The organism is Aureivirga sp. CE67 (assembly GCF_015767245.1).
In the GTDB taxonomy this organism is placed as follows: Bacteria; Bacteroidota; Bacteroidia; order Flavobacteriales; family Flavobacteriaceae; genus Aureivirga.
This window is the reverse complement of the sequence record NZ_JADOTV010000006.1, coordinates 1-57,671: the sequence shown is the minus strand read 5'-3', so window position 1 is coordinate 57,671 and position 57,671 is coordinate 1. Positions and strand designations below refer to the sequence as shown.

General features: G+C 27.0%; 65 protein-coding genes (1 of these 65 running past the window's edge). 52 read left to right on the top strand and 13 right to left on the bottom strand.

Annotation, left to right across the window (positions count from 1 at the left end):
• The 3 genes from I0K12_RS09315 to I0K12_RS09305 form a co-directional block, all read right to left on the bottom strand.
• Positions 1 to 458 carry the start of a serine hydrolase domain-containing protein gene (locus tag I0K12_RS09315; protein WP_196887372.1) on the bottom strand. Its footprint begins 577 nt before the window's first position, so only the first 458 of its 1,035 coding nucleotides appear in the window; it begins with the start codon at positions 456 to 458; its stop codon lies off the left edge, out of view.
• A gap of 135 nt (positions 459 to 593) precedes the next feature.
• Complete coding sequence (locus I0K12_RS09310; protein WP_196887371.1) at positions 594 to 1,583, bottom strand: tetratricopeptide repeat protein; 990 nt, start codon at positions 1,581 to 1,583, stop codon at positions 594 to 596.
• 104 nt (positions 1,584 to 1,687) lie between these two features.
• On the bottom strand, positions 1,688 to 2,455 hold the full coding sequence (locus I0K12_RS09305) for a hypothetical protein (protein WP_196887370.1): 768 nt from the start codon (positions 2,453 to 2,455) through the stop codon (positions 1,688 to 1,690).
• Between the two features lie 96 nt (positions 2,456 to 2,551).
• On the opposite strand from I0K12_RS09305, the gene I0K12_RS09300 reads away from it, so the two are divergent.
• The 3 genes from I0K12_RS09300 (at position 2,552) to I0K12_RS09290 (ending at position 4,172) form a co-directional block, all read left to right on the top strand.
• A complete protein-coding gene (locus I0K12_RS09300; RefSeq protein ID WP_196887369.1) occupies positions 2,552 to 3,070 on the top strand; it encodes a hypothetical protein in 519 nt (172 codons plus the stop codon).
• An 84-nt stretch (positions 3,071 to 3,154) separates the two neighbouring features.
• Positions 3,155 to 3,481 carry a hypothetical protein gene (locus I0K12_RS09295; RefSeq protein WP_196887368.1) on the top strand — a complete coding sequence of 109 codons (327 nt, stop codon included), beginning with the start codon at positions 3,155 to 3,157 and terminating at the stop codon, positions 3,479 to 3,481.
• Positions 3,471 to 4,172, top strand: a complete 702-nt coding sequence (locus I0K12_RS09290) for a TauD/TfdA family dioxygenase (protein WP_196887367.1) — start codon at positions 3,471 to 3,473, stop codon at positions 4,170 to 4,172. Before I0K12_RS09295 ends, I0K12_RS09290 begins: the two co-directional genes overlap by 11 nt.
• A gap of 2 nt (positions 4,173 to 4,174) precedes the next feature.
• On the opposite strand, the gene I0K12_RS09285 is transcribed toward I0K12_RS09290, so the two are convergent.
• Positions 4,175 to 4,555: a Fur family transcriptional regulator gene (locus I0K12_RS09285; RefSeq protein ID WP_196887365.1), complete on the bottom strand. Its 381-nt coding sequence runs from the start codon at positions 4,553 to 4,555 to the stop codon at positions 4,175 to 4,177.
• An 81-nt stretch (positions 4,556 to 4,636) separates the two neighbouring features.
• Here I0K12_RS09285 and I0K12_RS09280 point away from each other — a divergent pair, with 81 nt between their 5' ends.
• The 5 genes from I0K12_RS09280 to I0K12_RS09260 all read left to right on the top strand — a co-directional run bounded on the left by I0K12_RS09280 (position 4,637) and on the right by I0K12_RS09260 (position 9,330).
• A complete protein-coding gene (locus I0K12_RS09280) occupies positions 4,637 to 5,032 on the top strand; it encodes a MerC domain-containing protein (RefSeq protein WP_196887364.1) in 396 nt (131 codons plus the stop codon).
• 582 nt (positions 5,033 to 5,614) lie between these two features.
• Positions 5,615 to 6,565, top strand: coding sequence for an endonuclease/exonuclease/phosphatase family protein (locus I0K12_RS09275; protein ID WP_196887363.1), 951 nt, complete (start codon positions 5,615 to 5,617; stop codon positions 6,563 to 6,565).
• Positions 6,566 to 6,708: 143 nt separating this feature from the next.
• On the top strand, positions 6,709 to 7,194 hold the full coding sequence (locus I0K12_RS09270; RefSeq protein ID WP_196887362.1) for a hypothetical protein: 486 nt from the start codon (positions 6,709 to 6,711) through the stop codon (positions 7,192 to 7,194).
• A 752-nt stretch (positions 7,195 to 7,946) separates the two neighbouring features.
• Positions 7,947 to 8,705 carry a hypothetical protein gene (locus I0K12_RS09265; RefSeq protein WP_196887361.1) on the top strand — a complete coding sequence of 253 codons (759 nt, stop codon included), beginning with the start codon at positions 7,947 to 7,949 and terminating at the stop codon, positions 8,703 to 8,705.
• 277 nt (positions 8,706 to 8,982) lie between these two features.
• Positions 8,983 to 9,330, top strand: coding sequence for a hypothetical protein (locus I0K12_RS09260; protein ID WP_196887359.1), 348 nt, complete (start codon positions 8,983 to 8,985; stop codon positions 9,328 to 9,330).
• A 185-nt stretch (positions 9,331 to 9,515) separates the two neighbouring features.
• On the opposite strand, the gene I0K12_RS09255 is transcribed toward I0K12_RS09260, so the two are convergent.
• Entirely contained in the window at positions 9,516 to 9,866 is a 351-nt protein-coding gene (locus I0K12_RS09255) for a lipoyl domain-containing protein (RefSeq protein WP_196887357.1), read from the bottom strand.
• 125 nt (positions 9,867 to 9,991) lie between these two features.
• Here I0K12_RS09255 and I0K12_RS09250 point away from each other — a divergent pair, with 125 nt between their 5' ends.
• The gene (locus I0K12_RS09250; RefSeq protein ID WP_196887354.1) at positions 9,992 to 11,572 is read left to right on the top strand and encodes a serine hydrolase domain-containing protein; all 1,581 of its coding nucleotides are present in this window, start codon (positions 9,992 to 9,994) and stop codon (positions 11,570 to 11,572) included.
• Positions 11,573 to 11,613: 41 nt separating this feature from the next.
• Positions 11,614 to 12,510, top strand: coding sequence for a hypothetical protein (locus I0K12_RS09245; protein ID WP_196887352.1), 897 nt, complete (start codon positions 11,614 to 11,616; stop codon positions 12,508 to 12,510).
• Between the two features lie 113 nt (positions 12,511 to 12,623).
• On the opposite strand, the gene glmM is transcribed toward I0K12_RS09245, so the two are convergent.
• Positions 12,624 to 14,012, bottom strand: a complete 1,389-nt coding sequence (gene glmM / locus I0K12_RS09240) for a phosphoglucosamine mutase (RefSeq protein WP_196887350.1) — start codon at positions 14,010 to 14,012, stop codon at positions 12,624 to 12,626.
• Positions 14,013 to 14,392: 380 nt separating this feature from the next.
• Between glmM and I0K12_RS09235 the strand changes: the two genes are divergently transcribed.
• From I0K12_RS09235 to I0K12_RS09210, 6 genes are all read left to right on the top strand, one after another.
• A complete protein-coding gene (locus tag I0K12_RS09235; RefSeq protein WP_196887348.1) occupies positions 14,393 to 15,160 on the top strand; it encodes a GLPGLI family protein in 768 nt (255 codons plus the stop codon).
• 4 nt (positions 15,161 to 15,164) lie between these two features.
• Positions 15,165 to 16,016 (top strand): GLPGLI family protein, encoded by an 852-nt coding sequence (locus I0K12_RS09230; protein ID WP_196887346.1) that lies wholly within the window; start codon positions 15,165 to 15,167, stop codon positions 16,014 to 16,016.
• A gap of 16 nt (positions 16,017 to 16,032) precedes the next feature.
• Positions 16,033 to 16,800, top strand: a complete 768-nt coding sequence (locus I0K12_RS09225) for a GLPGLI family protein (protein WP_196887344.1) — start codon at positions 16,033 to 16,035, stop codon at positions 16,798 to 16,800.
• A gap of 440 nt (positions 16,801 to 17,240) precedes the next feature.
• On the top strand, positions 17,241 to 17,453 hold the full coding sequence (locus I0K12_RS09220; RefSeq protein ID WP_231372729.1) for a hypothetical protein: 213 nt from the start codon (positions 17,241 to 17,243) through the stop codon (positions 17,451 to 17,453).
• 56 nt (positions 17,454 to 17,509) lie between these two features.
• Positions 17,510 to 18,304 (top strand): GLPGLI family protein, encoded by a 795-nt coding sequence (locus I0K12_RS09215; RefSeq protein WP_196887342.1) that lies wholly within the window; start codon positions 17,510 to 17,512, stop codon positions 18,302 to 18,304.
• Positions 18,305 to 18,307: 3 nt separating this feature from the next.
• Positions 18,308 to 20,986, top strand: a complete 2,679-nt coding sequence (locus tag I0K12_RS09210) for a carboxypeptidase-like regulatory domain-containing protein (RefSeq protein WP_196887340.1) — start codon at positions 18,308 to 18,310, stop codon at positions 20,984 to 20,986.
• A 56-nt stretch (positions 20,987 to 21,042) separates the two neighbouring features.
• Here the strand turns inward: I0K12_RS09210 and I0K12_RS09205 are convergent, their stop codons facing one another.
• The 6 genes from I0K12_RS09205 to I0K12_RS09180 form a co-directional block, all read right to left on the bottom strand.
• Positions 21,043 to 22,530 (bottom strand): catalase, encoded by a 1,488-nt coding sequence (locus I0K12_RS09205; RefSeq protein ID WP_196887338.1) that lies wholly within the window; start codon positions 22,528 to 22,530, stop codon positions 21,043 to 21,045.
• Positions 22,531 to 22,690: 160 nt separating this feature from the next.
• Entirely contained in the window at positions 22,691 to 23,836 is a 1,146-nt protein-coding gene (locus tag I0K12_RS09200) for a hypothetical protein (protein WP_196887336.1), read from the bottom strand.
• 165 nt (positions 23,837 to 24,001) lie between these two features.
• Positions 24,002 to 24,523, bottom strand: a complete 522-nt coding sequence (locus I0K12_RS09195; protein ID WP_196887334.1) for a hypothetical protein — start codon at positions 24,521 to 24,523, stop codon at positions 24,002 to 24,004.
• 450 nt (positions 24,524 to 24,973) lie between these two features.
• A complete protein-coding gene (locus I0K12_RS09190) occupies positions 24,974 to 26,077 on the bottom strand; it encodes a PorV/PorQ family protein (RefSeq protein WP_196887332.1) in 1,104 nt (367 codons plus the stop codon).
• A gap of 98 nt (positions 26,078 to 26,175) precedes the next feature.
• A complete protein-coding gene (locus tag I0K12_RS09185; RefSeq protein ID WP_196887331.1) occupies positions 26,176 to 26,931 on the bottom strand; it encodes a prolipoprotein diacylglyceryl transferase in 756 nt (251 codons plus the stop codon).
• A gap of 128 nt (positions 26,932 to 27,059) precedes the next feature.
• The gene (locus I0K12_RS09180) at positions 27,060 to 27,512 is read right to left on the bottom strand and encodes a DUF4064 domain-containing protein (protein WP_196887329.1); all 453 of its coding nucleotides are present in this window, start codon (positions 27,510 to 27,512) and stop codon (positions 27,060 to 27,062) included.
• Between the two features lie 184 nt (positions 27,513 to 27,696).
• Here I0K12_RS09180 and I0K12_RS09175 point away from each other — a divergent pair, with 184 nt between their 5' ends.
• The 36 genes from I0K12_RS09175 (at position 27,697) to I0K12_RS09000 (ending at position 57,083) form a co-directional block, all read left to right on the top strand.
• Entirely contained in the window at positions 27,697 to 28,566 is an 870-nt protein-coding gene (locus tag I0K12_RS09175) for a cation diffusion facilitator family transporter (protein WP_196887327.1), read from the top strand.
• 357 nt (positions 28,567 to 28,923) lie between these two features.
• On the top strand, positions 28,924 to 29,277 hold the full coding sequence (locus I0K12_RS09170; RefSeq protein WP_196887325.1) for a hypothetical protein: 354 nt from the start codon (positions 28,924 to 28,926) through the stop codon (positions 29,275 to 29,277).
• 435 nt (positions 29,278 to 29,712) lie between these two features.
• On the top strand, positions 29,713 to 29,985 hold the full coding sequence (locus I0K12_RS09165) for a hypothetical protein (RefSeq protein WP_196887323.1): 273 nt from the start codon (positions 29,713 to 29,715) through the stop codon (positions 29,983 to 29,985).
• 2 nt (positions 29,986 to 29,987) lie between these two features.
• On the top strand, positions 29,988 to 30,563 hold the full coding sequence (locus tag I0K12_RS09160; RefSeq protein WP_196887321.1) for a hypothetical protein: 576 nt from the start codon (positions 29,988 to 29,990) through the stop codon (positions 30,561 to 30,563).
• Positions 30,564 to 31,454 (top strand): DUF6895 family protein, encoded by an 891-nt coding sequence (locus tag I0K12_RS09155; protein WP_196887320.1) that lies wholly within the window; start codon positions 30,564 to 30,566, stop codon positions 31,452 to 31,454.
• Positions 31,455 to 32,056: 602 nt separating this feature from the next.
• Positions 32,057 to 32,722 (top strand): hypothetical protein, encoded by a 666-nt coding sequence (locus I0K12_RS09150; protein ID WP_196887318.1) that lies wholly within the window; start codon positions 32,057 to 32,059, stop codon positions 32,720 to 32,722.
• 26 nt (positions 32,723 to 32,748) lie between these two features.
• Entirely contained in the window at positions 32,749 to 33,411 is a 663-nt protein-coding gene (locus tag I0K12_RS09145) for a hypothetical protein (RefSeq protein WP_196887316.1), read from the top strand.
• A 257-nt stretch (positions 33,412 to 33,668) separates the two neighbouring features.
• Positions 33,669 to 33,965 carry a hypothetical protein gene (locus I0K12_RS09140; RefSeq protein WP_196887314.1) on the top strand — a complete coding sequence of 99 codons (297 nt, stop codon included), beginning with the start codon at positions 33,669 to 33,671 and terminating at the stop codon, positions 33,963 to 33,965.
• Positions 33,966 to 34,102: 137 nt separating this feature from the next.
• Positions 34,103 to 35,341, top strand: a complete 1,239-nt coding sequence (locus tag I0K12_RS09135) for an erythromycin esterase family protein (RefSeq protein ID WP_196887312.1) — start codon at positions 34,103 to 34,105, stop codon at positions 35,339 to 35,341.
• A 155-nt stretch (positions 35,342 to 35,496) separates the two neighbouring features.
• Entirely contained in the window at positions 35,497 to 36,309 is an 813-nt protein-coding gene (locus I0K12_RS09130; protein ID WP_196887310.1) for a hypothetical protein, read from the top strand.
• A gap of 356 nt (positions 36,310 to 36,665) precedes the next feature.
• Entirely contained in the window at positions 36,666 to 37,451 is a 786-nt protein-coding gene (locus I0K12_RS09125; protein ID WP_196887308.1) for a hypothetical protein, read from the top strand.
• A gap of 84 nt (positions 37,452 to 37,535) precedes the next feature.
• Positions 37,536 to 38,087, top strand: coding sequence for a hypothetical protein (locus I0K12_RS09120; RefSeq protein WP_196887306.1), 552 nt, complete (start codon positions 37,536 to 37,538; stop codon positions 38,085 to 38,087).
• A gap of 137 nt (positions 38,088 to 38,224) precedes the next feature.
• Positions 38,225 to 39,268, top strand: a complete 1,044-nt coding sequence (locus tag I0K12_RS09115; protein ID WP_196887305.1) for a serine hydrolase domain-containing protein — start codon at positions 38,225 to 38,227, stop codon at positions 39,266 to 39,268.
• Positions 39,269 to 39,390: 122 nt separating this feature from the next.
• Entirely contained in the window at positions 39,391 to 39,849 is a 459-nt protein-coding gene (locus I0K12_RS09110) for an ankyrin repeat domain-containing protein (RefSeq protein ID WP_196887303.1), read from the top strand.
• Between the two features lie 48 nt (positions 39,850 to 39,897).
• The gene (locus tag I0K12_RS09105) at positions 39,898 to 40,590 is read left to right on the top strand and encodes a hypothetical protein (protein WP_196887301.1); all 693 of its coding nucleotides are present in this window, start codon (positions 39,898 to 39,900) and stop codon (positions 40,588 to 40,590) included.
• Between the two features lie 263 nt (positions 40,591 to 40,853).
• Positions 40,854 to 41,441 carry a DUF4240 domain-containing protein gene (locus I0K12_RS09100; protein ID WP_196887299.1) on the top strand — a complete coding sequence of 196 codons (588 nt, stop codon included), beginning with the start codon at positions 40,854 to 40,856 and terminating at the stop codon, positions 41,439 to 41,441.
• 282 nt (positions 41,442 to 41,723) lie between these two features.
• A complete protein-coding gene (locus tag I0K12_RS09095; RefSeq protein WP_196887297.1) occupies positions 41,724 to 42,080 on the top strand; it encodes a hypothetical protein in 357 nt (118 codons plus the stop codon).
• 229 nt (positions 42,081 to 42,309) lie between these two features.
• On the top strand, positions 42,310 to 42,705 hold the full coding sequence (locus I0K12_RS09090; RefSeq protein ID WP_196887296.1) for a hypothetical protein: 396 nt from the start codon (positions 42,310 to 42,312) through the stop codon (positions 42,703 to 42,705).
• A 366-nt stretch (positions 42,706 to 43,071) separates the two neighbouring features.
• Positions 43,072 to 43,491, top strand: a complete 420-nt coding sequence (locus I0K12_RS09085; protein ID WP_196887295.1) for a hypothetical protein — start codon at positions 43,072 to 43,074, stop codon at positions 43,489 to 43,491.
• A 304-nt stretch (positions 43,492 to 43,795) separates the two neighbouring features.
• Positions 43,796 to 44,407, top strand: coding sequence for a hypothetical protein (locus I0K12_RS09080; RefSeq protein WP_196887294.1), 612 nt, complete (start codon positions 43,796 to 43,798; stop codon positions 44,405 to 44,407).
• On the top strand, positions 44,394 to 45,590 hold the full coding sequence (locus tag I0K12_RS09075; RefSeq protein WP_196887293.1) for a hypothetical protein: 1,197 nt from the start codon (positions 44,394 to 44,396) through the stop codon (positions 45,588 to 45,590). Before I0K12_RS09080 ends, I0K12_RS09075 begins: the two co-directional genes overlap by 14 nt.
• 107 nt (positions 45,591 to 45,697) lie before the next feature.
• Entirely contained in the window at positions 45,698 to 46,114 is a 417-nt protein-coding gene (locus tag I0K12_RS09070) for a hypothetical protein (protein WP_196887292.1), read from the top strand.
• Positions 46,115 to 46,477: 363 nt separating this feature from the next.
• The gene (locus I0K12_RS09065; RefSeq protein ID WP_196887291.1) at positions 46,478 to 47,155 is read left to right on the top strand and encodes a hypothetical protein; all 678 of its coding nucleotides are present in this window, start codon (positions 46,478 to 46,480) and stop codon (positions 47,153 to 47,155) included.
• 48 nt (positions 47,156 to 47,203) lie between these two features.
• The gene (locus I0K12_RS09060; RefSeq protein WP_196887290.1) at positions 47,204 to 47,992 is read left to right on the top strand and encodes a hypothetical protein; all 789 of its coding nucleotides are present in this window, start codon (positions 47,204 to 47,206) and stop codon (positions 47,990 to 47,992) included.
• A 195-nt stretch (positions 47,993 to 48,187) separates the two neighbouring features.
• A complete protein-coding gene (locus tag I0K12_RS09055; RefSeq protein WP_196887289.1) occupies positions 48,188 to 48,943 on the top strand; it encodes a hypothetical protein in 756 nt (251 codons plus the stop codon).
• Positions 48,944 to 49,255: 312 nt separating this feature from the next.
• Positions 49,256 to 49,627 carry a hypothetical protein gene (locus tag I0K12_RS09050; protein ID WP_196887287.1) on the top strand — a complete coding sequence of 124 codons (372 nt, stop codon included), beginning with the start codon at positions 49,256 to 49,258 and terminating at the stop codon, positions 49,625 to 49,627.
• 71 nt (positions 49,628 to 49,698) lie between these two features.
• A complete protein-coding gene (locus I0K12_RS09045; RefSeq protein WP_196887285.1) occupies positions 49,699 to 50,226 on the top strand; it encodes a hypothetical protein in 528 nt (175 codons plus the stop codon).
• 67 nt (positions 50,227 to 50,293) lie between these two features.
• Positions 50,294 to 50,791, top strand: coding sequence for a hypothetical protein (locus I0K12_RS09040; protein ID WP_196887284.1), 498 nt, complete (start codon positions 50,294 to 50,296; stop codon positions 50,789 to 50,791).
• Positions 50,792 to 50,916: 125 nt separating this feature from the next.
• The gene (locus I0K12_RS09035; RefSeq protein WP_196887283.1) at positions 50,917 to 51,555 is read left to right on the top strand and encodes a suppressor of fused domain protein; all 639 of its coding nucleotides are present in this window, start codon (positions 50,917 to 50,919) and stop codon (positions 51,553 to 51,555) included.
• A gap of 91 nt (positions 51,556 to 51,646) precedes the next feature.
• Positions 51,647 to 51,829: a hypothetical protein gene (locus I0K12_RS09030; protein WP_196887282.1), complete on the top strand. Its 183-nt coding sequence runs from the start codon at positions 51,647 to 51,649 to the stop codon at positions 51,827 to 51,829.
• Between the two features lie 325 nt (positions 51,830 to 52,154).
• On the top strand, positions 52,155 to 53,372 hold the full coding sequence (locus I0K12_RS09025) for a SulP family inorganic anion transporter (protein ID WP_196887281.1): 1,218 nt from the start codon (positions 52,155 to 52,157) through the stop codon (positions 53,370 to 53,372).
• A gap of 197 nt (positions 53,373 to 53,569) precedes the next feature.
• A complete protein-coding gene (locus tag I0K12_RS09020; RefSeq protein ID WP_196887280.1) occupies positions 53,570 to 53,947 on the top strand; it encodes a hypothetical protein in 378 nt (125 codons plus the stop codon).
• Between the two features lie 397 nt (positions 53,948 to 54,344).
• Positions 54,345 to 55,046: a hypothetical protein gene (locus tag I0K12_RS09015; RefSeq protein ID WP_196887278.1), complete on the top strand. Its 702-nt coding sequence runs from the start codon at positions 54,345 to 54,347 to the stop codon at positions 55,044 to 55,046.
• 273 nt (positions 55,047 to 55,319) lie between these two features.
• The gene (locus I0K12_RS09010) at positions 55,320 to 55,769 is read left to right on the top strand and encodes a hypothetical protein (protein WP_196887277.1); all 450 of its coding nucleotides are present in this window, start codon (positions 55,320 to 55,322) and stop codon (positions 55,767 to 55,769) included.
• A gap of 236 nt (positions 55,770 to 56,005) precedes the next feature.
• Positions 56,006 to 56,593, top strand: coding sequence for a hypothetical protein (locus tag I0K12_RS09005; protein ID WP_196887275.1), 588 nt, complete (start codon positions 56,006 to 56,008; stop codon positions 56,591 to 56,593).
• 4 nt (positions 56,594 to 56,597) lie between these two features.
• On the top strand, positions 56,598 to 57,083 hold the full coding sequence (locus I0K12_RS09000) for a hypothetical protein (RefSeq protein ID WP_196887273.1): 486 nt from the start codon (positions 56,598 to 56,600) through the stop codon (positions 57,081 to 57,083).
• A gap of 2 nt (positions 57,084 to 57,085) precedes the next feature.
• On the opposite strand, the gene I0K12_RS08995 is transcribed toward I0K12_RS09000, so the two are convergent.
• Positions 57,086 to 57,439, bottom strand: a complete 354-nt coding sequence (locus I0K12_RS08995) for a hypothetical protein (protein WP_196887271.1) — start codon at positions 57,437 to 57,439, stop codon at positions 57,086 to 57,088.
• Positions 57,440 to 57,671 lie beyond the last annotated feature (232 nt).

Here is a 57,671-nt window from a genome sequence, read left to right as displayed (position 1 = left end):
GTATCAGTGAAGTTTGGAAGTCCACTCCTATGCCGCACCATCATTCGAAGTGTGATTTTATCTGCATTTTCAATCTCCCCTTCAAGCTCAGGAAAATAATCCGCAATTGTTTTGTCTAGAGATAATTTTTTTTGATTAACCAATTTTGTGACAGCAACAGCATCATATAATTTGCTAATACTTGCAATTTTGAATAAAGCATCTGATTTCGTTGGAATTTTTGATTCTCGATTATGCCAACCAGATGTAAAATATTGAGGTGATTGTCCTGTTTTATCTACATAAACAATCATTCCATCAAATCCATGATTAACAGCTTCGTCTGCTTGTTCTTGAATTGTGTTTGGCAAAGGCAGAATCCATGCTTTAACCAAAAGCCAAGGAACAAAATATAAAGAAATTATAGTCCCAAGTAATAGAACAATTTTAAATATCTTTTTGTGTTGCTTTTTTTTCATTTGTTTTACATTATTACTAGAATAATCTTTCTTTTTATATTTTAAATTTTTAGATAAGTATTGTTGACATTTCTGTTTTAATAAAATAATTCAGCTAAACCTAATTGTTTCTTACTCCAAATTTCATTTAAAAATTTATTTACAATGTTTCTTTTGTAAAATTAGAATTTCATCACCGTAATTTTCAACAAATTTTAATTCTATAGCTTTCTCAATAGCTTGACATCCTTGATCTTTTTTATCTATAGCAAAATAAATTAGTGCTTTATTTCTATATGCATATGAATTTTCAGGAGAAATAAACAATGACTTATTTACATCCTCTATTGCATCCCAATATTTGTAAATTTTATATTTAGCATAACCTCTATTATTATAAACTAAAGCCAGTAAAGAAGTTTCACTTTTTATTTCGACACCCTCAATTTTGTTTTCAATTTTATTTTTAATCAAATTCTCAGCTAAATTATTTTCTTCAATTGATTTTTCATATTGCTCATTTTTAGAATATTGAAATGCTAAATTAACATGACCAACAGTGAACTCAGGAAATGATTTTGTCAATTCCTCAAGATACTTAATTGCTTCTGGTGTTTTATTTTGAGAACTTAAAACCTTGGCAATATTTACATAACAATTTATTTTCAATCCATTTTCTGGATTATTTTCAAGAATCTTTTTATAATCATTGTATGCATTTTGATTTGGACCAATAATTCTATAACTATCAGCTCTAATATTTAATAATGAATTTTGTAATTCTTTATTTTCTTTAATGTGTTTTAAGCCTTCATTGCAATCTAAAATAGCATAATCAAAATAATTTAAAGAGAAATACAAGAAAGCTCTTTTGTCGTAAGCATCTGAAGATTTATTGTTTAATTCTATCGATTTATTATAATCTCCTAAGGATTCTTCTATCAGGTTTAAATAAAAATTTGCCTCACCTCTTTGAAGATAATAATCCGAATTTGCTGGATCTTTTTGTAATAATTCAGAATAAAGTTTTTTTGCTTTACTAAATTCTCTATTCATTAAAGCTTTTTCTGCTTCTATTTCACTTTGAGAATATGTGAAATTTGATAAAATTAAAGCGATTGAAAGTAATAGTAATTTCTTGATCATTTTTATTTTTTTAGTTTTCTTTATCAGTTAATTACCTCAAATATAAATGCTTTTTTAAGTATTTCAAAAATATTAATAGAACTTAAAAACAGAAAAAACACATTCTATCCAACACAAATAAAAACTCCTAAATAATCTATCGTATTTTCTCTTAAAATCAATAATTCCAAAACATCCCAAGATTCTCTAACCTTTAGAATTCCTCGGATAGAGTTTTCATTATTTAATTTCGTCGAATTTTCCGGAATTTGCCAATGATTTAAAAACTCATTAAAATCAGATTTATATTCTTCCAGTCTGATTGGCACAAATTCATTATTTATAGTATCCCATTGGTCATAATCAAGTTTTAGACAGAAATTAATCCAAGCTTCTTCTAATGAATTCACTTTATCAAGAGAAATACTTGCTTTGATCAGATCATAATCATCATCTTTTACTTCAGAAAATTCAAATTCAATTGGATCGATTTTAGTTTTCAAAAGAGCATGAATCTTACTCGGATTGATAAAACGATTTTCAAATCGTTCATTAATTAAATCAAAACTATCTTTTTTTAAAATTTCCATTTGACTATAGTCGACTTTATAATTCCAATGCATCAATCTCCAAAGTAATTTTAAAATCTCTTTTCTATCCTCAAGATTATATTTTTCTTCTGTTCGAATACAAATAGTTTCTGGAAAATTTTCAAAAATTTCAAAAGTAATTTCAAAAAGCTTTCCTTGATACAAAGCTTTAATTTTCTTTGTTTCTCTTACATTTAATTCATTGATAATCTCAAAAGTTTTCAATTCTCTATCTAAATCAAAGAGAAGTTCAGCATTAGAAATTTTCGAGTTTTTAAAATGTAAAATATAAGTATGTTTCATTTCAATTTATTTTATTCATAAAACCAAATTAATATTTTTTTATCCTCAAAAAGTTTCAAATAGTTTATTTATTTTTGAGAACCTAATAAAATAAAATTGAAGAAAAATAAATATTTCTCTACCCTGAAATCAAAGAGTTTATTGATTTTAATTGCTTTTATATTTCTTTTCTGGGGAATTTTGACAAATAATTATACTCAAATTAGCATTGGACTGATTATTCTAATAATTATTTCTAGATTCGTTTTTAAGGATTTTAAATATATACAAGAATTGCATCATTGGATTCTAAAAAATGAGAATAAAATAATTTTATTTTATCCTACGAAGAATTCAACTCAAGAAAATATCCAACAGAATTTAATTCCGAAAATACCTTTTGAAATAATGGAAGTTTATTATGACGGACCAAAAATTGTTGGCGATATAAAAAGATCCGTTGTTCATGAAATGATCAAATGGAATTCAAAAATTGACACGAATTTTCCGGCAATTATTAAAGTTAAAAAAGACACTCTTTTAGTCGAAGAATTATTTGAATTGATTCGTACAGATTTGAACGATGAGGATTATTTAGAAATAATAGATAAAATTAAAAAAGTAAAAGATTATTGATTACAAACATTTAAAATCATCAAAAGATTGTAGAATCAAAGCTAAAAATGTAGTTTTAACAAAAATTAAAATCTTTCCAAAAAAATGAAAATAGAACTTTATCCAGATATGGACGAAAGAGACAATGAAATTGAATATTTAGAATATGATATTGATGAAAATGCTCCAATCAAAGAATTGTTTGATAAAATTCATGAAGAAAAAAACATTCCACGATTTAAAGAATTTATTTTAGATGAAAATCAAATTGAAAAAATACCTTGTGAATACTACATTAAAAGTAATGACAAATCCTATTCTTCATTCCAATTCATAGACGATTTGGATCAAAAAATCTCTGAATTCCAAAAAAATGGAAATGATAATTCATTAAGTCTTATGATAAATCAATCCATTGGTTTTGTTAATTAATTATAATTATTCAGAAGAAATTGATTTTGTTCAAATTTCTAAAGATTTAGAAACCTCAAATTCTATTATTTGTATTGAGAATTTCCCTGAATCAGATGAAAAATTGTCCAATTTTATAAAGAACATTGGAATTCCGATTGAAGATTTTAAAAACAATAAAATCAAAACTGTTTTTGATGTCAAAGTAATGAAACAGAAAGGATATTTTAAATCTGTTGCAAATTCCAATTATACTTTTCCGCTGCATACCGACTGTGCAGATTATGAAAAAGTTCCTAATTGTATAGGTTTACTCTGTGTTCAACCAGCAGAAAATAATGAAGGAGCAAATACTTTTGTGGATTTAGAATCTATTTTAAAACAATTATCTGAGTCTGAAATTGAACTTTTAACTACGAAAAAATGGTGGTTTCGAAAAATTTACAAACCTATTTTAGAAATAGATAATCAGACAAAAAGTATTTTTTATGATAGAATTACCATGGAATCTTTTACAAAATTAGATACGTCTGAAAAAATGATTTTAAATAAACTGGATCAAATTTTCATTCAAAACTCGTTTAAAATCAATTTGAAAAAAGGAGAATTAATTTTGTTTAGAAATGATTTATTTCTTCATGGTAGAGAAAGTTTTGAAATAGATTCAAATAGATTACTAAAAAGGATTCGTTTTACATTGATTAATTCCTGATATCAAACATTACAACTCTCACATCTCCCCTGTATCAAAACCTGAGAAACTTCTATTTTTCGGTTTGGTATAGGCGGGATTTTTACTTCTACAGAAAGACAATCTACTTTTCCGCAACTCAAACACTGAAAATGTGGATGCATATCAATATGTCCTGTTTTCGAGCATCCATTACATTTTGCATACCATTTTATCCCACTATTATCTAAGAAAGAATGCAAAACTCCGTCATCTTCCAATTTATCTAACACACGATAAACTGTCGTTTTATTAATTTTTGAACTAAGTCGCTTAATTAATTCAATTGCTGAAATTGCATTTGGTTTATTTTCAAATTCCTTTAATAAAACCGCTACAGATTGTGTTTTTCTAATAATTCCCATGGAGCAAATTTATTACAATCGAGTTGCAATAACAAATTAAATAGCTATATTTGCAACTCAGTTGCATTAATATTATATCTAGTGAAAATAACTTTACACAAATCGGATACATTTGGAGCATTGGCAGGAATTTTATGTTTAATTCACTGCATCGCTACTCCTCTACTTTTTATCACGCAATCTTATTCAGCAGGAAATCATGAGTCAGCACCAATTTGGTGGCAAAACATAGATTATTTATTCTTAATCCTATCTTTTTTTGCAGTGTATCGCTCCACGCAAACAACCTCAAAGAATTTTATGAAACCTGCACTTTGGATAAATTGGGTGATTTTATGTTCTTTAATTATAAATGAAAAACAAGAATGGTTTCATTTGGAAGAATTTTTCACTTATGGAGCTTCTTTACTTTTGGTCGGATTACACATCTACAATTTGAAATTTTGTCAATGTAGTGATGATAAGTGTTGTCATTAAAATTATTTGAATCTGGCAAATCTACTCTCAAGAAAAAAACTAATTTTCCACTAAACGTTATCATATTTGAAATCAAATAAGTGAGTTTTAATAATTTTAAAACACACCCCTAGCCCCTCTCAAGAGGCAGGGCTGTCAAGTTCTGGTTTGATTTATCGAATTTTGATGATCGCTGGCGCGAGTTTGTAACTCGTGACCACACAAATGTTAGAAACAATGGGCACACTTTACAAAAGTGCGCCAGGTTTTAATTAAAAAAATAGGAGAACCTGACAGCCCTTCTCTCAAGAGGGGAATTTGATAATGTTTAAATTTATTTTACAAAATCATAAAACAAAAACAACTTATGATTCTAAGAGCCTGTTTAAAATTGTATCAGAATTTATTTTATAGCTTATTAAAATGCTATTTAGAAGGCTTTTTTGGAGTGCATAGCATCGCTATGGAAGAGAAAAAAGACAAAAAAGAGCTTTTAAGAAGCATTAATTTTTTTTGATATAAATTTAAATAGGCTCTAGATTAAACGAGTAAATTTTATAATTTAAACCTTTAAACTTTATATATAAACCTAAAATTAAAAACATGAAACGATATTTACTAGTAACCATCATTGGTTTATTGGCATATTTCCCTGCTGTTTCTCAAAAATTAAAAGTTGGAACTTTCAATGCTGAATTTTTAAACAAAGCGAAAGTACATATCAAATTTGGTAAAAAATTCTTTATCAAAGATGAACCACAGGACGTACAAGATTTTTGGAATGATGATAAAAACAGAACTGCAAAATTCGAGGAAGCTTCTGCAAATGTTGCAAAAATGATTAAACGAATGGATGTAGATATTTTAACGCTTACAGAAGTTGGAAATCGTGAAGAATTAGCAGTTTTAAAAGACGAATTAAAAAAAATCGGTGTGGATTACAAATATTATGAAGTTTGTGATTGTAAAGATCGATTTACAAAACAAAATGTTGCTGTTTTTTCAAAATATCCATTGAAAGATATGTGGTATGAAATTCCTGGAAGATCTCTTTATTTTGGAGAGCCAGATGGAGACTGGGAAGGAGAAACAGGAATCAGTAAAGGTCTTAAAGTTACTGCAACTATTGACGGAAAAGAGATTGATATTTTTGTGTTACACTTCATCAGTGAGAGAAAAGGATATGAAAGCGACATGAAAAGAATTGCACAAGCAAATATTGCAAGAAGAGCTGTTGTAAAACAATTGAACAAAGGAAGAAATGTTATTGTAACCGGAGATTTGAACTCGCAAAAGAAAAGTGCTTCTCTTTACAGACTTAGAGGTTTTGATGATATTTATGAAGAATTAATTCAAACTGGGCAAAGTCAATATTTCGAAAATTATGATGTTCGTTGGACCTACAATTATCAAGGTGAGCCAGAACAGATAGATCATATTTTGGTTTCGACTGGTTTAACAACAAAAACTGGAATTAAAACGGAAATTTTGGAAACAAACGATGAAAAAATTTCTGATCATAACCCAATTGTTGTAACGATTGATTTACAATAAAAAATTTAAATGAGTTCCATATATTCAGGCAATAATTTTCATGGAGTTTATAAATAATTGCCTAATGTCCCTTCTTTTTTGGAGGGACATTTTTTTGTTATATATTTCAAGAAAAATTGAATGAATCCCAAAAATTTAAATTTATGATATTTAAAAAAAGGTCTTTTGAAGAAGAAATTAATGATTATCACACAGCAAGGGGAAGAGAATATTACGAAAAGTTAAACAAAAAAGAACGTCCTAAAAAAAGATCAAATAAAAAACTATTTACAAGACTTGGTTTTCTTTTGTCATTTATAATCATTTCTGGAATTATTATACTTGTCAATGATAAAAAAGAAAAACAAAATCTGATTGAAAATGGAATTCGAACAAAATCTTTGGTGACAAATGCTTATAGAGAAATCTATACTCCACTCTATGAAGGCTACAGTGTAGACAATTTTAAAATTCAATATAAATTTAAAACTAATGATAATTTAGAAATTGAAAGTTTTAAAGAAATTTATATAGGATATTTTTATAAATATTTTGATTCTATTGTAAAAGCTGGAGATAGTATTACCATTTTTTACAACGAATCGAATCCTAAAATAAATATGATTCCTGAGAAAATTTATTTAGAATAGAATTTATTTTCGACTTTAAAGCTATTTTTAGAAGATTTAAGAGCATTTTCTCATATTTCAAATACTGAGCTTATTTTAAATTAAAACTCTTCTTAAATCTTATTTTTAAAGTTAAAACAGTTTTTAAACATCAAATCTTAACTTTTGAAAGCAATTTTAAGATTAATAATTAGCATACCGAAAATTTTATTTAAGTAGTTTTCTTAGAACTTAAACACAGCCCAAAACGCTCTCAAGAAGGGAAGTTTGACAATCAGTTATCCTTATCTGCAAATTTATATTTCACATCTATTTTTAACATGAATCTTTATACTTTTTAGCACTTAAAACTTATTTTTAAAACTAAAAACAAATTGTTTTATTTCCGCCTATTATTAACTTTAATTAAACATATATAATTATTTTATTTTAAATATTTTAGTATAGATTAACTAAATAAAATATTTATATTAATTTCATTATTAAAACAACATTTAATTACACATTATATTTCAATACTTTACATCAAATAAAGTTTAAAACTAATTCCTTTATCACATTTAAACAATTCTAATTATTTCATTTAATAAAGAATATCTCATTTGAAATATTAAGTAACAATTTTATTTAATCTAAAACACAACCCTAGACTCTCTCAAGAAGAGAACTTAATTATCTGTATATTTTTAAACATAATTAAACGAATTAATGAATAGAAGTAAAACTAAAATACTCATATTTGTAAAAAATAAACAAACCTCAGTTTTTGATCTATGAAAAACAAATTACTATTGCTATTATTATTCTGCTCTATTTTAACTTCAAGTTGTGATTCTCCAAAAATTAATTCAGGAGTTACTTATTTAACACATGAAAATCCGAAAAAACATATTATTAATTTTGGTGAATTTAGTTTGGTAACACCAAAGGAATATAAACACAAAAAAGTAAATGGGATTGATTCTTGGGTTGGAGAAATTCGATACAAAGATTCCTATTTGATTTTTGATTATGGAATGTATTCACATTCTGGTTTTATTTCTAAAAAAGAACTTTTCAAAAAATGGGAAACAGAATTAAAATTTGAGAACCTAATTGAATTTCGTAGAATTCTTATGGAAGAAAATATTGATAAAAACACTGAAGCTCCAACAATTAAAAACTTAAAAGAAAATATTGAAAAATTAGAATTAAGGGAAATGAATGACTCTGTAAAATATTATTATAATATAACTTATAAAGGCAAAGAATATAATCTTCCCTTACTTATAAATGAAGCGGAAAAACAAACTTATTTATATTGTAAGCAAAAAGTAGATACTGTAGATAATAATATCAGAATTATCAAAACTTGGAAAGAGATAGAAAATCCAAGTAGTGTGGAATTAGTTCCAATAGATAAAAAACAATTTGGTAGTACTTTGTGGTTAGGAATGATGAATCAAGGAGACTTGACAGATGAAGAAGTTATGGAAATTTTACATTCTTTAAAATGGAAAAAGATTGAAAAACGAATAGAAATAGCGAACTAATTTTAAAATTTGAAAAAGAACAATATTTAGACGCTTTTAAACCTTTTTTAAACAAATGAACACTTACGACTCAATTTTAAGAATAATCGACGTAAATCTAATTTATTGCCTAATTCCGGCTTTATTAATCTTATTCTTCATTGAAAAAATATTTAAAAACCGATTTCCAACCAGAAAAGTTCTTAATGTAATTCGATATATTATCATTTCTTATAGCATTATCACACTGACTCATTTTCTTTTTCTAGCTTTTTTCTCAAATGAAAATACAGCTATCATGAATCGATCTAATGGACCTTATGCTATTTTCTATTGGATTCTTTTTATCACCACTACAGCTCTTCCCTTTTCTTTATTTATTAAAAAACTTGGAACGAAATATTGGTATATGATTCTTGTAGTTTTCTCTCTAAAAATCGGAGCTTTTTACGAATATTTTGTCATTTTGACCACAAGTTTTCACAGAGACTACGGAACGGAAAATTACAACGAAAACTTTTTGAATACTGTTCTTATAGGTATTTCATTATTATTTTTGCAAAGTTTAATTTTTGTAATAATTGGTTTATATAGTTTCAGTTTTTACAATCGTATAAAACCTCAAAAAGTAAAATCTTTTCTTTAGAAGAAAATAACCCTATTGAATTTCAACTAGTTAATATTATCACATTAAAATCTTATGAAAAAGTTTTAATTGTTTTAAAACACACCCCTAGCCCCTCTCAAGAGGGGAACTTGATAATATGTAAACATGAATACAAAATGAATCGTGATTATCTTTAGTTTTAGAGTATTTTTTTTAAGCTAAATTTAAACTCCCTCGATTCTCATCATAAGATCATCAATTTTCATGTCTTTTTCAAGATCACAAAGCCAAATAATTTTTCCTCCATAAAGTGCATCGAATTCAATAGTAAATTTTTCTGTTTCAATTTCAGCAATAATATCTCCGCTTTTAATAATATCCCCAACATTAAAAAAATATTGGACTACTTTTCCTTCAAAATTATCTTCGAAATATCTTGGCATTTTTATATCAAAAGTTTCACCCTTTAATATTTGAACATTTACTATTGGATTCTCCTCCTTCTGTTCTTCTACTTTTGGTTTTGTTTCTTCTATTTCAAATACTTTTTTTAAAGCTTGTATAAATTTTTTCATATAATTTTATTTTAAAAATCAAATATAAGATTTTCAAACACATCTGTAATAATATTCATTTTAAATTCATCAAATTGTAACAAACTGTTTTTTTCATTGTCTTTCGTTAAAATAAAATATCAAAAATGAAAAACCTTTTAAATTTAACTTTCATAATTATTACGATCCTTTTTATCTCTTGTGATTCTCAAAACCCGAAAGAATCCAACTTAAAAACTCAAAAAAATACCACTGATAATTATAAAAAAACCGTTTTTGAAAAAGACGAAAGAATCGAGAAAATCAAATCTGCTCAACAAGAAATAGCACAAAAAATTGAAGAACATAAAAATCTAAAGAATATTCCGGGAGTTGCTTATGGAATTGTAGTTGATGACTCCTTGATAATTTCCAATGCATTTGGTTTTTCAAATCTGGATAAAAAAAACCCGACTTCGACAAAATCTTCTTTCCGAATCGCTTCTCTTACCAAAAGTTTTACAGCAATGGCTATTTTAAAACTTAGAGATGAAGGTAAATTAAAATTAGATGATTCAGCTATTCAATATATTCCAGAATTGAAAAATTTAAACTATTTAACTACGGATTCGCCTGAAATTTCTATTGAAAATTTACTTACTATGACTGCTGGACTTCCAGAAGACAATCCTTGGGGAGATCGACAATTAGATATGAAAGAATCTGAATTTTTAGATTTAATAAAAAATGGTTTATCACTTTCTAAAGTTTCATCGCAAGAATATGAATATAGTAATACTGGTTATGCGCTTTTAGGTTTAATTATTACAAGAATTTCAGGACAACCTTATCAAAATTATATCACAGAAAATATTCTGATTCCTCTTGATATGAAAAATACTTACTGGGAATATTCTGAAGTTCCTCAAGATAATTTGGTTCAAGGTTATGGATGGGAAAATGAAAAATGGGTTAAAAAAGAATTACTTCATGATGGAATTTATGGAGCTATGGGAGGTTTAATTACCACTATTGAAGATTTTAGTAAATACGCAAGTTTTCACTTAGCTGCTTGGCCAGCTAGAAATGGTGAAGAAAATACTATTTTAAAAAGAAGTTCTTTAAGAGAAATGCACACACCAAAATATAACTTTTTAAATTCTTGGAATCGAGACTGGAATAATGAAAAATGCGCTAGCATGATTGGATATGGGTATGGATTAGGAATTTCGATGGATTGTAAAAGAATCAAAAAAATCTCGCACAATGGTTCTCTTCCTGGTTTTGGAAGTAATTTCACGTTTTATCCTGATTATGGAATTGGAATTATGTCTTTTGGAAATGTGACTTATAATTCTCCTTTTCCTCAAAAAGAAGTCGAAAAAATCTTATTTGAAAAATTAAATATTCAACCTCGAAAAAAAATGACTTCAGATTTTTTAAAACAAAAAAAGGAGGCGCTTTTAGACTTATTAAATAAAAATAAAATAAGCTTAAATAGTGATATTTTCGCAGAAAACTTCTTTTTAGATAAATCTAGAAATCAACGAGAGCAAGAATATCAAAATGTTTTTGACAAAGCTGGTTCTATCAAAGCTATTGAAAAAATATTTCCTCGAAATCAATTAAGAGGTGATTTTGTGATAGAATGTGAAAATGGAAAGATTTTAGTGTTTTTTACTTTAACTCCAGAAAATTCACCAAAAATTCAAAAGTTGACATTGACTTTTTATCCGAAGAAAAAATAAAAAGATATTTTTGAGAATAAATATAAAATTGAGATTTGTTAATGAAAAAGAATACAATTAAAGTTCGAAAAATTAAAAACCCAGATTTTGATGATTTAATACAACAAATATTTATAGATAATATTTCATTAGATATTTTTTTTAATAATGAAGTTAAACACTTTGATACAATAAATTTCATACCAACTTTTTCTTCAGAAATAGGAAGTGTTGATAGAGGTTTTTTTTGGGATATGGTTGCAAAAAATGTAGAAAAGAAAATGATACTTCCAATTTTAAAATGTAATGATCCATATTTAGATTGTTTAGAACATTTAATTTTTGCTGAAATTGAATATAAATCTGATTTTGTATCATGGAATAAAATAGGAGTATTGAAAAAAGAAAAATATCAATGGAAAGAAACTAAAAAAAATATTTATAAATTAAAATTAGACAATTCTGATATGAATTTTTATGATTTTTTAGAGAATTTAGATGATTCTTGTATGAATTGGTTTGATTCTTTTTCTTTTAATTTTGATAAAAAAGACTATGATGAAATAATTGATATCTATCGAAAAGAGAATCAAGGTCAAGAAATTATAGATGAAATTAAAGATTGGTTATGTATTTTTCCAAAAAAGAATTTTAGAAAATATGTCTATTTGAATATTAATTCACAAAATGATATAACATTTAAAAAATCGAATAATAGTAATTATAATTTTTCTAAAAAAAAGTCATTTTTAGAATTTGATTTTAAAAAAATAAAAACTTTAAAACTTTCTGAATGTCCTTTTGATTCTAAAAAATTAATAGAATTGACAAAAAAAGCTATTGAAGATATAAATAATTATTATGGAATTGAGTCTATTATAAATTTCTGTGAAGAAACTATTATTTGTGATGAATCAAATATTTATTACAAAATTAAAACTAAGAATATGGAAAGATAATTGTTTTACTTTTTTCTGCTCTTAAAATACAACTGAAATACTCATTTTTAAATTAATAAAAAAAGCTAATCAAATACATGATTAGCTTTTCTCTTATTTTATATTTCTAGAAATTAGATAATCTCTTTAATTTCTTCAATAATTCTTTGTGCTAAATTATCAGCATTTTCTTGTGAATCACTTTCTGTATAAATACGAATAATTGGCTCTGTATTTGATTTTCTTAAATGCACCCATTCTGTTGGGAAATCCACTTTTACTCCATCTACTGTAGAAACAGTTTCGTTTTCATATTTTTTTGCCATGTTCTCTAAAATCAAATCAACATTGATTTCTGGAGTTAATTGAATCTTATTTTTACTCATAAAATAGCTTGGGTAAGATTCTCTTAAAGCTTTACAAGACATTTTTCTTTCTGCTAAAAGTGATAAAAATAATGCAACTCCAACTAGTGAATCTCTACCATAATGCGCAGCAGGATAAATAATTCCTCCATTTCCTTCTCCACCGATGATTGCATTTGTAGATTTCATTAACTCTACAACATTTACTTCACCAACAGCACTAGCTTGATAAGTTCCTCCATGTTTCTCAGTCACATCTCTTAGGGCTCTTGAAGAAGATAAGTTTGAAACTGTATTTCCTCCATTATTTTTCTCTAAAATAAAATCTGCACAAGCAACTAAAGTATACTCTTCTCCAAACATAGAGCCATCTTCACAAATCAATGCCAAACGATCTACATCTGGATCTACAACGATTCCGAAATCTGCTTTTTCTTCAACAACTAAATTAGAAATATCCGTTAAATGCTCTTTCAAAGGCTCTGGATTATGAGGGAAATGTCCGTTTGGCTCACAATAAAGCTCTACACATTCTACATTTAATTTCTTTAAAAGTGCAGGAATTGCAATTCCTCCTGTAGAATTCACACCATCAACAACAACTTTGAAGTTTGCATTTTTGATAGCTTCTAAATTGATATAATCTAATTTTAAAATCTCTTCGATATGTGTATCGATTCCTCCAACAGCTTTGTTATACGAACCTAAATCATCAACCTCAGCGAAAGAATATGCATCTTCTTCTGCGATTTTTAAGATTTTAGCTCCTTCTTCTCCATTGATGAATTCTCCTTTTTCGTTTAAAAGTTTAAGAGCATTCCATTGTTTTGGATTGTGACTTGCTGTAAGAATAATTCCTCCGTCAGCTTCTTCTAAAGGAACGATCGTTTCTACAGTAGGTGTTGTAGAAAGACCTAAATCGATCACTTGAATTCCAAGTCCTACTAAAGTATTAGCAACTAAAGAGCTAATCATTTTTCCTGAAATTCTGGCATCTCTACCAATAACAACTTTTATTTCTTCTTTATTACCACATGTATCCTTCAACCAAGTTCCGTAAGCCGCAGCAAATTTTACTGCATCTACTGGAGTCAGGTTATCATTAACTTTTCCTCCGATTGTTCCACGGATTCCTGATATTGATTTTATTAAAGTCATTCTTTTATTTAATTTTTGTAAGCAAATATAAGTTTATTTAGGATAAAATAATCTGATTTTACACTTAAGATTCTTAATATTTAATATAAATTAATTTACAGTTAATAATTAATTCATTTTCTGCTAATTTCAAATAGCTTAAATTTTAATTACATTCTTATTTTAACATATATTTCACAATTATTTTTCTATTTTTAACATAGATATAAATTCTTAAACCTTAAATCATTAAACATTATCACATTTAAAACTTATGAGGAAATTTTGTTTTATCCAAAACACACCCCTAGCCCCTCTCGAGAGGGGGATTTGATTATCTGCATAACTTCATACGAAATCAAACGTGATAATGTCTAATATTTATTAATAAAAAAATTCTGATGAAAAAAATCATGTATCTGCTTTTCCTTAGTAGTATAAACTTAATTGCTCAAGGAAATTTAATTAAGGTGAGTTATACACATACAACTCCACATGCACAATTAGCTAGTGTACTTTATTCGGATAATAGGAACTCATTATATATAATTGATTTTAAAAACAGTATTGAAAACTCTTCAGAATTTGATGAAGAAACAAATAGTGTAAGCATTAATAAAAATGAGATTTCAGAAAGTTTGTTTTATAAATCTTTACTCAAAAATGAAGTTTATAACCAAATTAATACAACAGATACAATCTATACAAAAGATATCCATCCAGCTTTAAATTGGGAATTATCTGATGAAACTAAAAAAATCCATAATTTCAATTGTCAAAAAGCTACTTTAAATTTTAGAGGAAGAAAATACATTGCTTGGTACACTCCAGAAATTCCTATTTTCTCAGGACCTTGGAAATTTAAAGGTCTTCCAGGTTTAATTTTAGAAGTTTCGAACGATAATTCTGAAAAAAGACATTTTTCGTGGAAAGTAGAAGAAATTCAATTCCCTTATAAAGAAAAAGTTGATTTAATGTTCAAACTACCTAATGATCAACTAAGAAGCCTTGAAACTTATGAAAAAGAACACATTGAAAAATTAAATGATTTTGAAAGAAAATTAAAATCAAATCTTCCAAAAGGTGTAACCATAACTTCTATGAATTTGACAATTGTACAATTGGAAACTGAATTTGAATGGGATACGAAAGAAAAAACTAAAAAATAAAAACATGAAAAACATATTATTACTCTTATTATTTATACCAAATATTATCATTTGTCAATCCTTGGAAGATGGTTATCAACTGAACTATGAAGTAGAATTCAACACAGAAATTCCAAATATTCAAAAAGCACATTTGAAGCTAAATAGATCTCAAACTAAATCCGCTTTTAGTTTTATAAATAATGGCAAGAATATTAAAGGATTTACAAAAATTGAATCAGCTATTTATATGGAAGATGATTCAGAAGAAGAATATGACACTATAAAAAGCAAAGAATATAATCTAGATGATGTCAATATTATTTATTCAGATTCACCAGCAAAACCTAGAATTTTCATTCAAAACAAACTAGAAGACAACTTGATTTTTACATACCTACCTAAACACGGAGATTATATTATTCAAGAAAAATTACCAAAATTTCATTGGACGCTAACGGATACTCATAAAACAATAGATAATAGAAAAGTATATAAAGCTATTTCATTTTTTAGAGGTAGAAAATTTATTGCTTGGTGTGATTTAAATTATTCTTTAAACATCGGCCCTTGGAAATTCAATAATCTCCCTGGTCTTGGAGTAGAAATTTATGATGAAACTAAAAGATTTGTCTGGAAATTAACAAAAATATCTAAATCTAAAATATCAAAGCATGATTTTGAAGTAAACATCAATGAGTTTGAAGAAATAAGTTTAGAAAAATATGTAGATATGATCTATCTAAATCCTCAAAAATATTTTGATAATAAAATAAATTCCAAATTACCACGAGGAACAATTACTACTACTAGTTTTAATAAAAAAAGAAATAGCATTGAAACTCTTTTTGAGTGGGAAGAAGAATGTGAGGAATAAAACAAAAAAATACAATATGAAATACATAATAATTTTTATTTTATCAATAAATTATAGCATAAGCCAAAATATTAAAGTTTCTTATGTAGAGCAAAACAATATTAGTCCTAATTCAAAAAGTGCAACTTTATTTTCGAACAATTTAAAATCAATTTACATTTTACATAAACAATCTTTCGTTAATGATAGCCCAATAATTGAAGATCAGAGTGGAGAAATTAGTGTAATAGGTAAATATGAAGATATTTCACAACAAACTTATTTAAAAGAATTAAATTCTAATTTGATATATAAAAAAGTAAAAACTAATAAATCTTATGTTGTAGTAAAAGATAGTATTCCTCCTTTAAAATGGAATATTAACTATACAGATCAAAAAAAAATTGGTAAATATAATTGCAACAAAGCAACAGTAAATTTTAGAGGAAGAAATTATATTGCTTGGTATTCTACAGATATTCCTTTTATATCTGGACCATGGAAATTTGGTGGTCTTCCAGGTTTAATCTTGGAAGTTTATAATACAGAAAATGATGCTAAATATTCTTGGATTGCCACAAATATAGAATTTCCTTATCAAAAAAATGTTGATTATAAATCAGATTTAAAATCCTTTAGAATTTTATCTAAAAAAGAAGAAGTAAAATTAAACAACGATTATACTCAAAAACAACTGAATATGAGAAAAGCAAGGGTAAACAAAAATGAAAATATTACCTTTTCTGAAATAAAAAACTCAGGTATAGAATTAATCTATGAATGGGAAGGAGAATGTGAGGAATAAAATAGAAATATTACCTTTTCTGAAATAATAAATAATTTCAATTAATTTAAAAGAAAAATACATAATATATAAAATAACAATACTTAATCTATCAAATACTTATTATTATTATTATTATTATTATGCATTTAGTATAAATATTAACATTTTAAGGTAATTATTTTGACTTTTATTTCTTTTTAATATTCTTTATCCTGAAATTCGTATTATCATGATTAACAAAGAATTGCAATTCTAGAGTACTCTTTTCTTTTTATTTCTAGTGTAAAAAGAAAATGCCAGTGTTAGTTTTAGAAATTGAATTTATTTACTAGCCATATATTCTTTTTCTCTTGCTAAAAAATGGATTTTTAACCAAGAGAGTTAAAAACAAATTGTATATCTCAAAAATCATAAGCCAAATGAGAAAAATTTTATTTGCAGTTATAGCTGCTGTAACAATGAGTGTGAGCACATACTCATTCAACACTGAACAGAACAAAAGTTCTGAAGCGCAAATTGAATTCGAATATTTAAGTCAAGATGAAGACTATCCATGCAGATGGAGGTATTGTATTTATTATGATGGTGAAAAATATTGCACTGAATGGGAGTATGGAGAATGCTTAGAGGAAGTTATTATAACAGCTACAAGTTCTTCAATTTCAGAGTAAACTTATTAAAAATAATTAGAGGGCAATAAATATTGTCCTCTTTATATAATTAAATTATGTACGTAAAATCATTAACCTTTATATTTTTATTCATAATTACAAATTTCTATGCTCAGAATTTTTGTGGTAAAATTGAATATTCTCAACAAAAAAATATGGCGAATGATGTGTATGCAGCACATACTTCTAAAAGTAAATTTGTACTTGAATTCAACTCATTATTTTCCAAATATCAAGAAATCAATATATCAGAATCTAAAACTAAAAACAAAATAGAAGATACAGATGAAGGTAGATCAAAAATCACTGTTATTGGAAGAAAAAATACGCTTCCTAAATTTTATTTAAATAAAAATGGGGAAATATTATTTAGAGATATTTTTAATGAAGAAGGTATTGTTGTAAAAGAAAAGCCTATTCATTTTGATTGGAAAATTCATGAAGAATCAAAAAACATTGGAAAATTTCTTTGTCAGAAAGCAACAACAAATTTTAGAGGACGAAATTACATTGCATGGTTTACACACGAAATCCCATCTTCATACGGTCCTTGGAAGTTTTACGGACTACCAGGTTTAATTCTTGAAGTACATGATGAGGATTACAAATTTCTTTGTCAAGCTACAAAAGTTAATCTTTATCCAAATAATAAAGAGAATTGTAAAATTAACACTCCTGAATATGATAATACAAACATTAAAACAATCCAAGAATATTATATTCGAAAAAAAGAATTAGTTAAAGAGGAGTTTTCAAAAATTGCAACTAAATTAGGTAGAAATAGTAATTTTAAAATAGCTAAAGATTGCGATGATTGTGGAAAAGAATTAGAAATATTTGAATCAAAATAATAAATGACCAATAAAAAAAACACCAAATTCCTAAGTATTTTAGGAATTTTTCTTTTCGCTATAAATTTTTATGGACAAGAAATCAAAGGAACTGTAAAAGATTCTATCGGAAATCCGATTTCTTATGCTAGTGTTTTACTAAAAAAAGGGGAAAGCATTAAAAGTTATGCTTACACAAATGAACAAGGAAATTATTCTCTTCAAACACAAGAATTAGGAAATTATGATTTACATTTTTCATCCATGTCTTATGAAAAGAAAATTGTTCCCATTCAAATAAATGAAAACACAAAAACTATTGAAAAAAATATTGTTTTAAAATACAAAGCAATGGAATTGGATGAAGTGATCATTCATGCGGAAAGAGATATTAAAGTCAAGGAGGATACGGTAGTTATCAGTGTAAAAAACTTTTTGCAAGGAAACGAAGATGTAGCAGAAGATGTTTTAAAAAAAATTCCTGGTGTAGAAGTGGAAGAAAATGGAACTGTAAAAGTAAAAGGGAAAGAAGTTGAAAAAATCATGGTAGAAGGAGATGATTTTTTTGAAAAAGGCTACAGAATTTTAACGAAAAACATGCCTTCGAGTCCAATTGAAAAAGTAGAAATTTATGAGCATTATTCGGACAACAAACTTTTAAAAGGTGTGGAAAACTCGGAAAATGTAGCTTTGAATTTAATTTTAAAAGAAGATGCTAAACGACAATGGTTCGGAAATTTCAATATTGGACTTGCCGCTTCAGACCGTTTTCGCTATGAATCCCAATTTAATTTGATGAATTTCGGAAAGAAAAACAAATACTACTTTTTAGGAAATGCAAATAACATCGGGAATGATGCTACAGGTGCTGTAGAGCATTTAATTCGTCCTTTTCGTTTGAATAAAATTGATAAAATCGGGGAAGATGTTTATGCTACAAAGTTCTTAAATCTTTCGATGCAACCTCCAGGCTTTAAAGAAAATAGAAGTAATTTTAATAATGCAGAACTTCTTTCTTTAAATGCAATTTTCAATCCTTCAAAGAAAACAAAAATCAAAACACTTGGGTTTTTCAATTGGGATGAAAATGATTTTTATAAAAATAGTAGTATTCGTTACAATCTTCCAGATAATAATTTTACAAATACTGAAAATTATCATTTAAGAAAAAAGAAAAATATCGCTTTTGGAAAAATTGAACTCAAACATGATCTTTCTAAAACTGAAATGTTAGAATTGATTTCTAGTTATAATAATGGCTGGGAAAAAGCAAAAGGAAATTTAGTTTTCAACGCACAGAATAATATTGAAAATATTGACACCGAAAATGTACTTTTTAATCAAGAGATTACTTACACAAACAAGTTTCAAAAGAAAAAAGCATTTTTATTAAAAGGTCGTTTTATTTATGAAAACACACCTCAACACTATCATATCAATCAGTTTTTGTTTCAAGATTTATTCCCATATGAAAATGCAAATAATATCACTCAAGCTGCGCAAAACAAAGTACAATATGGTGGTTTGGAAGCACATCTTTTAGATAGAAAATCTTCAGGAAATTTGTTTGAAGTTCAGTTAGGAAATCAATTTAAAAAGGATTTTGTAAACTCTACACTTTTTATCAAGGAAAATAATACCATTTTAGAAACTCCTTTTAATTTTCAAAATCGAATGACTTATAGTGTAAATGACAGTTATTTAAAAGGAAAATTTTTATATAAAAAGATTAAAAATATCGGAATTTCAACGGGAATTGAATTTCATCAGCTTTACAATAAATTAGAAAATTTTGGAAATAAAAAAGAACAAACACCATTTTTTGTAAATCCAAAACTACAACTACAGTGGGAGTTTTTGAAAAAACATAAATTCTCCGGAAGCTTTTTTTACAATTCGACAAATGCTACAATTCAAGATGTTTATGATAATTATATTTTGACGAGTTTTAGAAACTTCAGTAAAGGAACTAATGATTTTAATCAATTACATAAATCGAGATATAATTTCACTTATACTTACGGAAATTGGAGTGATAATTTTATCGCATATCTTTTTATTACTTATCTAAAATCTCATGACTATTTCAGTAGCAGATCACAGATTGAACAAAATTATTCGTTTTCTGAAAAAATATTCTTGACTAGAAATAGAGATTTATTTGTCGCTTCTTCTACTATAGATCGTTATTTAAAATTTATCAGTTCTAATTTGAAGTTGAAATTAAATTATTCCAGAACTTCTTATTTAAATGAAGTAAACAATTCAGATTTACGAAAAGTAATTTCTTCTAATTATGGTTATGGTGTGGAACTTCGTTCAGGTTTTAAAGGATTTTTTAATTACCATATTGGGACAAGTTGGAACACTACCGAAATAAAAACAACGATTAAAAATGATTTTACAGACAACGTTTCTTTTATAGATTTAAATTTCAATATTCATGAAAACTTTTATATCATGATTCAAAATGAACGTTATTATTATGGAAGTTTGGATAAAGAAAATAACACTTATTATTTCTCAGACATCACAGCTAGGTATACTGTTAAAAAGAATAAATTAAGTTTCGAACTTAGTGGAAAAAACTTAACAAACACAAAAGTTTACAGAACTTATTATGCTGATGACATCAGTGTTTCTACATCCGAATATCGTTTGTTGCCAAGATATGTTCTATTGAAAGTAAATTATCGTTTTTAAATAAAGGACCCAACTCATATAAAAAAAGCTAGTATTTGACTACTAGCTTTCTATTTTTATAAATTCATTTTTTCTATATCAATATGGACGCCGAGCTCCTTTGCAATTCCTGCTCCTAGAACTACATTAGCTCTAAAAAAGTGACATAATTGTCGATTGATGATTTCATCTTTTTTAATCCCAGAAATTCCAGACATAGAACCAGCAATATTAAGAATGGTCCTTGCTTTTTCTTCCTCTGGCATAATTTCGAATAAATTTCCAGCTTGCGTATAATGATCATCATCATTATAATTTCTATCAAAAGTTCCGATTCTTTTGTCTTCTGGTTGATGTGGACAATCATTTAGATCAACTCCATCATAAGGTTCAGAATTATCAAAACTATTCGGATAATAATTCGGACTACTTCCGTTATTCGAATCAAATCGCATTGTTCCATCTTTATGATAAGTATTCACCATAAAAGGACATTTATTTACTGGCAAACTATTATGATTTACTCCCAAACGATATCGATGTGCATCTGGATAACTAAAAATTCTACCTTGCAACATTTTATCAGGTGAAAAACCAATTCCAGGAACAATATTCGAAGGCGAAAAAGCAGATTGTTCTACGTGTGCAAAATAATTATCTGGTACTTCATTCAACTCTAAAGTTCCAACATCAATCAAAGGAAAATCTCCATGTGACCAAACTTTAGTAAGATCAAAAGGATTCCATTTGAATTCATTTGCTTCTTTTTCGGTCATCACTTGAATTTTCATATTCCATTTCGGAAAATCTCCATTATCAATTGCATTTACCAAATCTCTTTGTGCATGATCCATATCAGAACCTTTCATTATATCAGCTTCTTCTTGCGTCAAATTTTCAATTCCTTGTGCTGTTTTAAAATGAAACTTCACAAAGATCAATTCTTTTTGATCATTTATCAAAGAAAAAGTATGACTTCCATAACCATTCATATGGCGATGTGTTCTTGGAATCCCTCTATCTGACATCAAAATCATTACTTGATGTAAACTTTCTGGATTTAAAGACCAAAAATCCCACATCATTGTAGGGCTTTTACAATTCGTTCTCGGATCTCTTTTTTGTGTATGAATAAAATCAGAAAATTTCTTTGGATCTTTTACAAAAAACACTGGCGTATTATTTCCAACAACATCCCAAATTCCTTCTTCTGTATAAAATTTAATCGCAAAACCTCTAGGATCTCTCTCCGCATCTGCCGAACCAAGCTCACCTCCTACTGTAGAAAATCTTAGAAAAACTCTAGTTTGTTTTCCTATTTCATTAAACAATTTTGCTTTCGTGTATTTTGTGATATCATTTGTAACAGTAAAAGTTCCATAAGCTCCAGAACCTTTTGCATGCACTACTCGCTCCGGAATTCTTTCACGATTAAAATGTGCCATTTTCTCAAAAAGAAAATAATCCTGAATCAATAAAGGACCTCTCTCTCCTACCGATTCAGAATCTTCATAATATTTCATTGGGGTTCCAGTTTCATTTGTCAAAAAATTCCGCCTACTCATTTTATTGATTTTTAGATTATTATCTTAAAAATAAGCAAATATTTTATGGAATCAAATTTAGACTTCAACAGACTTCTAGAATATATACTTCTCTGAAAAGCTTTTATAGTTTTTAATTAATTTTTACTCAAAAAATTCTATATTTTAAATAAATTAAAGATTACCTCCAATCTATTTTTATAAGTTTATTATTATGAATTAAAATAATTAAATCCTCTCTTTCAACTAAATGATCGAAATATTTCAAACTACTAATCAAATAATAATCTTCATATTTTCTAGTTATTAAATCCTGATATGTTATTGAATTATTAAACAGCGGATTAACTATTTGCAATTCATCATTATTAAGTTCAGCAATAAAAGTAAAACTATCAAATGAAACTAAAAACAAATCTCTTTCTTTAAGTTTAAAATTTGACTTTAATAAAAAGCCTCTCATATCAACAACAACATCTTTATCTATATCACCACTTATTTTTTTATATTGTTCATAATTCAATTCCTTCTTTTTATCTGTTGTTACAAAGTTTTTCAAATTTTGAAACTCGTAGATTTCTGAAAAATTAACCATATGATTAATAGAAGTTGTTAGCCTAAAAGTATTTTTATCTTTATTTACAGTGTTTAAACAATTAGTTTTCCTCACTAAGGTTTTATTATTTTCCCTTTGATAAAAATATGTATTAGCTCCCCATTCTCCTCGACAATCTGAAAAAACTAAAAATTCATCGTCATCATAAAATATCGGCTTGGGTGATTCTGAAAAAGGGAAATTTATCTTTGTTTTTATCCATTTTTCCCCATCCCATTTAAATATTTTTTCATTATGGATTGCAAATAATTCAGAATCAATAACCCAATGAAAATTGAACGTTTTTTGATTTAATAATTTTTCATATTCCCTATCTCTTTCTAAAGTATTCAAATCATGACAAATAAAATTATCTTTTTCAAATAAAGAAATAATTTTATTCTCATAAATTACAGATGGTGAAACAGGATAATTTTTAAATTTCTCTACTAAATTAATATTTGGTAATTTAAATTCTTTCTCTTCTAAATCTAAATAATATGGATTTTCAGAAATTGTTAATTTATATCCGTTAAGTTTATCTTTATATAAAAGGTTTTCTGTTATAGAATCATATCTATAATAAGTCATCACTTCTAATTCTTCAAAAAAAACAGTATCTAAAATAGGTTCTTTATATAATTCTATGAACTTATCAAAATCGACTTTCTTTTCTTGAGAAAAAGAATAATTTATGATTAAAGTAAAGAATAAAATGGTTAGTTTTTTCATAGTTTTTTTTTAATATTCTTGCTAATATAGCAAAATAAATATTTTTCATATATGTATTATTTTCATCATTTTTTTTTAAGAAAATACTTAAAACCTCAATATTCAAAACATAAAAAAAGCTTGAAAAGTATTCTCTTCAAGCTTTTTCATTTTATGATGTTTTTTTTATAAAACTCCGTCTTCTTTTAGTTTTGCAAAAATTGTTTTAGCAGATTTTTCCGCAAACATTGCTGGCCCAAATGAACTACTAGAACTGAATTTCGCTTTCCAAACTTCCTTTTTTGTTTTCACATCAATTCCTACTAATTTATAGGTTGCTGATTGTAAACCTCCATTTACATAATCCAAATTAGTTGGTTTGAAAATAAATAATATGTCTTTTTCTCCTTCTACTATTGCTCTATTAATTTGTTTTTCTATATAATCATCTTGGTTTAAAGATAAACTTTCGTCTTTGGCTTCAAAAAGTATAAAATCTACTTTCATATTATTTTCCTTGAATTCATATTTCAGATTATCTTGCAACTCTCTTGAAAAGTTTTTCGTACTATATTTCTCATATGGAATTACAATTAAAGAATTCTCATATGGCTTTTTAAATAAAGAATGATCCACAACAGAGTCTATCGTAACTCCGCAACTGGAAAAAAGAATTGAAATAAGAAATAAAGTAAATAGCTTTTTCATATAATTTTGTTTTAAATATTTATGCTTACAAATATAAAACAGATTTTGTTTTTTAACAATAATACTAAAATATCAAAGGAGATTATTTAAGTATTTTGTTGTTTTCTGGCTTAGGGATTGCAGCGGCATCCTTTTTTACTTTTCTTCATCAAATTGGTTTAGCAAAAAAGATTTAGCGGAAAGCCCGACCTTTTCTGAGTTTTTTGGAAACGAAGAAAAAGGGAAGCTCCAAATCAATTTAAAAATCAGGTTATAATTATTTAAAAAGCAAAGAATACAAATGTTTGAAATAATGGGCACACTTTACAAAAGTGCGCCAGGTTTTCAATTAAAAAAATAGGAGAACCTGACAGCTCTGCTCTCAAGAGGGGAAATAAAAAAGCAAGTTCTACATATAGAACTTGCTTTCTGATTTTTTATATATTTCCTAGTCTTTCTCTAGAAAAGGATTTATTTTTTAAAAGCTCCAATATCTAATTTGAAAGAAAACACATTAGAATATAATGCATTTCCAACACTTCCGATATTACTTAAAGCGTAATCAATTGCGATTCCTTTGTATTTGAAACCTACACCGAAATTTGGTTGAACGCTTACACTCTCTGTATTATCTGGTTCTAAAGTATTTTGAATATTATTTACACCTCCACGTAAGAAAACCATTTGCTTATAAGAAGCTTGGAAACCAAAAGCTGGCTCGATGCTAGCAAAAGATGACGAAATGATATCATTTGTTTCAGCAAAACGAACGTTTAAATCTAATTCTGTCAATAAATCAAAATCTTCATTTAATTGGAAAGTACGAGCAACTCCCACTTGCATTTTTGGTAAAGTAAGTTCTGTAGTTTCTGGTAATTCTTGATTTTGACCTGGAATTGCATTTTTGATTTTTTCAAATTCATCTTCATTGATATTCCAAGCATTGAAAGTTGTCGTAATATCACGAAGCATTAAACCAAATTTCCATTTTTTCAATGAATATTGTGCTGCTACATCAATTCCGAATCCCCAAGAATCTGCAAAATCTCCGATAGTTCTTCTAACAACTTTCGCATTTGCACCTACACTAAGATTTTCGATTTTTAATTTTTTAGCAAAACTGAAATTGAAAGCCCAGTCTGCAGCAGAAAATAAATTGATTCTTTCGTAATCAATATTACCGTCTTTATCAATTAATTCTGTCGTATCTAAAATATCATCTACTCCAAAACGAATAATCGAAATTCCGAAAGCAGCATCATTTTCTAATGGCATTGCAAATCCTGCATAATCGTATTTCGCGATTCCTGCAAAGTATTCTGCATGCATGAAAGATCCTTGATAATCTGTAACTCCTGTAAGACCTGCTGGATTCCAATAACCAGAATTTACATCATTTGATGAAGCAGTTACTGCTTTTCCCATACCGAAAGCTTGTGCATCCACTCCGATATTTAAGAATTCATTTGAATATTTTCTTGCAGTTTGGCTAAAACCAAGCTGACTTATTATAACGCACGTAAGAAATAGTATATGTTTTTTCAATGTTTTAATTTTGATTTTCGCAAATATCATAATTTTATAATTAAATTAACAGAATAATTTGCTAGATATTGCCTTCTCTCCTCACGTTTTTTTTCATTTTATGATTTCAGAAGTTAAACAGCTAATTTTTAACCTTGAATTTTCTCCATTTTTCTTTGATAAAAGATCAAGAATAAGGTGATAATTATAAATAAAACACTGATAATTTGCGATGGAGATAAAACTGTAGTTCCTAAATCTCCTCTGGCATCCGAACGGACAAATTCTACGGAAAGACGGAATAATCCATAAAAAAATAAATAAACTGGAAGTCTTTTTTCAAATTTCACTTTTGAAATCAAAAAGAAGAAAAGTATAAAATCAAAAGCTGCTTCGTATAATTGAGTTGGATGAACTTTAGCATGCCCATGTTCTAAGAAAGGAATGGATCCTTCGGGAAAACTAATTCCTAGAAAAGAATCTGTAACTCCACCATAGCAACAACCTGCAAAGAAGCAACCGATTCTACCAAAACCTTGTACCAAAACTAAAGGAGGAATTAACAGAAGTAAATTTTTCTTGAAATTTAATTTAAACAATAAGTTCCCGATAAGAAAAATGAAAAAACCTGTGATAACTCCTCCTAAAAGTGTAAATCCTCCATTTTTAAAGTTCTCAAAAGTAAATTCCATATCGTGATAAAACATTTCGAAAAATCGGGCTCCGAGAAAACCTAAAATCAAAGTAGCAATTATCACTAACTTTAATTTGTAATCTTCATCGAAAGAAACTTTGTATTTCTTCACTTCTTTTTCAAGAAATAAGAAACCAAAAATCAACCCAATTCCAATTAGTAAATTATACATTGGAATACTTATAAGATAAAACTCTAAATTCTGAAGCATTTTTATTTTTTGTTAAAAGATATTTTGTTTACAATTCATTTTATTATTTAAAACACACACCCTAGCCCCTCTCAAAAGGGAAACTTGACAATATGTAACCCTAAATACAAAATGAATCGTGATAATATCTATTGAATAAAATCGTTAGCATTTTCTTTTGTTTGCTTAAAAGCAATCATTCCACCAATTGCAAAAAGAACTCCCACAAGAACATTTAAATAATTTCCTACAAAAAATCCTGCAAGTGAAGTTACAGCCGCAATAAACATCAAAATTCCTGAAACTTGTGGTTTTGGTTTTCCAAGAATACCTCCTATCAGCCCTAAAATTCCTGAAATCAAAAGTACCCAAAGCATAATTGAACCAAATTTAAAATCTGGATTTTCTGCAAGTTGGTTCACATAATTCTCTACTTCTACAGGGTCTGGCTGTCCTCCATCTTGTTGAAATGTTTCAACAAATTCTTTCATTTTATCCATTCCTAATGCACAATATGGCGAACATAAGGATCCTGGAATTCCTAAAACTCCTCCAATAATTCCTAAAACTAAAGGTGCTGATGATGTACCTCTTTGACTCATATTTTTATTTGTTTTTTTTAGTTAATTTATATTCTTCAAAAGAATTAAAAATTCACAATAAAATTAAATACAATTTTATTATTCTTTTTTCATTTCTCCTAATTTGTACACTAAAATATAAAATTGTTACATCTTTTTTTGCTTTCGTTTTAAATAATTATTTTTAAAGAAAACTAATTGAAAAATGCTCAACAAAGCGCAGATTGCAATAAAGACCATTTATATCAGTATTATCGGAAATTTCCTCTTGGCAGTAGTGAAAGCTATTTCGGGAATTTATGGTAATTCTTATGCGCTTGTTGCCGATTCTTTAGAATCCTGTGTAGATGTTTTTGCTTCTATCATTGCGCTGATTGCTTTGAAATATGCCACAAAACCACCAGATGATAATCACCCTTACGGACATGGAAAAATTGAACCTATTATTACTTTCCTTACAGTGCTATTTTTAGTCAGTACTGCCACCGTTATTGCGCATCAGAGTATTATCAATATTCAAGAACCACACGAAGCTCCGAAACCTTTTACTTTAATCGTTCTGGCAATAATTATTATCGGGAAAGAGATTTTTTATAGAATTTTAAACAAAAAAGGAAACGAAACGGACAGTAGTATTTTAAAAGCAGAGGCTTGGCATCATCGTGCAGATTCTATGACTTCTGGAGCTGCTTTTATCGGAATTTTGATTGCTGTTATCTTTGGGAAAGAATATGCTGCAGCCGATGATTGGGCTGCTTTGTTTGCTTCTATTATTATTTATTACAACAGTTTCTTGATTTTCCGTCCTGCTTTAGGAGAAATTATGGATGAAAATCTATACGAGGAATTGATCGAAAAAATTAGAAAAATTGCCAAAGAAAACCCACGAGTTGTTGACACCGAAAAATGTTTTGTTCGTAAAACCGGGATGTATTATTTTGTCGATTTACATTTGATCGTTTGTGGAGATATCACCGTAAAAGAAGGACATGAAATTGCGCATGAAGTAAAAGAATTAATAATTAAAAAGGAAAAAGACATCATTGATGTTTTGATTCATATTGAGCCTGACTAAAATATTTTTAATTTGGGCAAATCCTTTTCCTTTTGAAATCAAGGAAAAGGTCGGGCTTTTCTTTCCAAGTTTTGATTTTTAAAAAAAGAATTCTATGTCATTCGTGGGCTTCCGTTGGTCGCCTCCGTTTCCTTGAATTTCTAATTTTTTAAAAAACAAAAGCTTTCCACTTCAATCCCTTTTGCAAAAAACACACAAAGGAATCTGATTAATGGCGCCAGAGGCTCTCGAAGGCACATGGGCGGATTTATCGGTGCTTGAGCGGAGTCGAAGGCCCTACTTCCTTCCAAAACGTCTATTCCTCAAAATCACTCAGCACTAAAAACATGTGGATTAGTCATAAATACAGCTGTCGGAGTGATTCCTCATGGTGGATTTGTCGTAAATGTTACTGTCGGAATGATTCCTCATGGTGTCGGAGTGGTTCCTCATGGTGGATTTGTCATAAATGTAACTGTCGGAGTCATTCCTCATAGTGGATTTGTCATAAATGCAAGTGTCGGAGTGATTCCTCAGAGTGTCGGAGTAGTTCATCATGGTGGATTAGTCGTAAATGCAACTGTCGGAGTAGTTCCTTCTACTTACTCTTCCATTCCTTCAAGTGTCTCCCTTGCTCCTTCCTCTTTCTTTTCTGTTCCTTCGAGTGGATTTGTCGTAAATATAAAAGTCGGAGTGATAAAACAGATAAATTATAAGCAAAAATTATACTAAATCTCTTTCTTAGTAAAGAAAAACTATATATTCCTGTTATTTCTTGTTATTGAGGGTAAAAGCGGAACTAAAATCTAGTTTTAATGTTTTTTTGATAGAAAAAACCAATAATTCGGGTTATTTTTCAATAAAAAAAACTAGTAAAGGAATACTTTTAAGGTAAAATCTATTTATTACAATAATTAATAAGAAGTATTCCCTTAAATTCTATTTTACAAACTCTAGACTCCATAAGCTTTTATAGCTTCGATTTAAATTTTTAAATCTTAATTTGTTAAAATTTAAAGTTTCTTATATATTTGTTCGTCTGCTGCTATGAAAATTCAAAATTTACAGAAATTTTATAGTTACAGATATAATAGAAATAACAGGAATTCCTGTTATAGTTATGTTACCCACTATTAAAAATAGATTGTTTAACTAAAAATCAAAATTATGGCAACATTTAAAATTAAAGATGACAATGGTAATCTAAATGAAATTGACATTGATAAATTATCATTTACTGATGGAGATTCAACAGAAATTTCAGCTGAAAAAAAAGAAGCAATTTCTAAATTTCTGGAAGCTGGTAATCTAGATGACCTAGATGACAACAGTAAAAACTTACTAAAAGATATAAAAGCTAGAATTGGAAGTGGAAATATTCCTGAATTAGCAGCAGCTGTTTTAGTAAGATTTGATGTTTCTTGGGTATCTATCAAATAAGTATGAACAAAAACTATCTTAAAGAGCTAGAGAATTTATCAGTTGAAGAATTCTCTAACTTAGTTTTAGCTCAAGACAATAATTGGAAAAACAAGCTCGATATCATTCTTTACTATTGGAAATTAAATGGTGAATTTAATTATGAGCTAAGAGTTAAATTACTTCCAAAGCTGAATGAAATTTATAATGGGATAGAATTAACGGAGATTGATAAATATCTTTTTGAATTAGTCTTTCTAAAGGTTTTGAAATGTGAACTAGAATTATCTACCATAGTATTTGATTCATACAACAGGAATTCATTATACAGTTACTCAAGAATTGCAAGTCTAGACCCGTGCTGTGTAACAAAATTTAAGTTTATATCGGATTTGAAGAGTGAATTGATATTCAACCTTAACCAAATGAACTTAAGTAATTCACTCAAGAATCTGAGTATTTTACAAAAGGAACAGCTAATCTCTGAGCAACAGAAAGAAACTTATATACAAGCTTTCAATCATATAGAAACATATAATAGTAGTGTTCTCTTGGGAGAACTTTCAGGAGAAATATTTCTCTTAAAAAATGCAGTTTAAATGATGGATATCAAAGACAATCTTGAGGCAAGCTTTAATTGGGTTATAAATAATAAAAATCAATTCTCGGTTGATTCAAATGATTATGATTCAAAAGAGAAATCAATTGGCGCATTAAAGCCACTAGGCGAGTATGTTTTAACCATGGAAGTATTAATTTCTTGTAACTATAGAAATGATGAATGCTTAGCTAATGTTGAATGGGCTTGGAATCAAGTAAAAAAAGGTGACCTTTTAATTGAAATACTAGCGGTTAGACCAGATTTAATCGTATTATCATCCCTTTATGCAAATTTCGAAAAACTTGGCTTTATTAATAGCCGACTAAAAAGATTAATAACTTATTTGTTAGAGACTCAAGGATGCAAAAATATTGAATACCCATATTGGAGAAGACTTGATTTAGTTCATACTGAAGATTTCTTCGGGCTAAACCAATTCCCGATTGATGCAGAAAAAAAATGTTGGTTCTACAACAATCCAGAGCCTTGGATAATGTCAGATGACATTGCATATGCCTTAACCCATGATATTTTTTATCTGACTGATTTTGGAAGAAATAAAAATCGTCTTTCTAAAGAGTCCGTTGTTTATTTAAAAAATTGGACTCCTGGTTGGCTTAAAATATTTGCACATCAACCCAACTGGGATATTTATTCAGAACTCCTTATGGTGGCTTGTTGTATTGGTGACTATGATATTGTTGAAAAATACATTGCTCCATTAACAATTGCTCAAGAGAATGATGGATTAATTCCTTCACCAGAAGGAGCAGGAAGGCAATTACTAGAATATGAAACAAATCCTGATGAACAAAGAGTTAAGTTTCTGTCAAACTACCACACTTGCTTGGTAGGATTAATGGCACTTGGAATGAAAAACAGTGGGTAACAATGTATATAAAAAATAGGCGAAATAGCGGTAACTTCAAAAGTTTAACTCGTATCTAACTTTTTGCTTAATCGAAAATATAGTGTTTCGAAATCGCCTACTTTTCATATACTAAACGTCAGACTGCGCAAAAACTAACAGTTTTACTAGCATAAAATTTTAATAAATCGTAAATTTAGAGAAGCAAAAACTTCTCTTTTTTTATGGATTTTCAAAAAGGTATAGACAGGCATCAATTACAGATGTTTGATTTAATTCTATGGTTTGCTCCGATTCTTGGGCTCGGATTGTCGATTTATTCTGGAGATTCTCCCACTCGAAGAATTAGGTTTTCAGGATATTTTAGCAAAAGAAGGTAGACCACCATTTCATTCTTCCGATTTTTAATTAAAAAACCTATACTCCTATTTTTTTGGACTAAATAATACTTGTTTTAAGTCGTTTTAAAGTATTTTATTCTTCAATGTATTTTACTATTGTTTAATTTATTCAGAATTAAAACTCTCTTAAACTTGATTTATTTGTGTTAAAAGACTAGTTTTAACGAAAATTATGGAGTTTGTGTGCAGACTCCCGTTGTGTTTAATTAGATAAAATAAAGCATGAAAAAAATATTACTCTTATTGACAATTTTAATTTGTTCTTCATTCATAATTAAAAAACAAAATATAAAAGAATTTTACTTTCCAATAGAAGAATTAAAATCACCGAAAATTTATAAATATGAAGATTTCAATAGTGAAACAATAGTTTATTGGAGATTGTCAACTGAAGAAAGGAATGGAAAAACATATTTTATTACAAGAGGTTTTAATGAAAATTATATTCAAATTGAGTTTTTTGAGGAAGAAATAACTGAAAAAGGAGCTTTTGTAACTAGGTTTTCTGATATTTATGATACTAAGGAGATTAAAAATGGAGATGTTATAAATAATGAAGTTTATTCATGGGAAGAAAAAAACGAATATTCTTATAAAGTAAAAGTCAAGTCTGGTTATTATTCACTTGAAAAGAAAAGAAAGCTAGGAGAAAAAAAGGTTGTGAAAAAATTCAAAGATTTAGATTACGATTGTATTGTAATGAATGATTTGTATATAACAAGTGATTTAGAATATCCAGATGTGAATCAAAAGTTTACTCAAGAAACATATTATGCAAAAGGTATTGGTATTATTGGATATAAAAGATTTTTACCAAATGGAAAAGTTATTGATTTTAAACTTACTGAAATCATTAAAGATGTAAATAAATTTAAAGTTAAAATATAAAAAACTAAGCACAACGTGCCAAATTTATGAAAATCGTACTAAAGAAAATATTATTTGTAATTATTGGAATTTCTATACTCGGAATTTTAATGTATAATATTTCGCTTTGGAATCAGAAAGTGAACTTTGAAAAATACGCAACTAACTTTAATCCTGAAAGAACTAAAATCGGACTAAAACAGATCTCTAAAAATTGGAAATCGGAAAATCAGACCTGGGACAACTGGAATATATTAAGTGACGAAAATTATAATGATGGAAAAGTTTTGAAATTCGCAAAAATATTCAGTTTAAAAGACATAAATACAGGAATAATTTACGAAAATGATTCTTCCGATTTGAACACCAATTTTCAAAGCAAAATAATTTGGCTCAACTCAAACATTTTGTTTTGGAGAAATGGAATTGAATCTGAAATGGACTATTATCAAAGAAATATTGATTCTAACACAGTAGAAAACTTATCTATCAGATATTACTTCAAAGACGATAATGGAAACAAAAATTACTTTGAAGCGAATCATTCAATTTATGAATTGGACGGATTTTATTGTGGAACACCTTCAAGAATGGAAAGAGAGAAACAGCGGGTTTTGGGAAAACCTTATTTCGGAAATATAACAAAGAAACAAGCTGATAGTATATTAGCAGAATGGAAAATAACTAGGAACAACAAGGTTTATAATTAATTGCGGCTGAATTTGTTCGCCTTGGGTTGTGAATTTTAACTGAACTGAAAGTGAAGTAGAGCTTATGTTTAATAAATCGGAATTTTCAAATTATCGGAATGAAAATTTCAACACTCTGAATTTAGCAAAATTCGAAATAGAAAAATCACTATGAAATAATGGGACTAATAATATTACCTTTTTTACTCGGAGCTTTAATTATAGGGATAATTGCTTTTATCAAAGTAATTAAACTCTTGAAATTAAAATCGATCAGATTGAAAGAATTAATTCTAGGATTGATAACTTCACTTATTTTATTTGGATTAATTTGTTTGACATATATTATTCAAGGAAAAGCTTGGGCGTTAAGTACTGCCTTTAGAATACCGATTTTTATGATATTTATGCCTTTTGGAGTTCATCATGCGACAGAAAAAAACAATAAAGAGAATATAAAATATTTGTCGAAAATATTTCTGATTAGCATAGCGTTTTCTTTGATTTTAGGAATTATTTTTAATGATATATTCTTTAACCTCTTTGAATATTTAGAAATAAAAAAATATTATTAAAAGAATAAAAACTAGCTACAATAATGTATAAAAAGCATCCTTCGGTTCGCTGCACTAATTTTTACACAAACCATTGCAAGGTATTATTAAGGCATTTCAAATAAAATATCAATTTTAACTCTTATTATTGTTATTATATGAAAAAAAATATTTTAATTATATTTTTTCTAATTTTTAGATTAGGATTAATCAAAGCACAGAATATAAAAAACGACATTCTTTTAAACACTAAAGAGTTAAAATCCATAAATCCAAATGATTCTGATTTCTCGGATTTAGAGTCTATTGGTAATGCTATTGGCAATGCTAGATTTGTCTATCTAGGAGAACAAGATCATGGAGACGGTTCTGCCTTTGAAGCTAAAACAAGAATTATAAAATATTTACACGAAAAAAAAGGGTTTAATGTAATTGCTTTTGAGAGTGACTTTTATAATATCAATAGAAAAACAGAGTTAGGACAACCTGTTGATAGTATAGAAAAAAGCATCTTTAATGTTTGGTCAAATTGTTTACAAGTAAATTCTTTATTTGACTATATAAAAGAACAACAAAAAGAAAATACTCTTCATATTTCTGGATTTGATTGTCAAATTGGATCTGTCTCAAAAAAAGATCAAGATCATTTTTTAAATGATTTATCTATTTATTTAAATCAAAAAATAAATACTTCAAAAATTTCAAACTTTAATCAATTTGAAAAAACATTACGAAAAGTATTAGCTTTTCAAACAGTTGAAAAGAAAAACAAAAAAGTATTTTTACACACACTTTCTAAAATCAAAGAAAAATTAGATACTGTTAACACTAGAACATTAATGTTTCAAGCAATTAATAATCTAGAAAATGCTGCTAAAAATAGTTGGGAAGATGGTGATCTATCACGTGATTTTCAAATGGCAAAAAATATGAAATGGCTTGTAGATAATATGTATCAAAATGAAAAAATTATTTTTTGGGCACACAATTATCATTTAGTGCGAAAATATAAAGATAAAAAAATAGAAACATCATTTGTTTCTGCTGGAGAACACTTTTATACGTTAGTTAGCAAAAATGAAGTTTACTCCATTGGATTCACCTCAAGAGAAGGAAGAACGGAACGTTCCATATTAAGTGAAGATTTAGATTATTTAAACTATGATATTAAAGCTCCAAAAAAAGAGTGTTTTGAAAATTGGATGTTTGAAAATAATCACAAAATCTCATTTACAAATTTTAAAAAAATTAATAATAAAAATCAAAAATTTAAAATGAGAGGATATTTGTATAGGATGAATAATTATTATTGGTTGGGGGCATTTGATGGAATGATTTATATTGAGAATATGAAACCTTGTATTAAAGAAAGAAAGACTCCTTATAACACCAAGTAACAAGCATGCTTCGCACGTTTCTTAATCTAATAAAATACGTTGGCAACAATTGAAGGAAATTTTATCTCTCGATACATAACAGCATTTATTGAAATAGAAAAATGAAAGAAAATATATTTACAGTTAAAAAAATTAAAAAGTTATCAATTATAAGAATGAAGTTTCTATTAACTATGCTTATTTTATTAGTGCTCAACTCAGTATACTCTCAAAATAAAATTGAAGTAAACGACGATAAATATAGTATGTTTTTTTATGAGTCTTTAAGAATGGACTTGGCAAACGATTCCATTAAAAATATTGAAAATTCTACTGAGAAAATTATTAGAATCTGGAGAGGTCATCAAATGTTTAGTTTTAGCCAAAAAAACTGTATTTATTCTAGAAAATTTATTAATTCGAAAAATAATAAGATCTATTTTTATAAACAAAGTTTAGATATAACTATTGATACGATATCAATTAATTTAATAAAATCTATAAAACCCAAAGTTTACCTTGGTTGCATTTTTACAGCAATTGAGATTGTGGAAAATAATCATTACTTTTTTAAAAGTATTGGTTGTAAAAACTTCATTAACTCATTAATTTTTGAAATTTATAATGAAAAAATAAAATCGAATATTGAAAATTATATCCAAAACTTACCTTCAGGAGTTTATAAAAAAGAAAGATCTAGTATTGGTCTTGTTGTAAATCAACCTATTAAAGATGTAAATAATCAATCTAGTTTTTATAAAAGAACAGTAAAACTCTTATCTGAAAATAATATTAAAATTGATGATCCATTAAAGCAGCCATTAATTTTGATAAATTCTCAACAATCATTTTTTGAGGATGTTAACGAGCTTAATGAAAAGGATGTGAAATCAGTTAGAGTATTTGACAAATCAAAAGATTCAACTTATACTAGAGTTTTTTCTGGTGATAGTGGAAAAAATGGGGTACTTATTATCAAAACTAAATAAATATAAATCAGGGTACACATAATATGATTGTTTATTAACTAATTAAAAATAAAATAATTGAATAAAAAACTACCAACAAAGAGCTGAGTTAAAACCCAAATAAAATAGTCTTGAATTTTATACATTATTTATCTAAGCATATTAAAATAATATTTTGATATGTTTTTTTGTTTTCAACTACTTAAAAAGCTAGTATTCCTAAACTTTTATTTGTTAAAAATTTCAGATTCTTCTATATTTGGACATCTGCTGCTATGAAAATTTAAATTTTACAGAAATTTTATGGTTACAGATATAATAGAAATAATAGGAATTCCTGTTATAGTTATGTTGGCAATAATTATGAAAAAATGTAAATGAAAAAAAGTAAAGCGATAGAATTATTAAATTCTGATTTAAAAGATATTTATGATACTTTAATTAGTATTTCACTTTATGCGTATGTTAGTTCTTCTTTATTTAATACACCAAACAAAAAATTATCTGAAGAAGAAATAAAGGTTTATAATCATTTAAAAAAAAATGAAAAAAGAAACACTATTTATAATTCATTTATGATAAATCTAATTTCAATAATGGAGTCATATTTAAAAAATATGTTAATTGAAATTATACTAGATGATAAATCAAAATCAGAAAAATTTGTTAGAAAATATAAATTCGAAAGACATTTAACAAGTAATGACGTGGTAAACGGTTCTGAATTTTTAACAATTAGTGTTTTGAATGATGTTATTTATCATAATTTGCCAAAAGTGAATTCACTATATAAAATTATAACTGGAATTGATATTTTAAATATAGAAGGAGCTGAAATAAAGAAAATATTTAAAATCATAAAGTTAAGACATAAGATGGTTCATCAAGCAAATAGAATTAACGATAGAAAAATATTTTTAAAAGAATTGACGTTGTTGCATTTTATTACGGTGATAAGTGATTGGTTATTAAATATAGATTGCTTGATTTTAAATGGTAACTTGAGAAAAAGAACTACTAATTATACTATGAAATTTTATAAAGATTTAGGAGAAAAAATAGAATTACCAATATTATTTAATGGTAAAAATGAAATTGAAGATAATAGTTTAGAGCTTTTAAATGATTTATTGAAAGATCATAAAAAAGAAATATTAATATAAACTCCTACAACAAAGTGTAAGTTTCACTTCTTGCCGCAGGCGCAACACAGAAAGCAAAACTTACACAAACCGGCGAAAATAATTATGAAAAAAATCCAGCTAACATTAATAATAGTAGTTTTAATTTCATGTTTTGGTTTCTCTCAATCAAAATCTGAAATTGAAAATCTATTAGACGGAATTTCAACAATTGAGAATTCTAAAGAAATAGCGAAAACTGAACAAGCCGAGAAATTGATTGAATATGGTTGGCGAATTTTGCCAACTCTTGCGGAATTTTTTAGCGACCAAACCTTGACTGAAATTAAATCAGAATGTAACAATCGGGTTTTGAATAAAGGAGAAATTGCAATAATAATGGCTGACCAAATTGAAGGAATGCCCTATGCAACAGTAACTGGAATTCAAAACTGCACGTTTACTTTTTGCGAAAATAACGCAAATCTGATAGAATATTATTTACCATATATTCAACGAGATGGAATTGAAAAATTTTTAAAAAAATATATGGAATGGCTTGCAAGTGACGATAGAATTGATTGGAAACTATTTTTAACTGCCAAAACAAAAAAAGAGCGCAGAAAAATAATACGTGAACGGAAAAAAGCCATTCGTGAAATGCAGAATAAAAAATAACTATGGCAACGATGTATAATCGCTAACTTACCTGTAACTGATAGTTATACGAAATCGTTAGCAAATATTAAAAGACAAACTGTAACAATTAAAAAATTAAATAGTCTTTTCGTTAAACTACCATCAAGTAAACCCAAATGATTAAAATCATAACCAAAATACTTCTTTTAAACCTAATTATTTCTCTTGTTAGTTGTCAAAACAACGAAAATATTGATATTTATTTATACGAACTTCACGAAAAAGGACAACTCAATGGAAACGTTTTAGTCACTAAAGACGGAAAAAATATATACGAAAAATCATTTGGTTATTCAGACGGCACAAAAAACACAAAATTAACCAAAGGCTATCGTTTCAATATAGGTTCAGTTTATAAAGAATTTCCGGCAGTCTCAATCATGCAATTACAGGAAAAAAACCAAATAAATTTAGACGACAAAGTTTCCAAATATATTCCTGAATTACCAAATTGGTCTGAAGAGGTATCTATTAAACATCTACTACAATATTCAAGTGGTTTGCCAACAATAGGTTGGGATACCTATTTTAGTAAGGGAATAAACGTGAATGATAGTCATATAATGGAAGAAATCAAGTCTGTTAAAAATCTTGAATTTAGGCCAGGTTCAGATTATTTATACTCAAATAGCAACCCTATTCTATTGATTAAAATAATAGAGAATATAACCAATAGCACCTTTAACCAATACTTACAAGAGAATATATTTATCCCTTACGGAATGAAAAATACAATCATCAAAGAACAATATCCATACAAGGATAAGACATTGATGGCAATTCCTTTTAATAGCAATTTGAAAGAGGATGATTACAAATTATCTGCTAAAAATCTTTTGATCAGTTCTACTGCAACCGACTTAGCTAATTGGTTTGAAAAATTAGGAAATTTTCAAATAGTTAATAAACAATCAATAAAAAAACTTTCAGAACAAGCTAAAAAAGGAGATAACATTCAATCACCTCTCGGATATATTGAATGGAGAGATAATAAAATTATCGAACATTCGCATCATGGTTCAATAGAGAACTACGAATGTATCGTACGAAGATTTAAACAAGATAATATTACCATTGTGATTTTAACGAACCAAAAACAACAAAACGTATTCGACGTATCCGACGAAATTTATAAGATTATAAAAAGAACAAACAAATAGCATTTGCTAACAATATGTATAATTAACAGTGGTTTAAGTGATAAATCGAAAGGTTTGTGAGTATAAATTTACTGTTACTTATACATGATACCGTTAGCACCAATTTTAAAAAAACAAAAAACATGAAAAATATTTTATCTCTAATTTTATTTATTGGAATTGTAATAAATACTAACGCGCAAAAAATAGATGAAAATTTATATAAATCTGTTGTTAAAAATGATTTTAAAAAAACTGAGAAATTAATCAAAAAAGGTGGAAATGTAAATTATATAAAGCAATCTGAACCTTGGATGAAGGTTAATTTACTTTGTACTGCTGTAAATAATAATAATTTAAAAATAGCAAAATTACTTTTAGAAAATCAAGCCGATGTTAATTGGAAAGATGGATTTAAAACATCTGCAATCCTATATGCTGCAAGTAATGGGAATTTAGAAATGATTAAATTACTCTTAGAATATGGAGCTAACATAAATGATAATGATGGAAATAAAAATACAGTGCTTACAGCTGCAAAAGAAAGTAAAAATAAAGATGTTATTGAATTTGTTGAGAAAAAATTAAAAGAAACGAATTAAAAAAGATAAGTACTAACGGTTTATACAAACCATTAGAATAAAATAAAAATGAGAAGAATTATATTTCTATTAATTTTAATTTTTACAGCAAATAGTTGTGGAAAGAATAAATCAAAAAGTATAGATTTAAATGAAAGTGAAATTAGTTATTCTAAAGAAGAATTATCAGATAAATTTAAATATGACTTAATAGATTTTGACACGAAAAATAAATTTAAATTAGAATCAGAAGATGTTGTATTTCATTTAATTAAAGAAGATCAATTAGCTGTTTTATACAATGACAAAAAATATCCTATTGAAATATTAAAAACTATTGATTTTAGTAATTCAGAAGTTGCAGTTTTACTATTGGATAAAAGATTAACAACTCAGGATTTATTTAAGGTGTATTACTGGTTGGAATTTAAAACTCTGAAAAATATTAAATTGATAACAAAAAAATCAGAAGGAAACTATTATCAACTAAAAGATGAAATAATTATAAATGATCCGTTATTTAGAAAGTTTAGAGAATTTAATAAGTTACCTCCAATATTTAAAAAATTAGAAAATAAAGAATATTTTAAAATTGAATATTCAGACTTTAATTTTGAAAATTTAGATAAAGAAACGAATTATTTAATCCAGATAACTGAAAAAATAGATTTAAAAGATTACTTAAAATTGAGAGAAAAAGTAAACAGAAACAAAAATTTACAAATAGAAATAAAAACGGCTTACAACAAAGAACTAAGTTAAAAATCAAGTAAAACAATCTTAAAGTTTATACAATATTTATCGAAGCATATCAAAATAAATTTTAATATGCTTTTTTGTTTTCAACTATTTATAAAAATAGTATTCCTAAAATTTTATTTGTTAAAAATTTCAGATTCATATATATTTGGAAATCTGCTGCTATGAAAATTTAAATTTTACAGAAATTTTATAGTTACAGATATAATTGAAATAACAGGAATTCCTGTTATAGTTATGTTAGCCACAAGTAAAAAAAATATATTATGACAGAAGAAATATTTTGGAATTTAATTGGAAAATTCTTTGAATATCCTATAGAAGAAATAAACGAAAAAGGATATGATGTAATTCAAAACGAAATACTTGAAGATTACTTAGGGAAAGCAGATAAAGAATCTCTAATAAAATTTCATGAACTTTTATGTACGAAAATTAGAGAACTATATTTACCTAAAATAGGAGATTTATTTCTTCTGTCTGGATATGATTTAGAAGATAAATTGACAAAAGATTTTCAATACATTTCAGAAGATGGTTTTGCAGACTTTAGAGCTTGGATAGTAAGTTTAGGAAAAGAGCATTTTGAAAAGTTCAAAAATTTTGAAAAAGAAGAAGATTTATTTGAATATGATTTGGATGCAAATGGAGCATTTCGAGAAGATTTGATATATATAATTTCTAGAATTAGCGAAACTAGATTTGAAGAAGAATTAGATTTAGATTATGACTTAGAAAATGAAGAAGTAGATTTGTACTCAAAAATGAATTGGAATACTTTAAATGAAAAATATCCTAAACTATTTAAATTTTATCAAGACAGATTTAAAAACGGATATTACTCGTATGAATAAAACCAGTGGCTAACAAAGAACTGAGTTAAAAACCAAGTAAAACAGTCTTAAAATTCACACAATATTTATCTAAGCATATTAAAATAATATTTTGATATGTTTTTTGTTTTCAACTACTTATAAAAATAGTATTCCTAAAATTTTATTTGTTAAAAATTTCAGATTCATATATATTTGGACATCTGCTGCTATGAAAATTTAAAATTTACAGAAATTTTATAGTTACAGATATAATTGAAATAACAGGAATTCCTGTTATAGTTATGTTGACAGTAATTCAAAATGACAGAGCAATCCAAAACTGAAATAAATTTGAACCACCTAAGCGGAAAGAAAATAGTGATATGGACAAGTATCTTGACTCCTACTCTTTTAATTTTATCAATCTTCTTCATGGGCGGTGGACATGGGACTTATTTCTTCGGAAAATTATTTTTCCCAATTCCTATGATTATTGCAGGAATAAATGATAGAATAACTGATTTAGCCGCTTGGATAGCTGTGCTTCAAATTCCTATTTACGGTTTATCGATGTATTCGGTAAGACATAAAAAATGGAAAATAGTGGGGCTTGGAATATTACTGATTCATATTTCTTTATTTTTTGTTGCAATGACTGCAGCAAATGGATTTGATTAAAAAGAAATAAAAAACTACTGCCAACAAGGTATATAAGCCAATAGGGCATTTAGAGATAAATTGAAAGTCCTGTTCTTTGAGCAGGCAACGCCAAAACAAAGTTTTGACGTTTAACAAAAAGAAAATTAAAAGTAAAAACGTTTGTTTAGGCTTAGTGGTAAACCGAAAGTGATGTGCTTCGAATCTGCCCTACTGTCCATACACAGAACGTTACCAACAAACTAAAAAAATGAAATCGAAACTTCTATTAGTATTTTTTATAATTCAATTATTTGCTTGTAAAAGTGAAAAAGAAATGACTTTTGCAGACTTTGTAGATGTGGAAAAAATTGAAAAGGTAATGATGAGTAATAATTCTGGAAAATTTACACTATCACCTGAACAACTTACTGAATTCAAAAAGCAGATTTCCTCAATGACTTACGAACCAAATATTACAGTAAAACTGGGTGCGATACATATGACTTTGATTATGGACAACAAAGAATATGATATGGCTACAGCAACACACGGAGACTTTATTGAAATTGATTATAGTTTAGTGACAAAAAACAAATCGGAATTTAAAAATGTTTTCTTTAAAACTAATGGAATAAATTTCGATAATTATAAAAAAACAGAATAAAGGTCAGTTGATAATCGAGTAAGTGGGCATGAATTTATTGTTCACGTTGCACCTCTCCCACCACCGTACATAAGGGTCTTCTATACGGCGGTTCGATCATGAAATTATTTCTTGTAATAGTTTGCATTTAGATATAACTTTTCAAACCATTTTTTTCTTAAAAATTAAAACACTCTTTAATTTGATTTATTTATGTTAAAAGGTTAGTTTTAACGAAAATTGCAGGGTTTGTGCGCAGATTCACGTTCTCTCTCATTGAAAAAAATTATAAATATTGCGGAAAGAAATTTTCTAAATTGAAAAAGAATTGATTTTAAGATTTACAAAACTGAAACCGAAAATAATAGAAAAAGTTTTTAAATAGGTATGATAAATGTTGTAAAAATAAATAAAATTGTAGGTTGGATATTAATAACTGGAATAATTATCACTCAGCTTATTATTACTAAAACTACATTTGATATGGGGAGAATGGCACCTTTTTACTCATTCTTGACTGCAATGTTTTTTTTACCTTTTATAATCATTGCAATAACTAGTGTCTTAAGTCGTAAAAGAAATCTCATTAATATAAAAAGAGGAATTAAAATTGGAATTTTTTTTCAAGTTATTTTGCCATTAATTTTACCTATATTTTTTGATAAAGAGTTTATATATGTGAGTTTGATTGGTGCTATACTTGGTTTGACAATGTGGTTTTTAAGAAAGAAAATAGAAATACAGTTATTGATTTTAAATGGAATTGGAGTAATTATTTGGAGTTTAATTTCTCTAGTTGGAATTTGAATTCTATTAAAAAGATTTTATCCATCGACATCTGAGTGAAACTGATATATAAAGAGAATAAATAATACTTTAAATCGAAAAAAGAAAACGATCGAGAACAAAATGTAAATTTCACTTTTAAGAGAAAATAATATTTATTCTTAATGATCTAAGGTTATTATATTTTTCAAAGCATTTCATAGCAGCTTTAAATCTTCAAAATTAAAACATTCTTATATTTGATTTATTTATGTTAAAAGACTAGTTTTAACGAAAATTGCGTGTTTGTGCGCAGACATACGTTACAAAACATTAAAGACAGAAAATGAAATTATTTTTTATACTATTATTGGTTCTTTGCTTTAATAACCAAATCATTCATTCGCAAACTAAATTAATTGCTCACAAAAGTCATAGTGGCAAAGCAAGTAATTTTCATAAAGCTATGACCAACTCTACTTTTGATTTAACTTCATCCAATTTTGGTGCAGCGCCAACACCATTAGTTAAGTATGCTAAATTAGACACACTGCAATATGTTTCGGATACAATAGTCATTATGACTACAAGTAATTATTGTAAAAATAAAATTACTAATTCAACTAACCTATGGAATTCAGGTAGAGACACACTTTATAATCATCCTTTATTTTCTAAAAAAAACGCTTTAGATAGTATAAAACAAGAAATTAAAAAAAATTACTTTTTCAGAAACCCAGTAGATAGTATTGTATTTATAGGCTATGAATCTGTTACGAATATTACAAATAAAAATAAGCAGAAGGAAAATAGTTTCCCATTTCTTATAAATAAAAAAACTAAACCACCTGTTAGCCCTAAACTTATTGGTATGTCAATAATTTTGATGATATCTCTTATAATTGCTTTTACGTATTATAAAATTAATTCTAACAAGAAATCATTTGGAAAAATCTAATTTCTTATTGCATTTTAGCCAATCCTTTTTTTATTTATTTACTGCTTTTGGAATTATATTCATTCCTTTTCCCTTTCATTTATTTTCTTATCAAGAAAAAATAACCAATTTTGTTTTTGGAAAAATAATTTCAAGCATAAAACCATATATTTTCGAGAATAGTAAATATGAGCAGATAGTTTCGGATTCATCATCTCTATATATTCTAATTCTTCTTTTAGTTCTAATAGCTCTAATTATTCAATTCATTTTCCGTAATCATATAAAGTTTAAAAAATATTTATTACAGGTTATGAATATTGTCATACCATATTATTTAAGCTTAATACTCTTAAAATATGGTTTTGATAAGGTTTTTATGGGGCAGTTTTATAGTCCAGAATCAAATATACTGTACACTCCTTTTGGTTTTTTAGACAAGGATATTTTATTTTGGTCAACTATTGGTATTTCTCCAACATTCAATTTATTCTTAGGTTTATCACAAATTACAACAGCTTTTCTCTTACTTTTTAAAAAGACAAGGTTTTTTGGTTTTATTTTAGCAATATTCATATTTACCAATATAGTGGCTATCAATATTAGTTTTGATATCTCCGTTAAAGTATTTTCTATCTTTTTGTTATTTATGTCATTTCTAGGATTAGTTATCTATAAACACATTTTCATTAGAATCATCAAGGAAATCAAGACCACATATAGCAAGATATATTTACTCTCAAAAAACAATTTTCTATACGCTTTTCTAAAATCATTTGTTATACTTTTATTTTTATTTGAAGTATTATATCTTAATATTCAAAAAAACACTAGTATTAATAACTCATACTCTAATTTTATTGGAGCCTATTTAGTTACAGAGACACTTGAGGATAACATCTTAATAAAAAACCATAACATAAAAAGATTTTTTATTCATAAGAATGGCTACTTTATTTTCCAAAATCTAAATGACCAAATGACTGACTACAAATTACAAATATTTAAAGATAAACATCAGTTTGTTATCACAGATTACAATTTAAAAAAGACAAAAATTAATTACAAAAAAAAGGATAGTCTATTAGTTCTTGAGTTTATTAAAAACAACAAAAAGTATCAATTAAAAGGAAAAATGTTAAACACTCAATCTTTACCTCTTTTTAGAGATAATTTACATTGGACTATTGACGAAATTAAATAACGTTTTGAAACAAAATATATAAAATAGCAGTTGTTTTTTTTTGCTAAAATTTAAATATGAACATATAACAAATGAATACTATAAAACACATAATCTTTTCATTGATCTTGTCTTTTACAATTTGTAATGAACTAAATGCTCAGAATAATGAATCTGTTGACAGCCTGAAACAATCTATAGCAAAATCGAAAGAAGTATTTCAAAAAGTCAATAAACTGAAAGCTAAACCTATAAAAGTGGAGATTATTAATACTTGTTCGACAAAACCAGAATTGTGCGGAAACATGGCTTTTGGCTCAGTAAGTTTGGTTAAAATATTAGAAGGAGAATATATTGGCGAAATAATTTATGTTGTCTCAACTTGTTCGAAAACGAATTATCAAATAGGTCAAATCTATAAAATGAACGCTTCATTTGAACCTGGATTTAGTGTGCATTTATGCAATGGAAAAACTTATAATTCTGATTGGAATTACAAGTTGGATGAGAATGAACATTTTCTCGTATTTGGCTCTCTTAACTAGTTTTCAATATTTTTATAAAAACTAATACAAATAAGGTTTAAAAATAATTAGGGTTAAAGTGCAAGACCCAAAATTTGTACTAATTAATAAATACTGTCAATTTTTCAATTTGATGGTTAAATGAACAAAAACTATCTTACAATTTATACAATATTTATTCAAGCATATTAAAATTTATTTTGATGTGCTTTTTTTAACTACTTATAAAACTTGCATTTATAAACTTTTATTTGTTAAAAAATTAAGATTCATATATATTTGGACATCTGCTGCTATGAAAATTTAAATTTTACTAAAATTTTATAGTTACAGATATATTAGAAATAACAGGAATCCCTGTTGTAGTTATGTTAGTAGCAATAAATGATAAAGGAAATAGAAAATATATATGACCTAATTAATCTGGTGGAAAGACGTCCAGAATTGTATATTGGAGATGCTAGAATATCGTCTCTGAGAATTTTTTTGGATGGGTATCAATTTTCAGCAACAGTTCATAATATTGAAAAAGAACAAGTTTTTCCTCCTTTTTGGTACTTTCACGAATGGGCAATGCATAAATATGGTTGGGGCGAGTCAACAGCTGGATGGAAAAATATCATTCTAGAAGAGAATCAAAATGATGAAGAACTTGCTTTGAAAAAATGCTTTGAATTACTAAAAGAGTTTAGAACTCTTAAACCAATATCAATTAAGCGATCAAAATTGAATCAAACAAATATTAAATTTCATCATTCTGAAAATTGTAAAATTAAAAGATGTATTGACCCTGTTAGACAATTAACAGAACCTTTATATGAAAATGCTGATGAAATTTTTATTGTCCAATTCTCTCACGATTTCGGATTTTCAATTTTCGTCAAACTAAATGATGAATCTATTGGATTTAACTGGCGTGAAAGATTCAAAACTAATAAAGAAGCAGTAACTAAATCAGAAACTTTATTTGGAGAATCTTTAAAGTGGGAATATTTAACAGGTGATTTGCTTAGTTGGGGTAATTTAATAATTAAAGAAAATAACACTGCTAACAAAACCTAAACTGCATTAAAACGTAGCTTAACCAAAACGTTAGCAAATAACATAAATATGAAAAAACTAATTATTTTAATATTGATTTTAACGACTCAATATTCCTACAGCCAAGAGCTATCTGACTCCACTGTTATAAATATGGCCAAATTCAATTGTCAATGTCAAGATACTATTAATCTAAATCAAGAAAATACGATTATTGAAAGTCAACTCAGAGATTGTTTTACTAAATCACTTGTAACCTTTTTAAATAAAGGTGAACTGACTCAAGATTATTTAAACAACAATGAAAAACTAAATGATTTACAAAGGAAAGTTTTCAATCATTTAGCAACTTGTGAGAGAACAGTTCAAATTGTTCAAAAGCTGAATGATTTGCCAGTTCCAATTGACTCTGTTCCAACAACACTATTTATATCAAAAAAGTTCTTTAATAAACATGGTTTAAAACAAGAACAAGTTGAAAAGGATTTTATTGTATGGAACTCCGACTCAAATGAACATATTCAAAGAATTGTAGATATAAGATGGGTTTTCAATTCCAATGAAGAAGCAATCAAATATCACAAAGGAAAACTAAAAGAAAACTCGGAAAATGGACAGAAAGTAGAGTTCAACATGAATTTAGATAATGTAGAAGAACTTCATGTGTTCAAAGAAAGTAAACAAATGGAAAACATGATACAAATGATGAACCTTCCACAGAAACAACATTGCTTTTTATTTGTGGTTGACAATATTGCATTTAAGGTTTTCGTGGCAACAGATAAATCTAAATCACCCGAAGATATTGTTTTCATTGTCAATGAAGCAGTAAATCAAATGAAAATATACAATCGCTAACACGGTATATAGCAAATAGAGCATTTGGTAGGTTAGGAAAGTTCAGTGGTTATTTGAAATACCGCCAAATCGTTGATATGGCTTTTAAAATGAATAATATAAAAATACAACGTTTTGACTCAGTGCAAACTTGAAAATCTATTACTTTCTGCTGCTCTACTTGCCCTATACTAACCACCATATGACATTAAATAAATGAAGAACAAAGAAGATATTTTGCAAATTCGTAGAAGGATTCCCATCACGATGAATGATGCAGTCCGACTACTGGGGAAAACGGGATCGAACATTCTGGAGGCCGAAAACGAATGGAAGGAAGAACAAGTAGAACTCTTGGTTCAAAAAATAAATATCTCGAAGCAAGAAGCAAGACGCATTTTGGAGGTTTCAAGTTTTGAAATTGAAAAAGCTCTCTCAAATTGTAAGTCCGACATTCAAAAGATTCTTGAATCTTCCAACGAACCGTATGAAGTTATAGCTAAGGTTTGGAATTATGTCCACTACTTGTTACCAGAATCGCATAAGAGTTTTAACTGGATAGAAAAAGAAGGATTTGATAGCTTACCTGGAGGCTTAAAAGACATTCTTGTTGTGTGGCAATGGTACAGCTATTACGAATATGAAAACACCTCCGTTGAACAAGATACAACCTCTCTTATCATAGACATAATTGAGCACCAACTTGATCTCAATGAATTTGCTAAATCCCTTCGGGAACTTGAAAAAATCAGCGAGGAACATTATAAGAAAAACCCATATTCAGATGATGGCTTCAAGAAATTTCTAGAAGAACGGAACAAATTTGTAATGAGTTCCCAATACGTAAAATTGGATGCAATGATTAAGCAAAATAAGAAAACGATAATGCAAAGATGCTATCAAATTCTAATATCCAACTTAGCAGAATTAGATAAATTTTTAAAAGAAAAAACACCACATAAAGAGCTATAGTGAAGACCATCCAATTCGTGAAGAATGGATTGAGTTATATAAAAAATCAACTAAGCAAAAGTACAACTGACAAAGAACTGAGTTAAAAACCAAATAAAACAGCATTACTGTTTATACAATATTTATTCAAGCATATTAAAATTCATTTTGATATGCTTTTTTGTTTTCAAATACTTATAAAACTTGTATACCTAAACTTTTATTTGTTAAAAATTTAAGATTCATATATATTTGGACATCTGCTGCTATGAAAATTTAAATTTTACAGAAATTTTTATTTGTATGATGAATATGAAACTCAAATTAATAATAATGATGATAGGATTTTCTCTTGTTTCCTGCGATCCTGCCCAAACCATCGAAATAGAGAATAGTTCAAAAGACTTTTCAACTATAAAATTTTTTTTCACTGGAAATGAATATTATAAGTTCGACAATTTCATAACAAAAGATTCTTTAATAATAAATCTAGACTCAGCCGAAACAAGAGTTTTTGATTTTGGAATTGGAACATGGGAAATTCATAATTCATTAGACACACTAGTTAATAGGGTTGAAAGAATAGAAGTTGTTACTAAAAAATCGACTGAACTGTTTGAAAGCAAGGATCAAGTCAAGTCATTCTTTTGGGACAGACTAATAGACGATAAGTATAGAGCAAAAATTATAATTAAAATAGAATAAACACATTACTACAAGATGTAAAATGCATTAAAAGGCATTTTATACGAAACGTTGTAAAGCATTTCAGAAAAATGAAGATTTCTTTAAATAAAATAATTGAAAAAGGTGATATTAGTCCTTTCAAATGGGGTGATTCAATAGAAGATATTCTTGTAATATTTCCTGAATGGAGGAATGAATTTGAAAATCAAAAACAAGATAATTATCCGTTCTTCCATATTGATTCAATTGAGTTTTATTTTGAGGAAAATGATTTCAGAAAGCTTTCTAATATAATAATTGGTGTTTGGCATTTTGATAAAGATTATAAATCAAATTATTTTGACATTGATTGGCTAAAAGATGATTTAAGCATCCCACAAGTAAAAAAAATATTAAACGATAAGAAATGGAGATATGAAGTATTGATTCATCCAAGATCTGAAGAACCTTATATTTTACCAAATAGATTTACTGAGTTTGCATTTGATTCTACAGGTTATGGAGATTATAAAGAAGAAATGACATATTTACAGAAAATTTATGTAAACAGTAAACCTCTAAGCGAAGAGTATTTACATAAAATAGGAAATAAAATAACGCTTTACAACAAAATATGAATCATAAAGCTTGCCGCAGACACAACACAGAAAGCGAAACTTTAACAAACCATAATAAGTAATTAAAATGATAATCAAGAAGGAAATAAAAGACGATAACGAATTCTACCTCTACTTTAATGGGAAGTTGATTTTTAAAAAGTGGTTAGACCAAGGATACTCTAAAGTCTTTGACCATTTCGCTTGGGGCAAATACACGGAAAAGAGTATCACAGACTTTGATTTAAAAGAAACTCCTCCTCTTTATTATGTAGAATGTAGATTGACTTTATTCTCAAAAGAAGAAGGAGGACGGGAAACTCCTATTGAAAACGGATACCGACCAAATCATGTCTTTGAATACGAAGAAGATGGCACTATCAAATATACTTTTATAGGAGACTTCCAATTTGGCGAAAATAATTTGATAGAACCAGGAACGACCCAAAATGTGACTGCAAGATTCTTGTCACACCAACCAATTGAGCAGTATTTAAATATTGGACAAAAATGGTGGATACATGAAGGACTTCGAAAGATTGGAGAAGCTGAAATAATTAATATTGAATTACCTGAAAAAGAATAAAACTACCTACAATACTGTGTAAAAATATATTAAAGAACCGAAATCAAATGAAAATATTCAACTATAAAACGATATTACTAATTTTAATTTCAACTTTCGCATATTCCCAAAAAACCCAGAAAAAAATGAATAAAAAAGTCCCAAACAGTGTTGAAATAGTTGATAATCATTTAGACCTATTTTTTGAAAAAGATGCTGACATCAAAGTATTTGATGAAATAAAATCTAAAACAATACATAGAGATATTTACTTTATAAAAGCTACAGACGACAGACCATATCATATTTTATTGAGTTGTGGAATGAGTGCCTTGCCAATGGCAATTCCAGAAGGCATTGAATCATCAGAATTTGTTGAAACTATGATTTTACTTCCAAAAGATTGGAATTTGGAATACGAATCTTTCAACGATGAAAAAAATTATTGGCCAATTAGAATTATGAAAGAAATAATGATGTTACCTCACAAGAATAAAACTTGGTTTGGATATGGACACACCTACGGACTCGAAGAAGAAGAGGAATTTGCAGAAGGAATTGGATTTAATTCTATAATGTTGGCTTACTCAATAGAATTGTCTGATGATTTTACTCAAATAGAATTAGAAAATGGAAAAGTGGTAGACATTTACACATTAATTCCACTATACAAAGAAGAATTAGAATTTAAGAAAGAGTATGGAGCAACTGCTTTACTTGAACGTTTTGACAAATTTGAAATAGAAGAAATTGTAGAAATTGGAAGGAAGAATGTTTGTAAATAAAAAAACTACTGGTAACAATGTATAACCGTAATTTCGGCGTATTAACTACATCCGAAACTAAATATTATCATGAAAAATTCATAGAAAAAAAATGAAAAGAATATTATTATTAATAACACTTGTATTTAGCTTTGCTGCTAGAAGTCAAACTAAATTAATTGATACTTTAGAAACTTTAAATAAAAATGATTGGATTCAAACAACTAAAGTTAGAACACAATTTAATAAATTCAAGAATGATAGTAAATTAATTCTATTTAAAAACAGAAAATAGGGAAATGAGATAACTGAAGAAAAATTTAAAACTTTTATATTAGGAAGGTGGGAATTTAAAAATCAAAAAATCATAATTTACGATTCTAGTTTGCATGGAATAGGAATTAGTTTTGATATTTTAAAATTGAGTTCTGAAATATTAATTATAAAACATATTAATTTCGAAGGAAAAGAAGAAATTATAGAATTGAAAACACTACACAATAAAGTGTAAGTTTCTATTAAAAAATTTTGAAAAGATAAATAAACTACAACCAAAGGTAAAATGCAATTCACACACCTTAGCCAAATACGTTAACCACAATTAATCCATTCAACACTTTATGACTGATATTATGAAATCTATCCTTTCAGGAATCGCTGCAACACCTTTTATATTGATGATGACAATTGGTGTTAGTCTAGCATGCGGATTAAATCCTCATTTTTTATTAGTTTCTGTACTTATCACAAATATCTTCGGAATACTTTTTAATAGGAATTCTTCTGATTTTTTTAACATCGGTGTAGGACTAGTGGTACTAATGATTACTTTTCAAAACTCAATCGGAATTGAAAGTGGATATCTACAAACATTCATAATGTTTGCAGTTCCCGCCATTATTTTCATTATTCTATCTTACCTTCCAGTCAATTATTTACTAGTTCCAAATCGTGTGATCTCTATTCTCACTTTTGGTATTGGAATCATAGTTATTCTTAAGCAACTTCCTAATGCCTTTGCGTATTCCTCACTACAAACTAATTCTTCTTTTGATGGAGAAGAAAAGTCATTTTTAGAATTGAGTACAGTACGTAATTGGGTTCAGCTAGCTCTAGCTCTCTCAATTCCTATAGTTGCTTTGATAGGACATCGATTTAAAAAAAGTATTATTGCTTTGTTTCTAGCTACGTTTGTTTCTCTTTGTTTAGGTTATTTATTGGGTTATGAAACAACTCCATTCCATAGCGAAATGTTACTTTTCAATGAGCCATTCCAACTCAACTGGACTTTTTCACCTGAAATTTTATATTCATCTCTACAAAATGGAATTACTGTAACTGTTGTTATGTTGATGAGTTTTTGGGCAGACTTTTCAATACTAAACCATGATTCTAAAGATAATAAAGAAACCATAAAAAAATCATTTAGAACTGTGGGATTCGGTAACTTAATTAGTGGAATATTCGGCGTCATGCCAACCAATATTTCATTAATTGATTCCTTTTCAATAAGAGCGTTTGGAGGGGAACGATGGATTAGTAAATTACCTATCATTTTTACCTTAATGATTATTGCAATTGTTGGTATTCCAAATTTTAATGTTCCTATTTTTGTTTTCGCAGGTGTTCTTATTTACATTGGAATTCTTTTAATAATCAAATCATGGCTGTTACTTAAGGAACTACACTGGTTAGATTATTTTTTCACTTTGGCTATCGGCTTAATTATAGTAATTAGTGATTACACAATCGGTTTTGTCCTTGCCATGTTTTACGCTTTGGTATTTTATTTAATCTCCAGATGGAAAACTAAAAAGAATATGAAAATTATTAGCTAATCAAATTGGTGGTATATGGCGATTTCATAATGAAACTATTTCTTGTGATTGTTTGCCATTTCGTTATTCTTTTTGGACTCATTCTTACTTTAAAATTAAAACACTCTCAGATTTGATTTATTTATGTTAAAAGGTTAGTTTTAGCGAAAATTATGGGGTTTGTTCACAGGCTCAAGTTAGCTTAATTAAAAAAAGGTATGAAAGCAGATATATTAATTGAATCAAATTTATTTCCTTCATATAAAGGAGAAGAAGAATTGCTTAACTCTGGAAGATTTGGAAAAAGATTAGCTGAATTTTTAAAATCTGAACTTGAAAAAGAAAATATAATAATTAAAGACCTATACCCTACTGATTATTCCTTTGAATTGAGAATAGATCAATTTGAATTTGAAATATTTATTTTGACTGGAAATATTGATGGAGAATTAAATAAATATTTGATCTCAATTGAACCAAAAAAAGAGTTTGTTAGAAAATGGTTTAGAAAGATTCCTTCCAAAAAACGAATTAATGAGCTATATAAAATAATTGAAAAAAAATTGACTCAAAACGAAGAGATAAACATAATTTGAGAGAAAATAAAAATAATGGTAACAAAATGTAAAACTCACTTTTTACCATAGAAATAATAAAGAAATCGAAACTGACATAAACCATTTTATAAAATAATAAAACATGAAATTTAGCAATCCAAGATTAATAAAATATATACTTATCTTTTTTTTATCAGTTATTTTATATAGCTGTAATACTAACACACAATCTTTTAATCTACCTAATAAAGTTGAGACAACTAACTTGAATAATAAAATTAATATCAAGGGGACTCGAATTTTAATTAACAAATCTGAAAATTACACTTATATTGATGAACTTAAAAGATTTCAAAAAAATTCAAACAATTATTTTCAGTTCATAGAAATACCTGATCAGAATTACTTTACTTCTATACCTGACGTTATTAGTAAAATGAATCAACTCGAAAGTCAAGGAGGGGAATTAAAAATAAAGAAAGAATTTAAACTTGGAGATTACGATGCTTTTTTTGCTTTAGCACCTCAAGGATATACTTCTGAGCAAGTTATTCTTGCATTTGGAGATAATTCTTTTTCTGTTTTGGTAATAGGAGTTTTCCCAAATAATGAAGAGGATAGAAAAGAAATAACTGATTTGATTTTAAGTTCGTATTATGATAAAAACCTTAAACCTAATATAAATGATAACTTATTCTATGAAGTTAATTTAGATAATTCAGAGTTTAAATTAAGTACGGTAAACGGAATTTTTGGAACTTATACTTTAAATGGTGAGAAATTAAAAGTTGATGATTTATTTAAAAATAGTTTCCTAATTGGAACATTACCATATACAGATGATTTTGATATAAAAAAACATAGTGACAACCTGATTTATAAATATCAAAATAATGAATTTGTGGAAAAGAGACTGAAAATTGACATAATCTCTGAAAAAGAATTTAATGAAGGAGAAAATAAAATAATCAAAGTTGAAATGGTGGGAACAAAACAGGGTTTAAAATCAAAAATGTTTCAATACATCAAACAAACACCAAATGGAATTATACAATTCATTAGTTCAGACTATACTGAGAATTCTAAATATATAAATGAATACAAGGCTATTGCTGAAAAAATCACTTTAAAACAATAAAAATTCTCACGATTAAAATCTTATATGATTGTTTTATGTAATTCGAAACTCAACCCTTACCTCTCTCGAGAAGGGAACTTAATAATCTATATGTTTTAATTGTTTTCAGCTTTCTTAAGATGTTTAGTTTTTCAAATAATCTTGTTTATTTTATATATTTCTATAATTAACACACTCTTATATTTGATTTATTTATGTTAAAAACTTAGTTTTATCGAAAATTGTTAAGTTTGCACGAACTCTACTGTTGGAGTACATTAAAGAAAAAAATAAATGGAATATTTGATTGATTTTAAAGTTAATAATGAAAGAGAACTAAATAGAGATTATACAGTATTTTTTTTTCAAAAACATAAATTTACATTAGTTGAAGAAAAAGTAGATTATTTAAAATTTGAAAAAGGAAGTTTCTTTCAAAATAATTATACTTTTAAACCACTAAATTGGAAAAGCAATATTGAAATTAGATATACGAAAAATAGAATAATTGCTGATTTCAAAATCAATACTACATATCAAATTGTTACCAAAAATGAAAAAAAAATATGGGAAACATTTATTAATTCGTATAAAAAATTATTGATTTATAAAAAAGAAAATGAAGTTGATCTTGAGAACATAAAACGAAAAAATAGAAAAAATAATATAAAAATTATGTTTTGGATTATTTTGACAACTGTTTTAATTATGAGTTTTATTGGAAGTTTAGGATTTTTTGAATAAAAAAATTCACTAACAAAGAATTTTGATATTAATCAAGTAAAAAACTATCTTAAATTTTATACTACATTTATCCAAGCATATTGAAAATAATATTTTGATATGCTTTTTTATTTTTAAAACACACCCCTACCCTTTTCAAAAAGGGAATTTGATTATTACGAAAAATTAATTCTAAAAAACAAGTATTAATTATTAAAAATAGAAAAGAGTATATTCGCAAAAAATAAATATTAAACATGAAAAAAATATTCTACTTACTTATTGCTATTACAATTTTAAGTTGCTCTGAAAAGAAAGAAAAAACTGTACCTTCACAATTAACAACTCTTCCTTATATTGGAAATGATATACATCTTCCAGAAGGTTATTTCGAAATGGATGTAGCTTCTTATATTACAGAATCTAAAAAAAATAACATCTCTCCTGAAGAAGATCCTTTTTTACAACAAATAATAAATATTCAATCTTTTTCAAAAGACTTTGCTGTTTATATTGACGAAAAAAATGAAAATAATAGTATTTGGATTGTAGATAGTCCGTATGGTACAAAAATGAATAAATATTATGCAAAAGCATTATTCAATACATTTGATGAAGAGGATAAAGTTCTTTTTGAGCAACATGGAATTAAATCAGAAATTTTAGATCAAAAATTGTTTAGTGAAGAAGATCATAAATATGCTAAAAGAAGTTCGGTAACACATTTTGAAGATGGAGATTTATTCACAACTTATTATTATATTACAACTCCACAAGATGCTTTTATGGTTAACATTTTTAATACGAAAAGAAAAGATTTTGAAAAAATAATTAGAAAAATTTAAAAATATGGAATGGGAAAGTTTTGCTAAAATATCTGATGGAATCTATCAAGAGAAAGAAAAAGGTTACATCATTGGTCGAGAAGTTTTAGAAACCATTTTTTATGAGAATAAAAATATAAAATTTCATAGATCACTTTCCCATAGTTATTCTAGTTCTAGGCATAGTGCTATAGAAAAAATTAAAGCTGAACTTCTATTTCCTTTTCGGTTTAATTCTTGTAAAATAGAGAAAAAATCATTGCTAAAAAGAATTTTTGAAAAAGATAATTTCACGATTAGTGGTAATGAGCAAATTGCTAGAAATATTATGAAAATGCCGGAGTTTAAATATTTCCAAAAACTACCAAAGCTAAAGATTTTAATTAAAAATGATTTTATCATTATCTCTACTAAAATAAAATATCGAGAATATCTCGTAGACCTTCCAAAGTTCCAAAAAATCATTTTTAGGTTTAAAACAAATGTTATGAGAACTCAGTTGATTAATTAGTTTTATTTTTTAACATCCGACTTATTTTCTGAAAATTTTGAATTCATAATTATCATCAAAATCAAAGCAAAAACTATTGTCAAAATTTTATTGACCAATCCTATCTTTTCAGGATCTATCTTGAAAAAAACCAAATAAAGTAATATTAAATTCCCAAGTAATTCTTTTTTATAAAAATTTTTAAGATTTATTGAATTTATTTTAAAAACTTTAAAAAAGCTATACAAAATTCCAGAAGCAATAAAAATCGTTAATAAATAATTATGTTTAGTTTCATCTTGAAAATTTAGTAACCAAATAGTAAATATTATTAAATATAGAGACTCTAAAATATCTCTTATAAGTTCTTTTTTCATATAAAGCAGTTTTATCTTTCCTAAATATTTTAGGAGTATTAATTTATGGATAAATCAAAAAGCAAACCTTTGTTTTAAACAAGTTAAATATAGAAAATAATAAACAATATCACGGCTTTTTCATAAAAAAAGAGTGATTCCAAAAAAATGATATTTTTGTTTCGCCAAAAATCAAAATACATCATGAAATCACTCAAAAAAACGAAATTAAAAGATACTATGAAGAATTGCA

Bases quoted from the DNA above. Each gene is read 5' to 3' on its own strand.
- I0K12_RS09165 (WP_196887323.1), top strand. From the start codon at position 29,713: ATGGCAACATTTAAAATTAAAGATGACAATGGTAATCTAAATGAAATT.
- I0K12_RS09275 (WP_196887363.1), top strand. From the start codon at position 5,615: ATGAAACGATATTTACTAGTAACCATCATTGGTTTATTGGCATATTTC.
- I0K12_RS09175 (WP_196887327.1), top strand. From the start codon at position 27,697: ATGCTCAACAAAGCGCAGATTGCAATAAAGACCATTTATATCAGTATT.
- I0K12_RS09230 (WP_196887346.1), top strand. From the start codon at position 15,165: ATGAAAAACATATTATTACTCTTATTATTTATACCAAATATTATCATT.
- I0K12_RS09100 (WP_196887299.1), top strand. From the start codon at position 40,854: ATGACAGAAGAAATATTTTGGAATTTAATTGGAAAATTCTTTGAATAT.
- I0K12_RS09200 (WP_196887336.1), bottom strand. From the start codon at position 23,836: ATGAAAAAACTAACCATTTTATTCTTTACTTTAATCATAAATTATTCT.
- I0K12_RS08995 (WP_196887271.1), bottom strand. From the start codon at position 57,439: ATGAAAAAAGAACTTATAAGAGATATTTTAGAGTCTCTATATTTAATA.
- I0K12_RS09285 (WP_196887365.1), bottom strand. From the start codon at position 4,555: ATGGGAATTATTAGAAAAACACAATCTGTAGCGGTTTTATTAAAGGAA.
- I0K12_RS09090 (WP_196887296.1), top strand. From the start codon at position 42,310: ATGAAATCGAAACTTCTATTAGTATTTTTTATAATTCAATTATTTGCT.
- glmM (WP_196887350.1), bottom strand. From the start codon at position 14,012: ATGACTTTAATAAAATCAATATCAGGAATCCGTGGAACAATCGGAGGA.
- I0K12_RS09030 (WP_196887282.1), top strand. From the start codon at position 51,647: ATGAAAAGAATATTATTATTAATAACACTTGTATTTAGCTTTGCTGCT.
- I0K12_RS09310 (WP_196887371.1), bottom strand. From the start codon at position 1,583: ATGATCAAGAAATTACTATTACTTTCAATCGCTTTAATTTTATCAAAT.
- I0K12_RS09250 (WP_196887354.1), top strand. From the start codon at position 9,992: ATGAAAAACCTTTTAAATTTAACTTTCATAATTATTACGATCCTTTTT.
- I0K12_RS09160 (WP_196887321.1), top strand. From the start codon at position 29,988: ATGAACAAAAACTATCTTAAAGAGCTAGAGAATTTATCAGTTGAAGAA.
- I0K12_RS09040 (WP_196887284.1), top strand. From the start codon at position 50,294: ATGATAATCAAGAAGGAAATAAAAGACGATAACGAATTCTACCTCTAC.
- I0K12_RS09010 (WP_196887277.1), top strand. From the start codon at position 55,320: ATGGAATATTTGATTGATTTTAAAGTTAATAATGAAAGAGAACTAAAT.
- I0K12_RS09110 (WP_196887303.1), top strand. From the start codon at position 39,391: ATGAAAAATATTTTATCTCTAATTTTATTTATTGGAATTGTAATAAAT.
- I0K12_RS09125 (WP_196887308.1), top strand. From the start codon at position 36,666: ATGAAAAAAAGTAAAGCGATAGAATTATTAAATTCTGATTTAAAAGAT.
- I0K12_RS09025 (WP_196887281.1), top strand. From the start codon at position 52,155: ATGACTGATATTATGAAATCTATCCTTTCAGGAATCGCTGCAACACCT.
- I0K12_RS09225 (WP_196887344.1), top strand. From the start codon at position 16,033: ATGAAATACATAATAATTTTTATTTTATCAATAAATTATAGCATAAGC.
- I0K12_RS09135 (WP_196887312.1), top strand. From the start codon at position 34,103: ATGAAAAAAAATATTTTAATTATATTTTTTCTAATTTTTAGATTAGGA.
- I0K12_RS09180 (WP_196887329.1), bottom strand. From the start codon at position 27,512: ATGAGTCAAAGAGGTACATCATCAGCACCTTTAGTTTTAGGAATTATT.
- I0K12_RS09005 (WP_196887275.1), top strand. From the start codon at position 56,006: ATGAAAAAAATATTCTACTTACTTATTGCTATTACAATTTTAAGTTGC.
- I0K12_RS09000 (WP_196887273.1), top strand. From the start codon at position 56,598: ATGGAATGGGAAAGTTTTGCTAAAATATCTGATGGAATCTATCAAGAG.
- I0K12_RS09035 (WP_196887283.1), top strand. From the start codon at position 50,917: ATGAATAAAAAAGTCCCAAACAGTGTTGAAATAGTTGATAATCATTTA.
- I0K12_RS09155 (WP_196887320.1), top strand. From the start codon at position 30,564: ATGATGGATATCAAAGACAATCTTGAGGCAAGCTTTAATTGGGTTATA.
- I0K12_RS09270 (WP_196887362.1), top strand. From the start codon at position 6,709: ATGATATTTAAAAAAAGGTCTTTTGAAGAAGAAATTAATGATTATCAC.
- I0K12_RS09020 (WP_196887280.1), top strand. From the start codon at position 53,570: ATGAAAGCAGATATATTAATTGAATCAAATTTATTTCCTTCATATAAA.
- I0K12_RS09060 (WP_196887290.1), top strand. From the start codon at position 47,204: ATGAAAAAACTAATTATTTTAATATTGATTTTAACGACTCAATATTCC.
- I0K12_RS09235 (WP_196887348.1), top strand. From the start codon at position 14,393: ATGAAAAAAATCATGTATCTGCTTTTCCTTAGTAGTATAAACTTAATT.
- I0K12_RS09265 (WP_196887361.1), top strand. From the start codon at position 7,947: ATGAAAAACAAATTACTATTGCTATTATTATTCTGCTCTATTTTAACT.
- I0K12_RS09295 (WP_196887368.1), top strand. From the start codon at position 3,155: ATGAAAATAGAACTTTATCCAGATATGGACGAAAGAGACAATGAAATT.
- I0K12_RS09205 (WP_196887338.1), bottom strand. From the start codon at position 22,530: ATGAGTAGGCGGAATTTTTTGACAAATGAAACTGGAACCCCAATGAAA.
- I0K12_RS09215 (WP_196887342.1), top strand. From the start codon at position 17,510: ATGTACGTAAAATCATTAACCTTTATATTTTTATTCATAATTACAAAT.
- I0K12_RS09195 (WP_196887334.1), bottom strand. From the start codon at position 24,523: ATGAAAAAGCTATTTACTTTATTTCTTATTTCAATTCTTTTTTCCAGT.
- I0K12_RS09150 (WP_196887318.1), top strand. From the start codon at position 32,057: ATGAAAAAAATATTACTCTTATTGACAATTTTAATTTGTTCTTCATTC.
- I0K12_RS09145 (WP_196887316.1), top strand. From the start codon at position 32,749: ATGAAAATCGTACTAAAGAAAATATTATTTGTAATTATTGGAATTTCT.
- I0K12_RS09050 (WP_196887287.1), top strand. From the start codon at position 49,256: ATGATGATAGGATTTTCTCTTGTTTCCTGCGATCCTGCCCAAACCATC.
- I0K12_RS09065 (WP_196887291.1), top strand. From the start codon at position 46,478: ATGATAAAGGAAATAGAAAATATATATGACCTAATTAATCTGGTGGAA.
- I0K12_RS09080 (WP_196887294.1), top strand. From the start codon at position 43,796: ATGAAATTATTTTTTATACTATTATTGGTTCTTTGCTTTAATAACCAA.
- I0K12_RS09260 (WP_196887359.1), top strand. From the start codon at position 8,983: ATGAATCGATCTAATGGACCTTATGCTATTTTCTATTGGATTCTTTTT.
- I0K12_RS09190 (WP_196887332.1), bottom strand. From the start codon at position 26,077: ATGATATTTGCGAAAATCAAAATTAAAACATTGAAAAAACATATACTA.
- I0K12_RS09045 (WP_196887285.1), top strand. From the start codon at position 49,699: ATGAAGATTTCTTTAAATAAAATAATTGAAAAAGGTGATATTAGTCCT.
- I0K12_RS09305 (WP_196887370.1), bottom strand. From the start codon at position 2,455: ATGAAACATACTTATATTTTACATTTTAAAAACTCGAAAATTTCTAAT.
- I0K12_RS09105 (WP_196887301.1), top strand. From the start codon at position 39,898: ATGAGAAGAATTATATTTCTATTAATTTTAATTTTTACAGCAAATAGT.
- I0K12_RS09085 (WP_196887295.1), top strand. From the start codon at position 43,072: ATGATAAATGTTGTAAAAATAAATAAAATTGTAGGTTGGATATTAATA.
- I0K12_RS09210 (WP_196887340.1), top strand. From the start codon at position 18,308: ATGACCAATAAAAAAAACACCAAATTCCTAAGTATTTTAGGAATTTTT.
- I0K12_RS09185 (WP_196887331.1), bottom strand. From the start codon at position 26,931: ATGCTTCAGAATTTAGAGTTTTATCTTATAAGTATTCCAATGTATAAT.
- I0K12_RS09115 (WP_196887305.1), top strand. From the start codon at position 38,225: ATGATTAAAATCATAACCAAAATACTTCTTTTAAACCTAATTATTTCT.
- I0K12_RS09015 (WP_196887278.1), top strand. From the start codon at position 54,345: ATGAATCAACTCGAAAGTCAAGGAGGGGAATTAAAAATAAAGAAAGAA.
- I0K12_RS09120 (WP_196887306.1), top strand. From the start codon at position 37,536: ATGAAAAAAATCCAGCTAACATTAATAATAGTAGTTTTAATTTCATGT.
- I0K12_RS09095 (WP_196887297.1), top strand. From the start codon at position 41,724: ATGACAGAGCAATCCAAAACTGAAATAAATTTGAACCACCTAAGCGGA.
- I0K12_RS09245 (WP_196887352.1), top strand. From the start codon at position 11,614: ATGAAAAAGAATACAATTAAAGTTCGAAAAATTAAAAACCCAGATTTT.
- I0K12_RS09130 (WP_196887310.1), top strand. From the start codon at position 35,497: ATGAAGTTTCTATTAACTATGCTTATTTTATTAGTGCTCAACTCAGTA.
- I0K12_RS09055 (WP_196887289.1), top strand. From the start codon at position 48,188: ATGAAGAACAAAGAAGATATTTTGCAAATTCGTAGAAGGATTCCCATC.
- I0K12_RS09255 (WP_196887357.1), bottom strand. From the start codon at position 9,866: ATGAAAAAATTTATACAAGCTTTAAAAAAAGTATTTGAAATAGAAGAA.
- I0K12_RS09220 (WP_231372729.1), top strand. From the start codon at position 17,241: ATGAGTGTGAGCACATACTCATTCAACACTGAACAGAACAAAAGTTCT.